Raw genomic sequence first — 57,671 nt, forward strand, 5'->3', positions numbered from 1 at the left:
GGAGTTTGCTGATTTTGAGCCGGAGATTCGCGAAGGTTTAGTTGGACCGGCGATGGCGCTGCAAGCTGCTTTCGGCGATAAAGTGAAAGTAACTCACACTATCATTTGCGGTGACAACTTTATCGGCTCCAATACTGAAGAAGCTATTAAGCGTATTTTGGGCTTCCTGGAAGACAAAGAGTTTGACATTTTCATTGCTGGTCCTGCATTCCGTGCCGGTCGTTATGGCGCAGCTTGCGGGCACATTTGCTCGGCTGTTCAGAAGAAATTTGGCGTTCCTGCCATCACTTCTATGAACGATGAGAACCCCGGCGTAGAAATGTATAGAAAAGAAATGTACATCTTCAAAGGCGGCGCCAGCGCTGCTGCTATGAGAAAAGATATAACTGCAGTGGCTAACTTTGCTCTGAAACTTATTAACAAAGAGACATTGCTCCCTGCTGAAGAAGAAGGCTATTTCGGCCGTGGCATCCGTCAGCAAGTCTGGCTGAACCCGCCGGTACCTGCTACCGAGCGTGTAATCGACATGCTGCTGAAAAAGCTGAAGGGCGAACCGTATAAGAGCGAGCTGCCGATTCCTAAGTCCGAACGTGCTCCGATTGCGCCTGCTATTCCTGCTGAGAAGCTGGCAACCATGAAAGTTGCGCTGGCTACCTCCGGCGGTATCGTGCCGGTTGGCAACCCGGACCGCATCCAATCTGCTTCTGCAACTAAGTGGGGCAAATATGACGTCGATGCTATGGATACCCTGAAGAAGGGCGAGTTCATGACCATCCATGCCGGCTTTGACCCTGCGGCAGCCAACAATGATCCTAACGTTATTGTTCCGCTGGATGTACTGAAAGAGTTTGCCAAAGAAGGAAAAATCGGCGGCGTATATAAATACTTCTACTCCACTGTTGGTACTGGTACTACCCAGGCTGAAGCCGCCAGAATGGGTAAAGAAATTGCCCACGAACTGGTAAATGAGGGTGTACAGGCCGTTATCTTAACCTCCACTTGAGGCACTTGCACACGTTGCGGTGCAACGATGACTAGAGAAATCGAACGTGCAGGAATTACTATAGTTCAAATGGCTAACTTGATTCCTGTTATGAAAACAGTGGGCGTTAACCGTATGGTTCCGACTATCTCCATTCCTTATCCTCTTGGTGACCCGGCTACTTCCAAGGAAGAGCAGCATAAGCTTCGCAAACATCGCGTAGGTGTTGCTTTAGATGCTTTGAGCACTGCTATTGAAGAGCCAACGCTCTTTGAGGTAAAAATCTAAGATTGTCATTGCACTCCGCCGGCGCCAATACCGGCGGAGTGTGTGGTATATAGGGAAATTATGCCTGGTTGATTATTTAGGCAAGCAATACAGAACAGGAAGCGGACTGCTTTGTGCAGGCGCTTGAGCGGATTTTGCACGGAGGTAGCAAAGATGGAAATGAAACAACTGGAAGCATTTGTCGCAGTGGTTCAGCACAACAGCTTTTCCAAGGCAGCCGACATGATCTATTTGTCGCAGCCGACCATCAGCGCCCACATAAGTTCTCTGGAGAATGAGATAGGGGCGCAGCTCTTAATACGCTCTACCAAGGCGGTTTATCCAACCCAAACAGGCAAAGAGTTGTTTCACCGTGCCAAAAACATCCTTGCTTTGCGCGATGAGGCTATCAGCAGTGTCAATAAGGTTGACCGGGAAATGAGTGGAGAAATCAGCATCTTAGCCTCTACCGTGCCCGCTCAGTTCCTGCTGCCGGAAATCATTACGGCATTTCAAAAACAGTATCCCCATATCGTGTTTCATGTCCACCAGGCAGACAGCCTGCAGGTTGTGGAAGAGCTTTTAGGGTACCGGTATGATTTTGGCCTAGTTGGCACAAGTGTCAATTCCCGCCGTTTGATGACGGTTCCTTTCTATCGTGACACACTGGTACTGATCACCCCCAAATCTATGATCGTTAACAAAGGGGAGATGTATCGCGATCTGCCAGCGTTTTTACGGCAGCAGCCTTTTGTGATGCGCGGGGACGGTTCCGGCACTCGCGTGGAAATGGAGCAACTGCTGCATAAGCAAGGCGTTTCTGTCCAGAATTTGAATGTTGTGGCCTATTTCCACGACACCCAGAGTATCCTATCCGCTGTGTCCCATGGGATGGGGGTATCCTTCGTTTCCCAAGTCGCTGCAGCTGCCTATGAAAAGATTGGGCAAATCAAGGTATATGACCTTGAACAGCAGGCATTTGTCCGACAATTGCATCTTGTTTTTAAAAAAGAAATGGTGTTATCGCCGGTCCAAAGGCTTTTTGTCACTTATTTGGAAAATTATTTTACTAGTTAAATTAGTATGCCAAAGAAAGGGTGAGCTAACAAGCATGTGTTGTTCAACAGTAACAAAAGACCAGGCATTAGAAATTATCAGAAGATACGAGCAAGTCTTGGCCATTATCAATAAATACGGTAAAGCTAAGGAGCAGTTGTTATCAATTTTGCTGGATATTCAGGCCAGTTCGGGCGAGAACTATGTTGCCGAAGAATGGGCTGAAGTTGTCGCCTGCCAATTAGATTTGCCAATTACCAAAGTTCATGATGTATTAACCTTTTATGCCATGTTCAACATTGAACCACGTGGCCGATATGTCATTGAAATTTGCAAAAGCACACCCTGTCATGTAACTAAAGCCGATGCTGTAGTTGCCATGTTTGAAGAAGTTTTAGGCATTAAGCTCGGCAGGACAACTCCTGACAATCTGTTTACCCTCATGCACACCAGCTGTGTAGGCGCCTGCGATATTGGTCCGGTAGCCAAAATCGGCGATGAAGTCTATGGCAATCTGACAGCGGCCAAAGTAGCCGAAATCGTTACAAGTTACCGGGAGGCGAAAGCATGACAAAAATAAAAAAACTGATATCTGGAAACTGCGGTGTCCTTCGTCCTGATTCGGTGGAGGATTATGTCCAAGCCGGCGGATATGAAGGTCTGAAAAAGGCTTTTACCATGAAGCCCGAAGAAATCATCGACGAAGTCAAGAAAGCCAAACTGCTAGGGCGCGGCGGCGCCGCCTACCCGGTCGGCTCCAAATGGGAACAGCTTTTGGAAATTTCCGAATTCCCCAAATATATCGTTATCAATGCCGACGAAGGCGAGCCCGGCACCTTCAAAGACAAAATCCTCCTGGGGCAGGACCCGCTCCGGGTCATTGAAGGCATGACCATTGCCGGTTATGTTTTCAACTCCCATGACGGTTACATCTATATTCGCGGCGAATACCGCGCTATCCAAAAAGTATTCCAAAGCGCCATTGATAATGCCGTTAAAGCCGGCTATCTGGGCCAGAACATTAACGGCACCGGTTTTGCATTCAACATCCATATTATGACCGGAGCCGGAGCCTATGTATGCGGCGAAAACTCCGCGCTCTTAAATTCCATCGAAGGCAAGGCCGGCCGTCCGCGCATTAAACCGCCTCATCTGGCCGAAGTGGGTTTATTTCTCCTGCCGACCCTCGTAAATAACGTGGAATCCATCGCCAATATTCCTACCATCGTCTTAGAGGGCGGCGACAAATATTTGAGTTATGGCACGCAAGACAGCGGCGGCACTAAGCTTATCTGTCTGTCCGGTAATGTCGTTAACCGTGGCGTATACGAAATTCCGTTCGGTGTCAGCCTGCGGGATGCCATTTATGATCCGGAGCTGGGCGGCGGCATCCTTAACGGTAAAAAACTAAAATTCTTCCATCTGGGCGGACAGTCCGGACCTATTGGCAGCGAAGCCCAGCTTGACACCGTATATTGCTATAAAGCGCTCAGAAATGCTGGATTAAGTGTTGGCTCCGGCGCCATCGTAGTTATGGATGAAGACGTGTGCGTCATCGATTATCTTAAAGGCGTAACCGAATTCTTTATCCATGAATCCTGTGGTAAATGTACCCCTTGCCGCGAAGGCAACAAACAAATTTATGCAATTTTATGCAAAATTTCCGCGGGGGAAGCCACAAATGACGATATGATTGTCCTCAAGCACTTAATCGATACCATGACCAAGGCTTCTTTCTGCGGTTTGGGCCAAGCGGCAGCAGTTGCCCTAAATACCTGCTGGAAACACTTCAAATCCGAGTTTGAAGATCACCTGAACAAGCAATGTCCGGCAAAAGTCTGCTTTAGTGAACAGGAAAGAGGTGAATAGTGATGGGTCATCATGCATCAGATCCTAATAAAATCGTAAATGTAACCATTGACGGCATTCCCGTATCCTGCCCGGAAACCACACTTATCCTGGATGCCGCCAAAATGGCGGGTGTAAAAATTCCTGTCCTCTGCTACCATCCTGACCTAAAAGTACGTGCTACCTGCCGTATCTGCGTAGTTGAGGTTAAAGGTCAGAGAAAACTAAAAACCGCTTGCAGCAACGAAGTATGGGACGGAGCCGAATTTATCACCAATAATCCGGCTGTTCATCAGGCCAGAAAAGATGTTCTGGAGCTTATCCTGGCCGAGCATCCGCAAGACTGCCTGAAATGTGTGAGAAACACGAGTTGTGAATTGCAACAACTGGCTCGCGATTTTGGTATTAGCAAGCCACTATTTAAAAATGAACCAAAACAATTGCCGCTGGAAGACACGAGCGGCGTCATTGTCCGCGACATGGCCAAATGCGTAAAATGCGGCCGCTGTGTGGAAATGTGCCAGGAAGTGCAGACCGTAAGCGCTATCAATACGGCTCACCGGTCTGTTGAATATGAAATAACGACCGCTTTTGACCGTCCGCTCCAGGACAGCACCTGTGTGTACTGTGGCCAATGTATTTCTGTTTGTCCGGTAGGGGCCCTCTATGAAAAGGATGAAACAGAAAAAGTCTGGCAGGCGATTGGCGATAAAGAAAAGCATGTAGTCGTGCAGGCAGCGCCGGCCGTCCGTGTAGCCCTGGGCGAAGAATTCGGTTTAGAACCAGGCAGCATTACGACCGGGAAGATGGTAGCCGCTCTGCGCCGCTTAGGGTTTGACAAAGTATTTGATACCGACTTTGCCGCTGACGTCACCATCATGGAAGAAGGCAGCGAGCTCCTGGAGAGAATGACAAATGGCGGTACCTTGCCGCTTATTACTTCCTGCAGCCCAGGCTGGATCAACTTTGTAGAAACCTTCTACCCTGATTTACTGCCCCATGTTTCCACCTGCAAATCGCCGCAACAAATGTTTGGGGCCTTGGCCAAGAGCTATTACCCCGAAAAAGCGGGTATCGACGCCGCTAAGATTGTATCGGTGTCCATTATGCCTTGTACGGCGAAAAAATATGAAAGTGCCCGTCCGGAAATGAATGGCAGCGGGTACCGCGATGTAGATGTTGTTTTAACTACCCGTGAATTGGCCAGAATGATTAAACAGGCCGGTTTTGACTTTAACAAATTAGGCAATGAAGAATTTGATGCTCCGCTTGGCCTCTCTACCGGCGCTGCTGTCATCTTCGGCACCTCCGGCGGTGTTATGGAAGCGGCTCTCCGTACTGTCTATGAAGTCGTAACAGGCAAAGAACTGGCTAATGTCGATTTTGAAGGTATACGCGGCCTCACCGGCGTTAAAGACGCAGAAGTTGACCTGGACGGCAAAAAGGTTAAAGTGGCCATTGCCAACGGCCTTAAAAATGCCCGGGTTATTTTAGACAAAATCCGTACTGGCGCATGTGATTACCAGTTTGTTGAAATCATGTGCTGCCCTGGCGGTTGTATTGGCGGCGGCGGACAGCCTTGGGGCACCACTAAGGCTACCAGGGAAGCCCGGATGGCCGGACTGTACCAGGCCGACCGTGAGCTGCCGATCCGGCAGTCGCATAAAAATCCGGCAGTAAAAGCCTTGTATAATGAGTATTTAGGTAAACCGCTTGGTCACAAATCCCATGAACTCCTTCATACTCACTACCATCCCCGTCATAAGTAAGTCAATAGAGGTGAGAAGCTTGTGAAAAGTATCCGTTCTTTTTTTATCCTCATCATTACTGGCATTACCCTACTGGTATTTAGTATTCAGACATATGTTTCGTCAACACAAATCAAAGAGTATGCAGTAAACCAATTGGAAGAAAAATTATTGCTTCAGGCTTCGCAAGAGGCAACGTCACTGTATATTCCGATCAAAGAGATTTCTGATGAAGCAATAAACCTGGGTAATATGATTGCAACTATGACGGAGTACCGGGAAGATATTGTAATTAATTATATTATGAGAAGTGTACAAAAAAGTAAGACCTTTGCCGGTGCCGGCATGGCGTTTGAACCGTATAGTTATCAGCCGGATGTGAAAAATCATTTCCCGTACATAATGAAGGATAAAAACGGCATACCGGTTTTAACGTGGGAATACAGCGTAGTGGATTATCATGCTAAAGGGTGGTATAAATTAGGTATAAACTCTCAAAAACCGGTCGATTATTCAGAGCCATATGTCGATCAAAGTGATGCCGATCTAATGTGGGTAACTTGTGTTCACCCGATAGAAAAAAATGGTAAGCGCATTGGTGTGGCCGAAGCGGATTTCACCTTAGACATGTTTAAGAAGCAGCTGACAGATATTCGGGTGGGCCGGAACGGTTATGCCTTCGCACTTACCAGAGCCGGTTTGGTTATTGGCAATTATGCCGGCACCAAAACTGAGCCGACTAAAGACTTAGCAGTAAAACTTACGGAAGTGGCCGACAAGGATTGGAAGGCGTTGGGTGAAGCTGCGCTAACATCGGACAAATCAGGAATTATGCAAGTAAAAGATAATTACATCGTATACTCTCCTGTAGGAAATACAGGCATGACACTGCTGCTGGTTTACCCGACTGATGAAGTTTTTGCGGGCTTGCATAGGGTGATGTATTTCAATATTATATTGATGATTGTTTCCCTGCTCTTGTTTGTTTTCACATTATCCTATTTTGTAAATCGACGGATTATCAAGCCGATACAAAAATTGTCCGCAACCGCCAATAGGGTTGCCGCAGGTGATCTTAGCGACATCGGGGAAAAACAAACAGCAAATGACGAGATCGGTCAATTGGCAACGGCGTTTAGCACAATGTCCGGCAACTTGCATACTCTGATGGTACAGGTCATGCAATCGGCAGAGACACTGGCATCTTCGTCAGAGCAGTTGACGGCAAGCGCCGAGCAGTCGGCTCAAGGAGCAACCCAAACGGCATTGAGCATCACGGCGGTGGCAGCCGGTACCGAGCGGCAAACCGGAGCTGTTCATGAGGCCACGGCTGTTGTTGAACGCATTGCAAACGAGCTCAACCAGGTTGCCGGCAATGTCGGCATAGTTGAGGTAACTTCCGGGAAAGCATCAGTCGCCGCCCAAAAAGGGGGCGAAGCGGTCGAAGCAGCAGTGCGGCAAATGGTTACTATTGAGACAAAAGTGGCACACTCTGCTCAGATTGTAGTTAAGCTGGGGGAACGCTCCAAAGAAATCGGCCAAATTGTCGACACCATTGCCGGTATTGCCAGTCAGACCAACCTGCTTGCTCTTAACGCCGCTATTGAGGCCGCCCGTGCCGGTGAACAAGGGCGCGGCTTTGCCGTAGTGGCCGAAGAAGTCCGCAAACTGGCGGAACAGTCCAGGGAAGCCGCCAAACAGATTGCCGGCTTAATTGGCGAAATACAAAGTGAGACTACCAGTGCAGTTGCAGCCATGGATGAGGGCACTCGCGAAGTAAAGCTAGGGGCGGAAGTTGTCAACAATGCAGGCTGTGCCTTTGACGAGATTGTAACATTGTTTGAACAAGTATCAGAACAGGTGAGCAAAATTACCAATACGGTGCAGCGAGTTGCCTGTGGCAGCCAGGATATTGTTGCTGCCGTAAAAGAAATTGATGGAATAAACAAGGATACTGCCGGTCAAACCCAGACGATTTCCGCGGTTACTGAGGAGCAGGCGGCATCCATGGAAGAAATTGCTGCGTCCAGTGAGGCTTTGGCCAAAATGGCGGAAAAATTGACGCAAGCCGTAAGTAGGTTTAAATTGTAGTTGGCTGAATGGGTAAGACCTATGCCACTGCATCCGAAGCATCAAGGAGAATGGTCAGACGAAATTGTCCATTAAATAAGCTTGTTTTTTCTCTCTCAAAACGAGGAGAGGGTGCCTCTCGTAGGTTAAAAAAACCTATTTTGAGACACCCTCTCTTTTATTTTCTTATAGTGCTCTCTTAGCGCGACAGCCCACTGCCGGTGGTAACTCCAAGCCTTCTGCCGGATTAGTATAGCTGATGGATGCTGAAAATATAATGACTGATTGACTCTTCCCGAATCTATGGTTTCCAACCATGATAAATAGCCTTATTAATTTGCATGTTGTCGACAAGCGTTGTTTCAATATAAGTGTGCAGATGTTGCTGGAACTCCTCTAAAACAATCGGCAACTGTTTTGTTTTCAATGCATTAAGAATTCGTAAATGCTCCTGAGCCTTCTCCTCAAAGGAGCCCAACGACACGATATTTTGGTTCATAGCAAGCAGAAGCTGGTAAAACAATCCCTCCAGAATCTGCGCACGTCGGTGGCTTTCAGAAGCCTTCCACAAGTAGCGGTGAAAAGACAAATCCAATGTATTCAACAGGAATACACGTTCTTCATTTTTACTACATTGTCGTTCGCCATCCTGCATCTGTGACGTTAGATTCTGCAATTCCTGGTAATCTTCCTTTTGAAGCATGTGTTGAGTGACAAGTAGGTCCAATATCTGTATTTCGAGCGAGATGCGAATCTCAAATATCTCTAGAATCTCTTTTGGGCTCATTTCCAGAACCTGATTGCCTTTTCTCGGTGAAAAAGAGATAATCCCTTGCTCGTTCAGAATTCGCATCGCTTCGCGCACCGGAGCGCGGCTGGTGCTTAACTCGTTAGAGATATCCGCCTCAATCAATTTATCGCCGCTTTTTAATGTGCCAGACAAAATTTTGTTTTTTACATAAGAAACAACTATATCGCTCAAGCTCTTCTTTTCGTATTCCGGTATAATCACCCTGTTTCCCCATCTCTTCATCCAATGTATCTGTTAATTATACCGCATTATACCCGCCCTGTACAGAGCGGCTCGCGCGACGTGCAGGGCAATTGCTTACGAAACTGGAGGGAAAGAGAGGAAGATGAGTTCATTACATAGTAGTATACAAGCTTCTGTCAACCCGCCGCAAATAAGGCGACAGACTTCCCGTATAAAACAGATATAAACGGTGCAAAGCCCGAGTACAGATTGTATATAGAATATTCCCATCCTGTTCTTGGCTATAATTAGTTGCGTCTGTATTAACTATAAATACAGCATCAAACTCTAAGCCTTTAGCCAGATAGGAGGGGATGACAACAATTCCGGTAGAGAATTTGTCGTCATCTTTACTTATTAGGGTAGTCTCGGTAGCTCCTTTCAACTGAGAATAAATTCTGAGGGCCTGGGTTACATTTTTAGTGATAACTGCAATAGATTTCAAACCCTCACTCTGTACTGTTTGGATAGTGCTAAGAAGCGCAGCAGCTATATTTCCATGATTATTTATTTGAATAACTGTAGGTTTCGGGCCAGGACGGTTGATGGAAAGACTCTCGCCGGCACTTGGTAATATTGCCTGGCAGAAAGCCTGAATGGCTTGGGTTGAACGGTAGCTTTTGGTCAAACGGAAATGCAAGGTTTGCTCTTGGCCCAGGATGTTACTGGCTTTTGTAAAACTGGCTGTATTAACAAAAGGCTGGATTGACTGTGCAGGATCACCGACAATTGTCCAGGAACTGTTGGGGAATAGCTGAGCCAGAATTTTGTATTGAAAAGCCGAATAATCCTGGGCCTCGTCAATTACAACATGCTTAATATCTTGTTTGACCGGAAAACCCTGCACAACACCCTGAAAGTACAAAAAGGGTGCAATGTCTTCATAGGGAAGGATACCCCTGGTAATAAGCTTACGTGTCTGTGCTTTTATCGCGCCCCAATTGCCAGGAATAGGCGTGCCGGTAACTGTGAACAATCTGTCATCAGAAAAAAGGGCTGCATATTCCTCTAAGGCATCCAGTGTTGTCAGTTTTTCTACATAATCGGTAATGGGTTTTAGCTCGCTTCTTGCCTCGATTCTGGCCAGTGCCCTGATCACCTTTTCATTGACTTCTTCACCGGCTTCAGTGAGTTGTGCGATCTTTTCACGCCGGACATCGTAGATGAGATCATGCATTCGTTTTTGGATAATTGTTCTGATTTTTTCGAGACGGATTGCCGGCGGCATCATGCGAAAGCTATTTTGATAGTAGTGCTGCCATTCGTTCTGGCCAAACAGCGTTTCGCCCCGAGCTGTGATAGACGGGTGTTCATTAATCCAATCTGCTGCCAGCCAGTTAAGATAGTTGGTTAAAACCTCGTTAAAGAGTTGTGATGATTTAAAGCTGATAGTAGCTGCCCGCTGTTTGTTGGCATTAGAAACCAGCATGTGCTCAAAGTAATCTGTACGGGTTTCAAGGCGCAAGGGGATATGGGCGGCAGACCTGGCAGTGTAGTCCTGAAAAGTCATTTGGACAACGTTTGCTTCGCCTATTTCCGGCAAGACGTTAGAAATATAATCACTAAAAATAAAGTTAGGGGATAGGATTAATACATTCTGGGAGGTTAGTCTTTCCCGGTTCTGATAAAGCAAAAAGGCTATGCGGTGTAAGGCAACTGATGTTTTGCCGCTGCCGGCCGGCCCCTCCAAAAATAGTACCTTATGCTGCTCATCACGGATAATCTGATTTTGATCCCGTTGGATGCTGTTAACAATGGTATGCATCTTTTCATTGACACTTTTAGCTAGTAGTTCTTGAAGGATATCGTCATCAATTGTCAGATCAGAATCAAACATATACTGGATGTGCCCATCAGCAATCTTGTATTGGCGCTTGAGGGTAATAGTTCCTTTGATTACGCCTGCCGGGCAGGTGTAGGCTGCATCACCAAGACCATAATCATAGAACATGCTTGATACCGGGGCGCGCCAGTCATAGACGAGGAATTCACCGTCTTCACTAGCCAGACTGCCAATTCCAATATAGATTTTCTCCGTATCATTATAATGAGCTTCAGAAAAGTCAATCCGGCCAAAGTAGGGGGACTTCAGCATTTTGATTAGATGACGGGCAGTCCCCTGCGAATGTTTAGAAAGTGCGCGCTGGCGATTCATGGTCTCGACATGTTGTGCTTCATCAATAGAACTACCGCCGCCACCATTCCAGTAATCCTGGAGAGAATTTTTGAGTGCATGCTGATGGCAGCCCACAACTTCCTTGTTTTTCTGTATTTGGGCTTGTACTTGCTGGAGTGTTTCGGCGAGTCGTGCTAGTTCAAACTGCTGTTCCTGTTGGTTCATAGTTCCTCCTCAATGAATTAGCCGTTAGCCGATTGTTCCTTTCACACTTTGGACAGGGCTATCAGTCAAAAGCTATAATGCGACAGAAGTATAATACAGTTACGTGCTCGTACAAATAGTATTTGGTCTTATCTTTGGTCACTATAAACTAAGACACTCATAGAAAAAAATGGTAAAATATTAGCGAAAGTCATCATTCCTATTGTAAGTCGAGATAACTTGACTTACAAGTGATGCGATTCACCATAGAAATAATTTTTATACTGGAGGGAATTACCATGCAAAAGGACTTCCATTATGATGTAATCTATGTGTTGGCCAGCTGGGCGGGATTTAGTTTGGAGGATGCGAATACGCTTGCCTATGCATCCCAGTATGTAGATGATGCTAATAATACCGGGCATCTCAAATTTGATACTGGTGCCAGCTACACTCGTACCAGTTCTGCTCACGATGTATTTGATATATACCATAACGCCGACAATGTAGAAAATCATAACGTCTGGCTGCCGTTTCATTTCTTGCCTGGTAATTGTGGTTATGCCCAAGGAAAGGTGGAAGATAAATCCTTTATTGAACGTATCATCTGCACATCTGATAGTTTTGTGGCTCGTGATATGGTAAAGGAATCCATCCGCTGCGGGGACAAACCTTATGGACTGCACCGATTTGGCATTTCGCTGCATACCTATGCCGATACGTGGGCGCATAGGGGATTTGCAGGTGTTATTGATGGAATAAATAAGGTGAAATCAATCTTCTGGCGTAATGATTCCAACCAGCTAGTGCCTGTTGATTTAATGCAACAAATGAAAAACCGAGTGATCGATTTACTTCCTGTCGGCCATGGTTCAGCAATTTGTAATCCCGATTTACCTTATTTGAAGGAATGGCAGTTCAGTTTTATTGAGGACCTTGGACGCGGAATCCAGACTTACAATAATACGCAGTATTTCCTTTTGGCTGCCGAAAACATCATAAAAGCTATGCGCCTCTTTATTGCCTGCCGGAAGTCGCCAGTGCCGTTAGCAGGCGATTTGTCAGCCTTATATGACGGCTATCCTGGTTTGACTGAGAAGCAGCAAAATACTCTCGAATCCCTTTTCGTAGACATTCGCGATAAAGATGGCGATAAACGTCATGACGAATGGGGCAGGAGAGCTATAACCGGTGAAATTGCGGGAGTTAGTTCAATTCCGTCATACCAGGCGAAAGGGGAAGGCTCTTGGAAGCACAAAGCTCTCGGTACTGCATTGGAAATTGACGACCCCGGTCAACTATTTACTTATACTCCTGCGTTTATTACTAGTGACTGGAAGAAGTTTCATGATGGATTGCAGGTTCAGCGACAGTACATTCTGCTTGAATTATTGCCAGCTTACGGAATTTGTATCTCATAGAAACGCAACAGTTGGCTGCCCTCGTAGTCTAATTTATGGTTACAAGAAGAATTAGACTACGGGGATTTTGTTGAGACTATGCTGAAATGATGCTGCAGCATAGTTTTTCTGTCGTCTAGTGGCTTATTTAGCCTGGGATGACATATTTTTTTAAAAAAAGAAGGATTTTTTATACTTTTATGGAAATAATTACTAGAACTTATCTATGGGGTAGATGACAGCGTTCAGCAAATGTCCCCATGCAAATGGTTAAATCTACGCGGATTAGGTATTTATCTTGGGAAGGAGGTTGTTTGTGGAAAGGGTAAGAAAAATTCCTGGCATTTTATTGGGCGTACTTATCCTATCGCTTACAGTGGCCGCATGCACAAGTGCACCAATAACTACTAAGCAAGACGCATCTCAAGTGAAGTATGTTTTAAAGTTTAATCATGTATTGACAGAATCTGAAACCTTTCATAAAGGTTTCATGAAATGGGCGCAGCGTGTTGGGGAAAGAACCAATGGTGGGCTTGAAATCCAAGTATTTCATAGTGCTCAGCTTGGTCTTGAAGAAAACATAATTGAGCAGTTGCGGCAAGGGGCACCTCTAGGCTTGAGCACTGACTCAGCCCGACTTGGTATGTATGTTCCAGAAATTGCAGTTATAAATGCTCCTTATTTTCTTGACAGCATCGATGATGTTGCAAAGCTCAAAGAATTATTTACCATTAAGCAATGGGCAAAAGAACTAGAAGAAAAATATGGTATTAAAATAGTGTCTTTCAATTGGGTACAGGGGCCAAGACATATGGTAAGCAATAGACCAATCAGGAATCCAGGTGATATGCAGGGCTTACGTATCCGGGTTCCTGGTGCTCCTGTTTGGCAGCAAACTATGCGTTCATTTGGTGCAGAGCCGGTAGCTCTTCCTTTCGGTGAAGTTTATATCGGTATGGAACAGAAGGAGGTCGAAGGTGCGGATCTTGTTTATCGAAATGTAACAGAGGCCAAACTTTTTGAAGTAGCCAGGTATATGAGTGAGACAAGGCACATTTTGTTGATCAACTTCGAAGTAGTCAGTAAGCAATTTTTTGACAGTCTTCCTCCTGAATATCAGAAAATTCTAATAGAAGAGTGTGACAAAGCTGGAACAGAGACGTCCCAGGAAATGGAAAAAGAGGTTGCGCAGCTTAAGACGGAGCTTACTCAAAAGGGGATGATTATTGTCGAAGATGTAAATGTAGTCGATTTTCGGAGAGCCAGTGAGGAGACTTATGAGGTCTTACAACTTACGAACATCAGAGACAAGCTGTATGAGGAAATGGGCAAGAAATAGGAATGATATCAATAACTGATTAAATATGTAGATGGCAGGAATTAATGTGGAGCTATGTATTTGCTTAGTTTATGGATGCTGGAGGCGTGTTAATGACAAGCAGGGGTATCGCTTGTAAAGCGTATTGTATTATCACTTTTATAATTACTTTGCCGCTTTGCGTTGCATTTTTCTATTTTTCCGAACAGCAAAAAGAAATTATTTTAATGGAAAATGAGCGGGAAATCACCAGAGTTTCTGCGAAATTGGCACAACTTCCCCAGAATGGCAAGCCGGCTGCTTATTGGCGAGATGGTTTTACTAGAGATGAGCTTTTATCTCAAAAAGTATCAGATAGTAATGCCTACTATCAGTATTTTGTGGATGAACTTGCTCGCATTTATCCCTATTATCGAATCGGGATTTACCACCGCAGCTTAGATAGTATTATTGCGATGCATCCGAATGTATACCTGGAAGAATGTATCTCGATCGATAATCCGTCTGTAAGAAAAGTATATGCTACTGGGGAACCTGTAGTTGCGATAGAAGATTCGAAGGTTGACGGAACTCCCATACTTGTAGCTATTTCTCCCATCTATCATCTTGGACAGGTAGTTGGCTTTACGTGGGTTAGTAAGAAGATAGACCTTGTTTTGAATGAGAGTAATAATTTTTTTTACAAAGGTATTATAATTAGTTTTTTTATATGGATAGTTCTAATGCTGGTTGTTCGCGCCGTATTTCTGAAATTGGACAGTTCGCTGATACAATTTGCAAACCAAATTACGAATAAGGAGCTATTGCTAGCTAAATTTAAGGATTTTCCGCAGCTTGAACCACTTTTTAATACAGTTGTGAGCTTGCGGGAGAACTTAAAAAAAGAAAAACAACATTATCTGGAGGAAAGCCAGAAATTAAAAAAACTTATTGAATTAGCACCGTTGATGATCTTTGTTGTGGACAAAAATGCCATTATAACGGAATGCAATCAGGCGTTTTTAAACTATCATTCCTATAATTGGGAGACCGTAATAAACCTCCCTTATAAAGTCCATACAGACAGGCTTAATAGAGATTTTGAAAACACTTTGATTGTCCGCGCTTTAAGAGGAGAAGAAATTCGTGATGAGTATTGCTTTTTGTTTAATCGATATTGGATTACCAGTGCCGTTCCTTTAAAAACTAAGGCTGGAGAAATAACGGGTGCAATTGCAATTTGTCATGACGTTACAGAACATGAAAAGTTGCGTAAAGATATGATTAGGCTTGACCGTTTAAACATGGTTGGGCAGATGGCGGCTTCTGTGGCCCATGAGGTAAGAAATCCGATGACTGTTATTCGGGGCTATATTCAGGTTCTGGCAAAGAAGACAGGAGGAATCTATAACTCTCAATTTGATACGGTGCTCGGGGAATTAGACAGAGCTAACCGTATCATTAGTGATTACTTATCGCTGGCAAAAGATAAGTATGTTGAGAAGAAGAAAGAGTCTTTAAGTAAAATTGTACAAAACATTTTTCCGCTTGTTGAAAGTGAAGCATTGGCGCGAAATAGTAAATGTCATGTGCAGCTTGATGAGACAGTACCCATGATATTGATCAATTCCGAAGAGATTAAGCAACTTATTTTAAATTTGGCTATGAATGCATTAGATGCTCTCGATGAGGGGGCACTTACCATTTGCTGCACACATAATCATGAAACAAATGAAGTTGAGTTGGAAATACGTGACACTGGGTGCGGTATAGAACAAAGTTCTATTGAGAAAGTATTTGAACCGTTTTATACGACAAAGAAGAATGGTTCCGGCCTTGGATTATCGATATGTAAAAGTATTGTTGAAAGGCATGACGGGAACATAAGCATACAATCTGAAAAGGGTAAAGGCTCAGTATTTAATATAAAATTTCCAATCATCGAAGGAGAGACAGGTTGTGAAAGAGACTAAAAAAGTTTAGAGAATCGTGGATGCTACTAGCTGCAGTATTGATTGTGGTTGTTCTTTGCATTTTTATTCCGGATATTGTATTGTTTGTTCCTAATTTAATGTTTGGCAAAGGATGAATGTGGTTTAGTTGTTGAAGCATGACAGGGACAGTTGGAGAATTTAACGGTAGCGGATCAGGTTTGTCTATTTGCCTCAGCCGAAGTTGTTGTTGCAGCACATGGAGCTGGGCTCACAAATCTTGTATTACGGTATATCCTCCGTCTGGCTGGTATGGATGAGCAAAAAGCCCTGCAATAGTGTGACATGTATCATTGCTAAGCAAATTTTTTCTGTAAAATGGTGCTAAGCAGGATGCAGGGGAGGGCAGATTTAAAACAAACAGAGAGGGCACAGAAAATTTTGTGTAAATAAGTTTGAAACATCTTCCTTACTGGCAAGAATAGGAATAAACCTATTTGAGTCGGAAAGGAAGATGTTTTTATGAAAACAATACCCAAGGAAGTCATTAGAGATTTGATCAAAGATGAAAAGTTCAACAATACCACGGAAGTTATGAATGCAATTAAAGAGATGTTCCGAGACGTGCTCCAAGAAATAATGGAAGCAGAATTAGAAACAGAATTAGGCTACGAAAAACAGGAACGACGGTCGGAAAATGTCAATCCAGCTGTGTCGAAAAATTATCGAAACGGCTACTCAAAAAAGAAAGTAAAAACGCAACTTGGTGAAGTAGAGATTGCAATTCCCCGTGATCGAAACGGTGGGTATGAACCTCAAATTATCGGCAAATACAGCCGCAATGCTGATGGCATGGAAGAAAAAATATTATCGCTCTATGCTGCAGGACTTAGCATTCGAGATGTATCAGACCAAATAAAAAGCCTGTACGATGTAGAAATTTCGCCAGAGCTGGTAAGTAAAATCAGTGAAAAAATCATGCCTCAACTTACTGAATGGCAAAACCGGCCCTTGGAAGCAGTATATCCTTTCATATTCTTGGATGCGATACACTACAAAATTCGCGAAAACCATCAGATCATTACTAAGGCAGCTTATGTTGTATTGGGCGTAAACCTGGACGGTTATAAAGAAATTTTAGGTATATGGATTGGTGAAAACGAAAGCAGCAAATTCTGGCTTAGTGTCTTAAATGAGCTGAAAAGCCGCGGCATACAAGATGTTTATCTATTCTGTGTTGATGGGCTAAGTGGCTTTAGGGAAGCCATTGGTGCCGCCTATCCTAAAGCCGGGATACAGCGCTGTATTATTCACCAAATTCGTGCGAGTATGCGGTATGTAAACTACAAACATGCAAAAGTCTTTACGGCTGATTTAAAAGAAGTCTACACATCCGTGACAGAAGAAGCCGCACTGGAAAAGCTAATGATCTTTAAAGAAAAGTGGGGACAAAAATATCCGGCTGCCATAAAAAGCTGGGAAGACAACTGGGATATTTTATCTACTTTTTATGCATATCCCCCCAGTATTAGGAAAATAATATATACAACAAATATTATAGAAGGATTGCATCGGCAATTTCGGAAAGTAACTAAGACCAAAGCCGTATTTCCTAATGATGATGCTTTACGCAAAATGTTATACTTAGCATCGAATAATATTGTAAAAAAATGGACTCAGCGTTACCGGGATTGGGATATGGTTTTGAACCATTTGGCCTTACTTTTTGAGGATCGATACGTAGGATAATTGCCCCTTTAAAGTACGATTCCCCAGCCGAGACAGAAGCATTCACGCTAACGCGTGCATACTTCCGTCTCGCCCAGGGAACTGATTTATCAAGGGACAATGAACAAATATGTTTTTACAAAGCCACTATTTCTTGCTATGAGGAATTTCAAATTACACAAAATTATCCGCAGACCCCAAACAGAGGCATTCAGCCTCTGTTTGTTTTGCAATGATGGGAACGATAAACGGTATAACTAGCCTCTGCTGCCTGCCAGAAAGGCAGTAAACTGCCTATTGTTCTTCCTTGTTTAATGCGGGAGGCAATAGGCTTATTTCTTGCCCGTTTGATGCCTGCTTATATCGGGTATTTTGTCCAACGTAGCCATGTTTTTTACAATCTGTATATAAATTGGACGCTTATGATATCCCTGTACATAGTTTTGAATTACATTTGTTATTGGTTTTTTTAAACACATCACAATTCCCTCCATTGGTATAATCCTGAATTTATATGTATTTTAGCACTTATTTTTTCAGCACTCAATAAGATTGCAGCCTAAAAAAACTCTGTTTTTTCGTGCTGTACAACCCAATTTCTATTGTTGTATACTATCTACAGTCTCAGTAACGTGAGAGGAGGAGTATGGCATTGATACTAAAACAATTTTATGAAAAGTTTCAAAAAAAGCACCAGCTAACATTAATAGCTGGTGAAAAGGGTATCTATGATCCTATTGAATGGATTTATCTTTTAGAGGACTTGAATAATATTAAATTCCTTCGCGGTAGAGAATTAATTATTACAACTGGGCTTGCCAACAACTATGACCACTGGCTTGAAGAATTCATTTATTCAGTGAATGAAAAAGGCGTAAGCGGTATTATCTTATGTTTTGGAACTTATATTAAAGATATACCAAATTCTCTCATTGACTACTGCAACTCTCAGGGATTGCCGCTTTTTATCATACCATGGGAAATACGCATGGTTGATATTATGCAGGATTACTACGATGATACTATTAAAGAGAAACAAGAAGCAGAATATTTTAGCAAAATATTCTCCAATGCCATGTTTAACAATACCATCGACAATGAATTTATTGTTAAACATGAAGACATGAAACCGTATTCCTATTCCACCTATGGAATTATCGCTTTCAAAAATATCGCTAGCGATAAATTAACTGCTGTTCTAAATCAAACTGAACAAAAATATCTGCTCCTGACGAAAAAAGCTACACAGTATGTGATTCTTTATAACATGACCGAAAACAATGTTTCCTCTACATTAGCTTTCCTGCATGTATCTTTAAGTAACGATAGTGTTCATTATGGCATTGCCACGCTCGGGCAAGGTATACAATGCTTATTTAATAAACGAATCGAAGCGGATAAAGCATTGCAGGTAGCAATCGCTACAAAAAAGACCTACTGTTTCTATAAAGATTTAGGCCTTTATCAAATTATATTAGGTATTTCAGATGAGGCTATATTAGATAATTTATATATGCAAACTCTGAAGCCTATTGTAGAGTACGACCAACAGCATCATTCCAATTATTTAGAAACTCTACGCTATTATATTGAATTTAATTCTAGTGTACAACTCATTGCTGAACATACTTTCACTCATCGAAATACCATTAATTATCGTATTGCCAAAATCAAAAAAATACTCCAAAGCGACTTGTCTTCTATAGAAGAACGTTGCCGCATTCAGCTTGCCTTTTGTTTTTATGATTTAAAGTACCAAACCGATATGAAAAAGGGCTAAGTGAAGGTCGACGAAGCCAGTATTTCTCTGATGTTCCCTAAAACAGACTTTTGAACATGACAGTGGTGCCATGTTCATTAAAGTAAAATTATTGAAGGGAAAAAGAAGCCGATTATCGAACTAGAGTCGTAGCTAATCTTATGATAGCTACGGTTCTAGTTTATAATATAGGAACAAGTTGAGTTAGGTTAGGGATTGAAGGTGGATGCTATTTGTATTGCATGCCGGAAAATAAAGAAATACCACCAGGCGGAATTATTTATAAAGTCGACTTTGTACTGTAATGTAAAGTTCTTTAGTTCGTTATATATATTATACATAATTTATAGTCGACTAATATAATACTGATGAACAAATGAAGAACAAAGGAGTAAAACAGTATGCCTAAAGTCGGAATAGTGGGTCCCGCTTCATCTGTAGAACGTATACTTACAGTGGCTAAACAATTGGTACAGGACATTGAATTTGTTCCATTTACATATGAAGAAAATAACGAAATCGCGGGTATCATTGATGAAAATCATTTTCAAGTAAAAGGGTGGCTGTTTTCGGGTCCTATTCCTTTTTGGTTAGCGAAAGAGCACCTAGGTACAGAAGAAAACTTGGTTTATTGCCATGTAACAGGAAATGAGATTTACAAATGTTTGATTGAAATGGCATATAGTCAACAGAAAATATTACTGAAGGCTTCTGTGGATAGTCCGGGGATTGGTATTAGTGAACTTGAGGACGCACTTGGTGAACTGAGAATACCAATCCAGGGGATAATTGTACAGAAATATGAAATTCCATTTGACATGCAAGAGTTGGTTCAGTTTCATCTTAAATTGTGGCAAGAAGGAACTACAGATGGTGCAATTACTACCTTGCAGTCGGTTTATACTGCTCTGCAAGAGCATAAGGTTCCTGTTTGTCGCCTTACAGTTACTACGTTAGCCATTCGTCAGGCGATAAGTGACATTATTGAAAAAATGAAAGGTTTGTATTTTAAAAGCAGTCAAGTGGGTCTGGAAATTATTGAAATTAGTGATTTTGATAAGGTTATTGAGAAGGCGGGAAATTTTTATCAATTACAGTTTATAGAACTAAAAATTAAAGAAAAATTACTATCGTTTTGCAAAGCGGTTGATGGTTACCTTTCGGAGCAGGGTAATGGACGATACGAAATTTTTAGTTCCCGTGGGAAAATCGAAAGTGGGATTGCTATGATCCAGGACACAATAGAAGAGATTGGTCTCGACTTGGATTCTCATGTAGTTGTGGGGATAGGGCTTGGTGAAACAGTTTTTTCAGCCCGAATCAATGCGAATCGAGCTGCTAGTTACGTAAAGAGCACCCTGAAGCAAGGTATTGTTATTATTAAGGAAGATGGTAGTATCATAGAATCAGTAGGCCGAAAAGAAGAAGTGGAATATGCTTATTATTCTAATGATAGGGCTTTGTTGGATAAATTAAATGAGGCCAATATCGGCATAAAAACGTATCGAAAAGTGGAAGCAATGATTCGACGTATGAAATGGGATTGTTTTACAACGACGCAACTGGCGGATCAGTTGTCGGTCACAGATCGGAATGTTCGACGCATTGTGGCTAGTTTATGTAAGGCCGGTCTGATTGAGTGCATCGGAGAAGAATCTTCATCTAATCGCGGTAGACCAAGTAGGAAATATCGGCTTGTATAAAAAATATTTCTGCTACACACCCCTAATAGGGGGTGTGTTTTTTGTTTGCTAGAATTTCGCGAGAAATGTTGTAGAAAAAAATCTTGTTGAAATATTTATACTATTCATTTATAATCTATTTTAGGAAATATTCCTAAAACATACCGTAATAATATTTGGTTTAGCGCTACAGGTACCAGGGACTGTTACGCTGTTTTTAACAGCTAACAAAATCAGATTTGGAAACGGGGGGTGGTGTGGAGTACATACTCCAGCAAGAATTAGCTTATACGGAATTTGCCAAAAAATAAGGGAGTGATTACAGGTGGAACTTAAAAAAACAGGCTTAGCTTCAGACACGCAAACGCAAAAGATGGATGGGGTACTTAAATGGATTGAGACGATAGGCAATAAGATTCCAGACCCGACGTTGCTATTTGTTTATTTAATTGGATTACTGATTATTATATCGGCCGCTTTATCGGCTGCTCATGTTTCTATCGTCAATCCCCTATCCCACAAAACGGTTATGGTAAAAAGCTTATTGAGTAAGGAGGCTGCTCATTGGTTTCTTACAGAAATGGTGAGAAACTTTACGAGTTTTCCACCGTTAGGGGTTGTTTTGGCAATCACGATGGGAATTGGGCTAGTGGAGAAAACTGGCCTCCTTACCGCTAGTATTAAGAGTCTTGTTTATGTTATACCGAAGTGGTGTGTCACCTTTGCGCTTGTAATGATCGCCTTTTTAAGTCATCTTGCTTCCGATGTTGCATTTGTGATTATGCCTGCCGTTGGTGCAATGGTGTTTTATTCAGCAGGGCGGCACCCCTTAGCGGGCATAAGTACGGCTATGGCGGGTGTGGGTGCTGGATTCACAGCAAATCTACTTATTGCAACAACTGATGTTTTGCTTGCGGGGATTAGTTCGGAAGCTTCAAAAATTGTCAATCCTAATGTACTAGTAAGTCCTTTGGATAATTGGTTTTTTCTATCGTTTTCGGTTTTGTTTTTAAGTATCATTACGACTTTGATTACAGAAAAAATTGTAGAGCCACGTTTAGGGGTCTTCACGTCAAATGTGGCGGTGAAGTTAGAAGATGTCACTGTCAAAGAAAAAAAGGCACTACGTATTACTGGAATCGTAGCAGCACTATTTATTATTGTGGTAGCTCTATTGGTAGTACCAGAGGGAGCTTTTCTTCGTAATTCCCAAACAGGTTTGGTTATGGGCTCTCCCTTTTTGCGCGGAATTGTTCCCATTATATTGTTCTTCTTTATAGTAACCGGAGTAACTTATGGCATTAAGTCAGGTTCAATTCAGAAAGGAAAAGATTTTTCGAAACTGATGGGAGAGTCCATTAAATCATTATCTGGATTTATTGTTTTAGTATTTTTTATTGCGCAGTTTACAGCGGCTTTTACTTGGGCCAATATGGGTGAAGTGCTGGCCACAGCTGGAGCCGACTTTTTAACCAATATCAACATGGTTGGTCTGCCTGCAGTATTCTGCTTCATGGTGGTAGGCGGTTTTTGTTCTATCTTTATCGCGAGTGGCTCTGCGGTGTGGGCTTTGCTTGCACCCATGTTTATTCCCATGTTTATGTACTTGGGCTATCATCCCGCTTTTATTCAACTGGGATTCAGGATAGCTATGTCGGTACTTATTCCCATTAACCCACTTAACCCATTTATATCGATATGTATAAAAGTCATGTCGGAATACACGAATGATGCGGATATGGGTAAATATTTATCGTTGATGATACCTTATTCAGTAGCTTTTTTGTTAATTTGGCCTGCTTTATTCGCTATATGGTACTTTCTTGGCTTACCTATTGGACCCGGTGTTTTCCCCAGATTGTAGTACTAATTACATAATAACTAGGAGGAAAAAATGATGAAGAAAAAATTATCAATCGTGTTAGCAATATTATTTGTATTTAGTATCTCCGGAACGGTATTTGCAGCTGCTCCGAACCCGTTCAATGACGTACCTACTGATCACTGGGCATATACCGCAGTCACAAAATTGGCTAAAGCCGGTCTTATTGAGGGTAATGGCGATGGCAGTTTTGGTGGCAATAGACCTTTATCTCGATATGAATTTGGCATTATTACTTCTAAAGTAATAGAACGGTTTGAAAAAGCCGATCAGTCCAACAAAGATTTGATTAATAAGTTATCTGCTGAATTCGCAGCCGAACTTAATCAACTTGGCGTTCGTGTAGCTAAAGTAGAAGCAAAAACCAAGACTTGGATTGGTGGTGAAACTCGTTTTCGCTATTTTGAAGATAATCCCACCCCGGCCGGAGGCATTAAATTGCGAGGAGCGGATAAGTTTGACTGGCGCCAACGGATCAATATCAAAAGTGATATAACTGATAAGATTAGTTATTGGGGGCGTGTGTCTGCAGCAGGAAAAATGGGAAATATGGAAACTGGTAGTGGGTCGACAGTTGTCCTTGATATCATGTCCATAACTGCCAAAGATGTTTTAGGATTAGATAGTATTAGGGTAGGAAGGAGTCCTCTGGATACAATTGGCTATTCATTAATTGGTAAAGTTTCAGGTGCTGATGGTATTACAGTTAAACAACATTTTGGCGATGTACAGTTCAAGGCTTATACCGGTAATGTAAAATCAGCTGCGACAACTAACCTAGGTACCGGAGCTGCCAACACTGATAGTGGTGATGCTTATCAGCTTACTACTGCCCAACTAGGGTACGAACTGGCCGATAATATGAATGTGCAAGCCGGATATTACTGGGCTGATATACCCGGTACCGCCAAAGGAAACGGTATGGGTACGGTTAATATGCTTGGTTCATCAACTGGTACACAAGTTTTCAAAGAATCAAGGGGATTGGACATTTCTTTTGATTGGAAATTTGGTAAATATAGTATCTGGGCTGATTATGTCATGACGACATTAGACAAGCCTGTTGGGCTGCAATCCAATCCCAAAGGTTGGGCTGTGCAGCTTAGCAACAGCGTCGGTCCCAAAGCTTACTACAATGCTGTAAATCTTGTAAATCCTCAGAATATTGGTACTGACGCTTGGATGGCTTCTTATCGATCCATTGATGCGGGTGCGATTCCTAGTGGAGCTACTGGCTTTGATACTATGGCTAATGCTTATGCCGCACAGCCTTACAGTGTTTTTACTCATGCTACCGATAACGTAAATGTTCTCTTCTTGGCTTATCAAAAGGTTATTGACAAGAATGTGGTTATGTCCCTGGAATACCAAGATTTTAAAATCAAAGATCGAGGGTTGACTAATCTAACGTCGAAGCAACTTGATAAAACTTATAAAGCGCAGATAACGCTTTACTACTAGAATCTTTGTACCATCGAATATATGGGGAACATCTTGCTAGAATTGTATATAGAGTGATAAACGAGGGGCTGCAGAAAATGGATAAACAAAGATTGAATCAAATTATTGAGGAAAAGAAAGATGTTTTTATTAATGTTAGTGATAAAATATGGGAATATGCGGAAACCCGTTTTGTCGAAGTTAAATCGTCAGAGCTTTTGTGTGAAATATTGGAGAGCGAAGGGTTTTCTATAGAAAAAAACATTGCTGATATTGATACTGCTTTTGTGGCCAGTTTCGGCAGCGGAAACCCTGTTGTCGCCATATTGGGTGAATATGATGCCTTATCCGGAATGAGTCAAAAACCAGGTATAGCAGAGAAGGTGGCTCTTAGTGAAGGCGCTAGTGGACATGGTTGCGGCCATAATCTATTAGGAGCAGGATCACTTGCAGCGGCGGTGGCAGTTAAAAAGTTTATGGAAGAAAACAAAATTCTGGGAACGATTCGCTATTATGGATGTCCCGGAGAAGAAGGCGGTTCAGGCAAGACGTTTATGGCTAGGGCTGGCGCTTTTAATGATGTAGATATTGCATTAACCTGGCATCCGCTAACCCATAACAAGGTCATGTCAATGAATACGCTGGCCAATTATCAGATTTATTACCGATTTTATGGGAGAAGCGCTCACGCAGCGGCTGTCCCGCATTTAGGCAGAAGTGCTTTAGATGCTGTTGAATTAATGAATGTCGGAGTCAATTATTTGCGTGAACATATTATTCAGGAAGCCCGTGTTCACTATGCAGTTACCAATACAGGGGGTTCTTCTCCTAATGTGGTTCAGGCGGAAGCTGAAGTATTATATCTGATTCGGGCACCTAAAGTAAATCAAGTTCAAGAAATCTATGAACGAGTATGCAATATCGCAAAAGGGGCAGCCCTCATGACAGATACTCGATGTGAAATTGTTTTTGATAAAGCTTGCTCGGATATTATTCTAAACAACACACTGGAAAAACTTCTTTATAAGAACTTTATTGAAGTGGGTGTTCCTCAGCTTGACGAATCAGAAATGCAGTTTGCGAAAACGATGAGAAATACACTTGCTGCTTCTGATATAAGTAGCGATTTGCGGACGACAAGTGAGTATATGGGGGGGGAGGGACAAGAGATTGTAGAAAAATTGAAAGAAAAGGTGGTATCTGATATCATCTTGCTCTACTCATATTCGGCCATGAAGTTGCCGATTTCCACGGATGTGGGGGATGTAAGTTGGATTGTTCCAACAGCACAGCTTGGTGTGGCTTGTAATGTTTTCGGCACACCCGGGCACTCTTGGCAGACTGTGGCTCAGGGAAAAACTAGCTTTGCGCATAAAGGAATGCTGGTGGCGGGGAAAGTGCTTGCTCGGACGGCAGTAGATGCATTAATAAGGCCAGAGGTTGTTGCAGAAGCGAAAGAAGAACTAAAGAGAACTCTTGCTGGCGCAAAGTATGTCAGTCCAATCCCTGCAGGTGTTAAGCCGTCTTTCATCAAATAGATTAAAGCATTACATAATAAAGCTGATGACAGTGAATACCATTCCCAAAGGTTTGTGTAAGGGAGGAATGAAAGTGGATGGCAAAATTGTAAACATAGCGAAAGCTATCAAAACAAAGACAATTGAACGGCGTCGTGATTTTCATCGCTATGCAGAAGCTGCATGGACTGAATTTCGTACGGCTGCGATTGTAGCCGATACTCTTGAGCAATTGGGCTATTGTGTACTGACGGGCGATGAAGTCATTGAAGCCGAAGCTATGATGGGAGTGCCCTCTCTGGAGGAACTTGAGCATCACATGAAACGTGCTTTAGCACAAAACGGGAAACTAAGTTGGATCGAAAAAATGAAGGGTGGAAAAACAGGGGTAGTAGGCGTAATACGTTTTGCTAAACCCGGACCCGTCGTAGCTCTCCGCTTTGATATGGATGCGAATGATTTATTGGAAGCTGAAGACGATCAACATCGTCCTTATCGTGAAAAATTTACATCAGTCAATAAAGGTACTATGCATGCCTGTGGGCATGATGGTCACACGGCAATTGGTCTGGCGATTGCGGAAATCATTAGTATGTTAGCAGAAGATTTAGCTGGCACAATTAAATTAATTTTTCAGCCGGGTGAAGAGGGGGTACGGGGAGCCAAAGCAATGGTGGCAAAAGGTGTTGTGGATGATGTAGATTATATCATTGGCATGCATTTAGGCACAGAACTTGGAAAGACTGGAAAGTTCGCCTACGGGGTTGATGGATTTTTGGCCACTACGAAAATGGATGCAAGTTTTGCTGGGGTAGCGGCACATGCTGGTTCTGACCCTGAAGTGGGGAAAAATGCACTATTAGCTGCCGCTAATGCTATCATTAATCTTCATGCTATTTCCCGGCATAGCCAAGGAGATTCTAGAATAAATGTTGGTGTTATGCATGGTGGTACTGGACGAAATGTGATTCCGGCCAATGCGCTTATAAAATTTGAGACGCGCGGCAGCTCAACTGAAATTAATGAATATATGCAGCAGCAAGCAATTCGTGTTATTGAGGCTGCAGCAAGTATGTATGGTGTTACGGTCTCAATGAATTTGATGGGAAGTGCAGCTGGTGGTAAAAGCGATTTCCAGCTTGCGGAACGGATCCAAAAGGTAGCGAAACGGCTGGAAATTTTTACGGAAATTGTAAAGATAACGAGTGTTGGCGGTAGTGAAGATTACACTTATTTTATGGAGAGAGTACAGCGACGTGGCGGGCAGGGGATAGCTACTTTGGTTGGTGCTACGCTGGCGGCTTGTCATCATAATTCCTATTTTGATTTTGATGAGGATGCGCTTGAATTGGCTACTACTGTTTTGACTAGTTCAGCTGTTGAATTACTTACAGAAAAATTAAAATAGCTATTTGGATGTAATTTATTGGGTTGCTGGTCAAAGTGCTTCTAGGTGTTCAGGGTAACTCTGACTTCCGTTTCAGATATATTTTTCTAAACCTAGTGGCTACGGGCTTAGGCATTATGGGCCTCAGCCTGATCGATTTCACTTCCTCCGGGTAGAGATTGACTATTTGTGGTAGACTTAATTGCCTGATGTGGTAGATTTGTAAATTCGCGGATCGCCTTCATCCTGCGCATCTGAAATGACTAAGAGCCCGCGGAATCAGCGGGCTCTTGTTGTTTCTCCAGGGTAGCTGGCAGGACTAAAATAGGGAATTGGCTGTCCCGGAAGTTGACGGACAGTATGACGCCACCGCAAAGTGATGGCGGTGATAGAGCAAACCATACAAGATAAATAACGAACGATAGAGGAGTTTTTTCATGACACAAGCAGAACTTTTAAAGATTACTGATCTACGGTCAGCCTTAGAACTGTTAAAAACTATACCGGATCAATTAATCGAAACTAACGAACCGGTTGATCTGCAGGCCGAACTGGCAGGAGTATACCGCCATGTTGGCGCGGGCGGAACTGTGCAGCGTCCCACGCGCATTGGGCCGGCCATGATCTTTAATAATATAAAAGGACATGAAGGGGCCAAAGTAGTGACCGGAGTTTTGGCCAGCCGCGAAAGAGTGGCCATTATGCTTGGTACAAAACCGGAGCGGCTTGGTATGCTGCTTAATAAGGCGGTAGAAGCACCTGTTGCTCCTGTTACAATACCCCAAGACCAGGCTTTATGCCAGCAGGTTGTGCACTACGCGACGTTGTCGCGGGAATACACATTGATAAAGCCTCCGCAGCAGATATTCATGAACTAAATGCAAACTGTGATTATGTCATCAAAAAGCTGATAAACAGGATACAGGCGTTAGAACTGTAATTTTAGATAATTCAAAGCGTTTTGTGGTTAATACAGTTTTGTTGGCTTGAGTGGTTAAGACATGAATTGCAAACTATTATCCAGATCTACCATGGGTGGGACAGGTTTGCTGTCCCTTGGCTGGGCAAAGCGCCTGTCCATACCCAAAGAGCTAATCAAAACAGGGAGAGCCATTAGGCTTCTCCCTGTTTTTTCGCAATAAGGCGTTTTTAATTTTTTAATCACAAATTTCGGATGAGAGCCGCTGTAATATCTTCGGTTGTGGCCGAACCACCAAGATCAGGAGTGAGCGTCGTCCCCGCAGATAAAACTTTGCTAATGGCCTGTTCGACCCGGGTGCCAATGTCTCTGGCATCAATGGAATTAAGCAGCATAACACCAGATAGCAGCAGCGCGATTGGGTTTGCCATATTTTTTCCGGCAATGTCGGGTGCCGTTCCATGAACAGCCTCAAAGATAGAACAGTCTGCGCCGATATTAGCTCCCGGCACCACACCAAGACCGCCTACCAGGCCGGCGCACAGGTCGGATATGATATCACCGTACAAATTTGGTGCCAGGAGTATGTCGAATTTTTCCGGAGCGATTACTAGCTGCATACAAAGATTGTCAACGATGACTTCGTTATACTCTATCGACGGATAGTTAGCAGCAGTTTGCCGAGCACATTCCAGGAAGAGACCGTCTGAAAGTTTCATAATATTTGCTTTGTGCACTGCTGTTACTTTGCGCCGGCCATGGGTAACAGCGTAATGAAACGCTGCTTCGGCAATTCGCAGGGAAGCGGCTGCAGTAATGATTTTTATTGATTCGGCAGCGTCTTTGCCTACTTTGTGCTCAATGCCGGCATAGAGGTCTTCGGTGTTTTCGCGGAAAACCACGAGATCTACATTGTCGTACCGGCTTTTCACTCCAGCCAGTTTCTTTACCGGCCGCAGGTTGCAATAAAGATCGAAGGTTTGCCGCAGTGTTACATTAATACTGCGGTGACCTTTGCCGATGTCTGTAGTTAATGGACCTTTGAGAGCCAGGCGGGTTGCTTTTATACTGGCTAATGTTTCCTCAGGCAGGGCCGTGCCCAGGGACGCTAATGCCGTATGCCCGGCAGTACGAACATCCCAGGTTACAGGTGCACCGGCGGCTGCAAATACTGTCTGAACCGCTTTGCTGATTTCCGGCCCAATACCGTCGCCGGGAATGAGGGTTACTTTATGCTTATCCATGGTCTCACTCTCCTTTCTCTCTGGTGTGATTGAGCAGACCACCGGCAAGTAGTATGCTTTGCTCCCGGCTGGTAAGGTCAACTTTTAGGAGGATCGGGCGCTTGGCTTCTCCATAGGTTGCCTGAATACGATCACCGGCAAGTATTTGGGCCTGAATATTTTCGATTATTATTTCTGTTCCAAGTTCAAGCGCAGCATAATCAGCAGGGTCATTAAAAGTGAAAGGAACAATACCGAAATTAATGAGATTGGCTCTGTGGATACGGGCAAATGATTTGGCGATTACCCCTTTTATCCCCAGATATAAGGGGGCCAGGGCAGCATGTTCCCGGCTGGAACCTTGACCGTAATTGGTTCCGGCGACAATAAATCCGCCTCTTCTCATTATAGCTCTTTCGGGGAAATTAGGATCAAGACTATGAAAACAGTAGTTGGCCAAATGAGGGATATTGGAACGATAGGGCAGCAAATGTGCATGAGAGGGCATAATATGATCAGTAGTTATGTTGTCGCCTGGTTTTAGCAGAATTTCGCCACAAAGCACCGGTGGTAGTTTGTCAGCCCGGGGAAAAGGCTTAATGTTCGGACCCCTGATTATCTCAATATCTGAACCATTTTCCGGCGGGAGAAGTAAGAGGCTGTTGTCGGCTATTACAGGAGCTGAGGTATTGACTACCGGCGGATTTCCTATATCCCGCGGGTCGGTAAGCACTCCCGTTAAGGCACTGGCGGCTGCAACCTCGGGACTGGTGAGATAAATTTGAGCGTCCGGTGTTCCACTGCGCCCCTCAAAATTGCGATTAAATGTGCGTAGTGATATTCCGCCTGAGCGGGGCGCCTGCCCCATGCCAATGCAGGGGCCGCAAGCACATTCCAGAATCCGTGCACCGGCCTGAATCATAGCCGCCAGGGCGCCATCTCTGGCAAGCATCGCCAATACCTGTTTCGAACCAGGAGATATGGCTAGCGAAATGTTAGGATGAACACTTTTTCCTTCAAGGATTTTAGCCACTTTTAGTAAATCTGAGTAAGAAGAATTTGTACAACTGCCGATAAGAACCTGGTCTAAAGCGATACCGGACAATTCCCGTACCGGAACAACGTTATCAGGACTGTGTGGCTTGGCAATAAGCGGTTCCAGGTCGGTAAGGTTTATAATTACTTCTTCGTCATAACGCGCATTATCATCAGCAATAAGTGAGACCCAGGCATCGGCTCTTCCCTGGCTGGCAAGGAAAGTCCGGGTTTGCTCATCGCTGGGGAAGATGGAGGTGGTAGCACCAAGTTCAGCCCCCATGTTGGTGATTGTTGCTCTTTCTGGAACAGAAAGCTGAGCCAGGCCAGGACCGCTATATTCGAAGATGCGTCCGACTCCGCCTTTTACAGTCAGCCGCCTGAGCAGTTCTAAGATGATGTCTTTTGCTGACGTCCAGGGAGGCAGTTGTCCTCTTAATTCTACTTTGCAGATACTGGGCATGCGCAGGTAGTAGGCTCCACCAGCCATCGCTACTGCTACGTCAAGACCGCCGGCACCGATGGCAAGCATTCCCAGACCGCCGGCTGTTGGCGTATGACTGTCTGAACCGAGCAATGTCCAGCCCGGACGTCCGAAGCGTTCCAGATTAACCTGATGGCAAATGCCGTTACCGGGTTTAGAGAACACGATGCCGTGTTTGGCAGCCACTGTCTCGATATACCGGTGATCGTCGGCATTTTCGTAACCGCACTGCAAGGTGTTATGATCAATGTAGGCAACAGACAGTTTGGTTTTAACTCTGGGAATATCTATCGCTTCCAGCTGTAAGTAAGCCATGGTTCCGGTGGAGTCCTGGGTTAATGTCTGATCAATACGGATAGCGATTTCTGTACCTGACTTCAGTTCTCCGCTGACCAAATGAGAACCAAGTATTTTTTCTGTGAGTGTAAGAGCCATAGTTGTTAGTCTCCTTATACCGGCATTAGCGATCCTCAACCGCAATCCAGCTTACTTCTTTTTTACCAATGTATTTTGCTCTGGGCCTGAGCAGCTGGTTGTTTTCATGCTGTTCCAGAATATGTGCAAGCCAGCCACTTGTCCGGCTGATAGCAAATATAAGCGTAAATAGATCACGCGGTATGCCCAGAGAGGTATACACCAGTGCAGAATAGAAATCTACATTTGGCAGTAATGCCTTGCGCTCCTGGACGATATTTTCAATTTTTAGCGCCATTTCATACCAACGGGAGTCTTGCCGCCACTCGGCAAGTTCTTTTGCCAGTGGTCGTAAATATTTAACGCGCGGGTCACCTTTCTTATATACCCGGTGACCAAAGCCCATTATTAATTTGCTGTTTTTAATTCTTTGATCAAGATAGGATTCTACCTGACTTATAGTACCAATCTCCTCCAGCATAACGGCAACCTGTTCATTAGCATTTCCATGCAAGGGCCCTTTTAATGTGCCAATAGCAGATACGATGCCGGAATAAATATCTGACATTGTAGATACTGTAACGCGGGCAGCAAAAGTGGATGCATTTAATTCATGTTCGGCGTGCAGGATTAAACAGGTATCTAAGGCTTTAACTGCAATGGGAGCAGGTTTCTCGCCGGTAAGGAGCCAGAGAAAAGTCTCTGCCAGAGAATTGGCGGCGATGGTGTTTATTTCAATTGGTTCGAGGCCTTTGCGGATTCTGTCTATTGCTGCCACAATAGCAGCAATTCGGGCCATAATACGTATTGCTTTGCGGTGATCGGCTCCAAAGGAATGATCCATTACTTCATCATCAAAATGAGTAAGAAAGGATACACAAGTACGAAGTTTGGCCATTGCATTTCCCCAGGGCGCATATAATTTTAATAGAGCATAAATCTCAGGGGGCAGCTTGGAGTTTTCAGCCATATCTTCCTTCAGTGCTTTTAACTCTAGTCTGTTAGGCAGCCGTCCATACCATAATAAATAGATGACCTCTTCAAAGGTAGCGTTTTTGGTCAGGTCATCTATTGTGTAACCTTGGTAGCGTAGAATACCATCCTCAATGGAGCAGATCGAAGTTTCACAAGCAATCACATCGGTCATTCCAGCCATTATTTCAGCTCCTCTCTCTTACATTGTGTTTTACTGGAATGCTATACTTATAAGGTATAATGCTTTTCATTATAATAGTGATTTATTAGATAATCAAGTGATTTATTACAAAACATCGACGTTTATTATCGAAATCACATAGCGTGTTGCACATTTGATTAATACAAAGGGACAAAAGTGCGGAACGAGAGGATTTATTATGAATTTAAATACCAGTGAGGCTGTGGCACTTGTGGAGATACTTCAGCAAGCAACTCCCGATTCGATCAGAGCTTTGTCTGCCTGTGGCAGGCTGCGCTGCCTGGCGAAGGGGGAGCATTTATTTCTTGATAAAGAACCGGTAGAACACCTTTATATTGTTATCAGCGGCTTTGTCACACTCTATACGGTTGACCCTCAGGGGGAGAAAAAAGTCATCTTTCTTTTAGATAAAGGAAAACTTATTAATGAGGCAGTTTTGCAAGGGCTTCCTGCCTCCATTAATTGCGAAGTATTTGAGGAAGCGCAAATTCTTTGTTTTGACAGGCAGGATTTCCTGCGCGTTATGGAACAGGATTTCGCACTTACTAAAAGCGTGTTGGATTCTTTTGCCATGAAGGTCCGGCGACTTTATCGCCAAATGAAAAACACTCCTAATTCTGTGCGTGGTGATAAACGTATTGCTGCCAAGCTGTGGAAGCTGTCCAGAGATTACGGGGTTCCCTGCGCAAGCGGAACCAAAATTAAGATGGATTTGAGTATTACTTATCTTGCGGACATGCTGGGTTCCAGGCGCGAAACAGTTTCACGTCAGTTGAAAATTCTGGCCGGACAAGGGTTGATTCAAGTAAATGATGGTCAAATTACGATACCAGACCGTGATAAACTTTCAAAATATTTCAAGCTGCCGTGATTTTAGTCACGGCAGTTTTTTATATCCCAGGGTACAATTAGATTGTTAAAAAATACACAAGCGCGGATTGTTATTCCATACTACGTCAAGCAAAAAGGAAGGTGTAATCATGGGCTATTGTTTGGATAAAGCGGGGTTCAATCAGGTATTACAAGCGTTGTCCCAGGAAAATGTTGTTTATGCTCCCAGGCTATTTAAGGATGGGGGCGGGTTCTCAGATACGGATCGCGTTCGTTACGGGGAAATCCATACAGTGGAAGAAATTATTTTTGATCGTAAATCAGAGTATTCCTTTAAAGAGGTGCTGCTGCCGCTGTCACAGACTTTGTTTTTCTTTACCCAAGACGTGGTAAAGGAAGCTGACGCGCCGCAAAAGGGGGCAGTTATCTTATTGCGCAGTTGTGATTTGCATGCGGTCAAACGGCTTGATGCGATTTATCTGGGAAACGGCGGTGAAGATTATTATTATAAGCGGTTACGGGAAAAAGTAAAGTTTATTTTGATTGGCTGTCAGCACTCGTTTGAAAACTGTTTCTGTGTCGACATGGGAACAAACCAAACTGCTGACTATGATGCTTACCTTGAAATGAAGAATGACAAGGTATATGTGGATAATCATAACAAGGTATGGGATGCGGCATTTGCTGCCCACAGTACGGGGACACCTGCTGTAATGCCTGCATATGTAACCCAGAATGAGACCCGCGTCCGTATTCCGGACGGGATTACATTAGATGTGATGCACTCCGGAATGTGGGATGAGTATGACAGCCGCTGCATAAATTGCGGTCGCTGCAATTTCGTCTGCCCCACCTGCACCTGTTTTACCATGCAGGATATATTCTACACTGATAACGGCAATGCCGGCGAAAGGCGCCGGGTGTGGGCAGCTTGTATGGTGGATGGCTTTACTGATGTTGCTGGCGGCGGCTCATACCGTAAGAAAAATGGCCAGAGAATGCGCTTTAAGGTATTGCACAAAGTATATGATTATAAAAAACGAAACGGCTATCATATGTGTGTAGGTTGCGGACGTTGTGACGATATCTGCCCGGAGTATATATCCTTTTCTAATTCCATAAATAAACTGGCTGATGCTAGTAAGGAGGTGGCGGCAAATGCCGGCAAATGAGTACCTTCCCTTCTTGTCTGAGATAAAGAAGGTTATCAAGCACACTGATATTGAATATACCTTTCGTCTTACTTATGAGGGGGAGGTGAAGCCAGGACAGTTTTTTGAAGTCTCCATCCCGAAGTATGGTGAAGCACCCATTTCAGTCAGCGGTATTGGTGAGGGGACAGTAGATTTGACCATCCGCCGGGTGGGTAAGGTTACTAATGAGATTTTTGAGCGTTATGTTGGTGATAAACTGTTTATGCGCGGCCCCTATGGCAACGGTTTTGACATCGAAAACTACAAAGGCAAAGAGCTTGTAATAATAGCCGGAGGAACTGGCCTATCCCCGGTAAAAGGTGTGGTGGATTACTTTTCCAACCATAGTGAAGAAACAAAAGGCATGACGCTGATAGCAGGATTTAAGACACCACAGGATATTTTATTTCTTGAAGATTTTGGCCGTTGGCAGCAAATGCTGGAGGTTATTTTGACGGTGGACTGTGCAGAAGGCGACACTGCCTGTCAGATTGGTTTGGTTACTCAATATATTCCAGAGCTTACGCTGAAAAATGCTGCTGAGGCAGTTGCTATTGTGGTTGGTCCGCCGATGATGATGAAGTTCACTACTCAGGGACTTTTGGATCGAGGATTTCGTGAGGAAAATATTTGGATTTCCCATGAACGGAAAATGTGCTGCGGTATCGGAAAATGCGGTCACTGTAAAATTGATGACACCTATGTTTGCCTTGACGGGCCGGTATTTAACTATGTAATCGGCCGTCAGCTGCTTGATTAGAAGGGAGGGGTTCAAATGGATGTCAATACCAAAAAGCTAAAGAAGAACGCCTTTCGGGTGACAAAACACAGAGGGTTGACAGCTGCCCGGATTCGGATTCCAGGTGGATATCTGGAAGCAAAATATTTAGCTATGATTCAAAATATCGCAGAAACCTGCGGTAACGGCATTGTTAATATTACAACCCGGCAAGGTTTTGAAATTCCCGGGATCAAATTTGAAGATATGCCTAAGGTCAATGAACTGCTCCAACCCATTATCGCAGGACTCAACATTAACCAGGAGATTGTGGGACAAGGTTATACGGCCTCAGGGACAAGAAATGTTATGGCCTGCGTGGGCAATAATATATGCCCATATGCCTGCTATAACACCTCGGCATTTGCGCAGCGGATTGAAAAAGCAATTTTCCCCAATGATCTGCATTTTAAGGTTGCGCTTACTGGCTGTCCGAATGACTGTGCAAAAATAAGAATGCATGATTTTGGTATTATGGGTATGACCTTGCCCCACTATGACAGTAGTCGTTGTGTCAACTGTGGGGCCTGTGTAAAAGCTTGTGCCAGAAAATCAGTAAGCGCGCTGGAGACGGTAAATTTCAAGGTAGCGCGTGATACCAAGCAATGTATCGGCTGCGGCGAGTGTGTGCTGAATTGCCCGACTGGCGCCTGGGCGCGCAGCCATGAAAAATATTTTCGGTTAACTATTTTCGGCAGAACAGGCAAGAAAAATCCCCGTTTGGGTGAAGACTTCATTAAATGGGTAGATGAAGCCAGCATTATTAAAATTATTTGTAATACCTATGCTTATGTAAAAAATTACATTGATCCGTCCGCTCCCGGCGGCAAGGAGCATATTGGGTACATTGTGGACAGAACAGGTTTTGAAGAATTCAAAAAATGGGCGCTGAAAGATGTTCATCTTCCGGCAAGAGCAGAAGTATGTACCCCTATTTACTGGAAAGGTGTTACCTATTGATCCTTCCAGGCAATAGATTATCGCGGTATTTGTTTGTAATTGAGTGCCAAGAAAGGGGATACGTTATGAAAGTCTGGCAATGGTTTTGTCAGCTAGGTACTTACAAAAAAACGGATTTAGTCAGAGTCAGATATAAGGAGAAAAGTGCTGCTCATTGTAATACAGGACAATCAGGAGTCGAAAGTGTATGTACGCGATTGAGCGGCAATGCAGGCTGCCAATGTGGCAGTACCATGCGTGGACTGCATTGTATCTGGTCATATTACCGGATGAATTAACAGCTATATATTTCGCACTAAAGAATGCTACAGGCGCAGGCGGGTGGTGTATTGACAACGCTCCACCACTGGCGTTTGACTTCCGCTTATGTCAACAGACCACCCGCCTGCAAAACTTTACTGCGTTGTATATAGCAAGGATGCTGTTAAAAAGCAATAATGAAAAAGAGCTAGAACCCATGCAAGCAAGGTTTCTAGCTCTTTTTCAGTTAATGTTATGCCAAGTTTTTGCGAAATCGTCGAACGGCTGCAAATAAAACTGCACTTCCTAAGGCCAGGAGTGCTGCTAGTTGCGGCCATAAGACTGTTATCCCGATACCTTTGAGGAAAATCCCGCGAATAATGATGAGAAAGTAACGTAAAGGATTTAAATAGGTAAAAAATTGCACTATATCAGGCATGTTGGCAATGGGAAACATGAACCCGGATAGCAGTACAGCCGGAAAGTAAAAGAAAAAGGTGGACATCATTGCTTGCTGTTGTGTTTTAGAAACCGTAGAGATGAATAAGCCTATGCCAATTGTCGTCATTAAAAATAAAGTTGTTGCTAAAAACAATAACAACAGGCTGCCACGAACAGGAATATTGAACCAAAGCACGCCGATTAATGTTATAAAGGCGACATTGGTAAACCCAATCATAATGGAGGGCATGGTCTTACCCAGGATAAATTCAAAGGAAGAAATAGGGGTAACGATGATCTGCTCCATGGTACCGACCTCTTTTTCCCGCACAACAGCCATACTGGTTAGCAGTAAGGTTACCAGCATGACCAGTATGGCAATTACTCCTGGCACATAAAAGTTGCGGCTTGTTAGGTTTTCATTAAACCAAGCGCGGGTTTCAAGGTTTATGCCGACCGAAACGTTACGTGTGCCGTCAGACTGTTGCTGTAAAAGTAAAGTGGCGCTGTCGCCAACTATACGACTGCTATAACTTAGTACGACGCCTGCAGTATTAGAGTCGGTACCGTCAACAATAATCTGAACAGGAGCCTTTTGCCCGGCGGCAATTTTCTGGCTGTAATCTGGCGGGATACGGATGATCGTCGCTACCTTTCCGTAGTTGAGCAGTTCATTAATCTGTTGATCATTAGTAAGGTATGTTTTGATGTCAAAATAGCCGGAGTGGCCAAATTTATCAATTAGGTTGCGGCTATCCGGGGTTTGGGACTGATCGTAGACCGCTGTTGGCACATGATTTACATCTGTAGTTACGGCGTAGCCGAATACCAGGGTTTGAACGAGTGGCATAACCAGAACCACAGCCCGCATTTTCGGGTTGCGGAATACTTGGATAAATTCTTTAATCAGCATGCATTTTAATCGTTCCAGCATCAGCTTTACACCAGCCTTTTTTTGAACTTGGTATTGGCGATTAATAGGATAACTACGGCAAAAATCAATAAAATACTGGCATCAGCTAGTAAGATGGAGATTCCGGCGCCCTTTAGGTAGATATTTTTCAAAATTGCTACAAAATATCGGGCGGGTATTAAGTAGGTTAGTCCTTGAATCGCCAGCGGCATATTCGCAATTGCGTACATAAACCCGGATAACAGGAAAGACGGTAAAAAGGTGAGTATCATAGCAAGTTGGCTGGCTAAAAGCTGGGAACGGGTGGCGATGCTGATTAACATCCCCATGGACAAAGATCCGGCTAGAAAAACGGTGGATAGCCCAAATACCAGTGCTACACTGCCGCGCAGCGGAACATGAAAGATAAATTCCCCCATCAGTACCGCTAACAATACATCTAGCAGGCCAATAACGAAGTAGGGGATTAATTTACCGAGAATAAGTTCATGTGTTTTTACGGGCGTGGTGATAAGTTGTTCCATGGTGCCAGTTTCCCACTCTCTGGCCACAGTCAGGGAAGTGAGCAGTGCGGCAATGACCATCATAATTACTGCAATCAGGCCGGGAACGATATAATTTTTTGCGGACATGTCCTGGTTAAACCATACCCGGGGTTGGGCCTCAAGCAGGACTGATGGTGTTTTTCCGTTGTATTGCCTATTGGCAGTCAGTAGAAGCTTGTTTGTATGGCTGGCAGTAATGGTTTGTGCATAGCTGATGGCGATTGTGGCTGTATTGGCATCACTGCCATCAACAATTAGCTGGGCGGTAGTGCTTTGCCCGCTTTCCAAATTGCGGGCAAAATCCGGGGCAATGACCAAGACCAGCAAGGCTTCGCGGGTATCAATCGCTTGCTCCGCTTCCTGATAGGAGGCGATGTAGCCCTTTAGGCCGAAATAAGGAGAAGCTGTGAATGAATGGATATATTCCCGACTTTGCGGCGAATGGCTTTGGTCCCAAATCACGAGTGGCACATTGTCTACATCAAGACTCAGGGAAGATCCAAATAATAAAATGAGCAGCAGCGGTATCACAATGGCCATGCCTAAGCTGCGGGGATCACGGCGAATGTGGAGGAACTCTTTTTTGGCAATGGCAAGCACGCGAGTGATATTCATGGTTTTGCCTCCAGTGTAACGCCAGTCTGCTTGTCTTTGGTCTCAATAATAGAGACAAACACATCTTCCAGTGATGGTGCTATTTTTATTAAACTGCTATACACAATCTGTTGTTCGGTTAATGCCGCAGCAATGCGGGGCAGTATGTTCTGGCTGTCATATCCGACAATGTGCAGGCCGCGGCCAAATAGAGCCGCGTCTTTGACCTCCGGAATTTCTTCAACGACTTGTAGTGCTTCATAAGGATTGAGACATTCCAGATTTATAATTTCTTCCTGCATATAGTTACTCTTTAATTCATCCGGCGTACCAATAGCGACCAATTCACCACGATAAATCATGGCTAGGCGATCGCAATATTCTGCTTCTTCCATATAGTGAGTGGTTACAAATACAGTCACTTTATCGGCAGCCAATTGATAAATTAAATCCCAAAAATTCCGGCGGGATATAGGATCAACTCCTGATGTTGGTTCGTCTAAAAAAATTACCGGTGGTTTATGCAGCAAGGCGCAGCCTAATGCCAAGCGCTGGCGCCACCCTCCTGACAACACGGTCGTTAGACTATGCCGATGCTCCTCAAGGCCGGCCATTTCCAGCACCCAAGCTTTGCGTGCTGCCTTTTCACTGGCCGGGATGCGGTAAATGCCGCTAAAAAAATCAATGTTTTCTTCTACCGTCAAATCTTCATATAATGAAAAACGTTGCGACATATAGCCAATGTGCTGCTTGATTTTTTCCGCTTCCTGTTGCGCATCGAAGCCTGCTACGGTCGCTTTGCCTGCTGTAGGGGTGATAATTCCGCACAACATTCTGATGGTCGTTGATTTCCCCGCTCCATTCGGGCCCAGAAAGCCAAAAATTTCGCCTTGCTTTACTTTAAGAGATATCTTATTCACAGCAATAAAATCACCGAAATGTCTTTCCAGATTGTCAACTATCACGGCATATTCAGTATTGTTGTGTTCTTCATTATTAGGTAACAATACGATCCCTTCTTTCTGACGGTGTAAGTATGGAGATAAAGACATCTTCCAGTGAAGGGGAAACAATCTTGGTAGTAGCTTTGACGCCTAAGTCTGCCAAGGCTGTCTCTGCGGCGGATAATGCCGCAAAAGTATCGCCAGGCAGTACCATATGGATTTTATCGCCAAATAAACCGCAGGACAAAGGCTTAGCTGCATTGGTCAATAAAGGCAGGATAATTCGTGGTTGTTCGCACTTGATTTCTACTAAAACTCCTTGCATGTTTCGTTTCACTGCATCAGGAGTGCCGCAGGCTAGTAAACGTCCCTGATGCAGCAACCCGATTCTTGTACAGCGTTCTGCTTCGTCAAGATAGGCAGTAGAAACAAATATCGTTACTTTCTCTTTGAGTAATTGATAAAGAATACGCCAAAAGTCGCGCCGCGACAACGGATCAACTCCGTTAGTAGGTTCGTCCAGCAGAAGAATGCGCGGGGTATGAATTAATGCACAGGCCAGAGCCAACTTTTGTTTCATGCCGCCGGACAGATTTTGTGCCAAGCGGTCTCGAAAAGGCGTCATATTGCTAAAAGCCAGCAATTCTTTAATTTTGCCCCGCCTGATTTTGGCTGGAACATTGTATAAGTCTGCATAAAAATTGATATTTTCTTCTACTGTAAGATCTAGGTATAAGCCGAAACGCTGTGGCATATAGCTGATATGCTGCTTGAGGGTTTCCGCCTCATGGACAATATGACAGCCTTGGACCCAGGCATCACCGGCTGTCGGCTCCATTATGCCGGCCAAGAGACGCATGGTCGTGGTTTTACCAGCGCCATCCGGCCCCACTAAGCCGAAGACTTCTCCCTGAGCGACCGTTACGGATAACTCATTTACCGCTAAGTTGTCGTTGAAGGCTTTTGTTAAGTTTTCTATGCGGATTGCGTCCATGACGTCAGACTCCCTCAGTCAAAATGACAGCGTCTGCAGGCATGCCGGGTTTTAGTTCTTGCGCCGAATTATCAATAATAATTTTAATGCGGTAAACAAGTTTAACTCTTTCTTCCGTGGTTTGGATGGTTTTGGGAGTGAATTCCGCATCAGCGGAAATAAAGCTGATAGAGCCATTATAGGTTTTTCCAGGATAAGTATCTGTTGTTACCGTAACCTTTTGTCCAAGCCTGACACGTCCCAGGTCTGTTTCTTTAATGTATGCTTTTAGCCAGACATGTTCGATATCACCGATTGTTACAAGGGGTGTTCCGGCAACAACATATTCACCGGCTTCAATATTTTCTGAAAGTACTACGCCATTGATGGGGGAGCTGATTTGGGCATAGGAGAGACGCGTTTCAGCCAGCTTGACCGCATCTTGCGCTTGTTGCACGCGGGCTTGGGCTAGTTCCAGTTGTTCCTGACGCGGACCTGCGATTACTAAATTGAGTTGCTGCAAAGCCTCTTCATAGCTGGCGTTGGCTGTTTCAAAGGCCGTATGAGCCCGGTCACGTTCTTGTGCAGCGATGGCAGCCATAGAAAATAAGCGCTCAGCACGCTGCTTTTCAGCGGCGGCATTCTGTTTGACAGCCTCAAGGCGGCGCACTACTGCTTGGGCGGCGGCTACATCCTGACTGCGAGAACCATTTGTCAGTTCCGACAGGGTAGCCTGTGCTGCCAGCAATTGAGACTTTGCCTCAGCAACAGCAAGCTCAAGTTCAGCGGTTTCCAATTGTGCTACCAGTTGTCCTTTTTGAATAGAAGCACCTTCATTGACTAAGCGTGCAGTTACATGGCCGGGAATTTTAAAGCCGACACCCACTGTTGTAACTTCCATGTTTCCGGAAACATGGATTTGATTAGGATTCACCGGTTTCTTAAAATAGAAAGAGTATACACCGGCTGCCAAGGCAATAAGTAGCAGCGGAATCAGTATTCTGAGTCGTTTTTTCATACAATCATTCCTCGCTTTGTTACCTCAATGTGAATTAATATTCACATTGAGAGTAAAAAATTTCCTGCGTTAGCAAGCAATACCACGCCAGTAAATCTGCCAGGAGGTTTCTTGGTAGATTTCAATCAGCTTATCATTAGTTTGACTTAAAATAATCAGTGGCTGAATTAAGCCAATAAATAGCATAGCGGCGGATTTGGGGTCGACGCCAGGCGCAATTTCGCCCTGGGCTTGGCCTTCGGCAATCATGTCTGTGATTTGTTCAACATATCGGGAAATGACAGCAAGTATTTTCCGCTTTAATAGCATATTTTTGTTATTGCCCAATAATGAAAAGAGAGTTTGCGGAATGGCCCGTTTGCTTTCTATAAATTGTAAGTGTAAAGTAAAAAGCAATTTTAACCGTTTCTGTGTTTCTTCTTCAGTTTTCATAACATGGAGAATATTTTCGTGCAAAGCCTTGCCAACATACTCTATTAAACCTTCAATGATTGCCTCCTTTCCTTGAAAGTGACGGTAAATGGCTGAGGGCACTAAATTGATTGCTGCGGCAATACCTGCAATATTTAGGTTATCAAAGCCTTGTTGCTCCACTAGTTTTAACGCTGCTTCCATGATTTCTTCTTGCCGGAGTTCGGTTGCTTTTTTTTGTGTCATAATGTACCACCATTGTGAATTTAGATTCACTTACATCATAAAATATTTTCCAACTGCTGTCAATCAATATATATTTGGACTAGCTCTTCCGGCAGCAGAAAAGGCACTGGAAAGTGGTTCTCCATCAGAAGTAAAACATAGCATAGCTTTCTTAAAAACCGGATAAAGACAAGAGTGGCGGTGATTTTAGTCACAGTACCAAATATAATTTGCGAGTATACTATACTTACAGATAGAATTTTGCATTGATTCAATAGTCGAGAAGCAGGAAAGGTGGAGAAGAACATGCTTGTAGATTTAAGTATTAAAGATTTTGCGAATAAGGTAGCTTCCTATGAATCAGTAGTCCCTGCAGGCGGTTGTGTTATGGCACTGTCAGGCTTAATGGGAGTTTGTTTACTGGAAATGTCTGTAGACTCGGTTTATGGACGCCCAGAGGGGGAAAAGGCTCAAGACCTTTTACAAAAGGTAAAAACACAGTTAACGGCATTACATAGCGAATTGTTAACCTATGTCGACAAAGATGCACAGGCATATGGCGGGGTGCTTGCAGCCTACAAATTGCAGAAATCCACCCTAAAAGAAACAGAACACCGCCAGGCTGAAATTGAAGCCGCCGCTTTGTCGGCTATTGAAATACCTTTGAAAATAAGCGCAGCCTGTATCGCGGCCTTGGAACCAGGCATTATGCTGTTGCCAAAGGTTAAGCAGGGTGTACTGGGGGATTTAAAGATAGGCTTATTGGTGACTAAAGCAAGTATTGAAGGTTCACTTGCAGCTGCAAGAATGAATTTGTCGCTAATCAAGGAAGAGAAACTCGTCAAGGAATTGCGAGCTCGGATTGATGAACTGCAAGTAGAATTTGATAAGGCAATGACTAAGTTGGGGTAGTTCATTCCTGGCAATGCCGAATGGGAACAGAGACACTGTCTTTGTTCGGAAAGTATAGTGGGGTTGCTGATAATATTGTTGCATGAGCAGGAACACCTGTACCTATAAAACAAAGTCGAAGCAACGAATAATTGGTGAATTTTTGAAAAATATTGAAGGATATTAGTTGCTATTTAGCGAATAGGAGTATTGAACGAAAATTTAGAAATGTATTCTAATTCGTATTAAAGGAGGATAAGTCAATGTCGATGTTTTGTTTTCAATGTGAACAGACTGCTGGTGGCAAGGGCTGTACCAAAATAGGTGTATGTGGCAAACAGCCAGATGTAGCTAACAATCTGGATGGGCTTACGTGCGCGTTGATTGGTTTGGCCAGAGCAGCACAGGGCAAAAGTGCAGGCAAGACAGCTAACGAACTAGTACGACAAGGGCTTTTCACCACCGTTACAAATGTTTGCTTTGACAGTGACCGAATAAAGGTACTAATTGAGCAAATTCATGCCGAAAAGAATAAATTGGATTTAATGGCGGAGGATTTTGATCCAAGTGAGCTATGGACTGGTGAAACCGACATTGTATCACTTCGTTCCACCTTATTGCTTGGAATGCGTGGAATGGCGGCCTACGCCGAACATGCAGCTGTATTAGGTAAAGAAAATCCGGAAGTTATGGCTTGGTTTTATAAAGGCCTGAAAGCACTGGGCGAGGAACACACTGCTGAGCAGTGGCTTGACCTCTTGATGGAGTTTGGAAAAGTCAATCTGGCCTGTATGGAACTTCTTGATGAGGCCAACACCTCTACTTATGGTCAGCCAAAACCTACTAAAGTAACTTTGAAGGTAGAAAAAGGGCCATTCATTGTTGTTACCGGCCACGATCTACTGGACTTAAAACAACTTCTGGAACAAACCGAAGGAAAAGGTGTCAACATCTATACTCATGGTGAGATGCTGCCAGCCCATGGATATCCTGAGCTAAATAAATATGCGCATCTTAAAGGCAATTTTGGCACAGCCTGGCAGAATCAACAGAAAGAATTTGATAACATACCGGCACCCATTTTATTTACTACAAACTGTTTGATGGTGCCAAGGAGCACCTATAGCGACCGCGTATTTACCACCTCGGTAGTGGCGTTCCCCGGAGCAACGCACATTTCGGGCTCGCAGCATGTAAAAGATTTTTCAGCACTCATTAATAAAGCCATTGAGCTGGGTGGCTGGTCTGAAGACAAACAATTTACCGGTATCAACGGTGGTACAGAGGTGATGACAGGGTTTGCCCGCAATACTGTTCTTAGTGTTGCCGGAACTGTTATTGATGCGGTAAAAGCAGGGGCCATTAAGCATTTCTTCCTGGTCGGTGGCTGTGACGGTGCAAAGCCAGGCCGGAACTACTATACCGAATTCGTAAAAAAAGCACCGAAGGATACGGTTATATTGACACTGGCGTGCGGAAAGTATCGGTTTAATGACCTTAACATCGGGGAAATCGGTGGATTGCCGCGGATTATGGATATGGGGCAATGTAATGATGCTTATTCGGCAATCCAAGTGGCGGTTGCACTGGCAGAGGCGTTTAAATGCGGCGTTAATGACTTGCCGCTTACTTTGGTCCTTTCCTGGTATGAACAAAAGGCCGTCTGTATTTTGCTCACGCTGCTTGCTCTTGGTATCAAAAATATATACATTGGCCCTTCGCTGCCAGCATTCTTATCACCAAATGTAATTAATATTCTAGTATCCAAGTTTGATCTTCACCCGATTACTACACCGGAAAATGACCTCCAGGCTATATTGAAGTAAGCTGATTGGCGCAAGCCATGCTTTCTGTATAAATACCCGCCTAAAACGTAATGTTTTAGGCGGGTATTGCAGGTATATACAGTAGTAAACGAATAGATTGTGGTATAACGGTAAATATTATACATAGGCTTCTGAAAATTTATTATGGAGGTGGCTATGTATGCCAAATAAAGGCGGAGTTATGTCAGAAGAAACGAAATATAAATTGGCTAATGATCTCGGATTTGGTGACAAAGTCAGTGACCATGACTGGAGCGACGTTACTACGGGGGAAGTTGGGTCTATGGTTAGAGAAGCCATCCGGCGTGGTAGTGAAGCAGTAGAAAAAGAAGCGCAAGTTGAAAATGGTGCAGTTCATCAGAATGCTAAATAAATAAAATGACCTGAAGTTTCATTAAAAAATGAGACTTCAGGTCATTTTTGTTGCATAACATGCCAGTGAGCGGATGCTTGTGGAATTTTACCAGTATATGCTAATTATTTTTTTCTGTGAAATAATATAATAATGCTATAACTGGCATACTTAGTCCGAGAATAGATGCAAACATCCAGCCACCATAAGCATATGCCCAGCCGCCTAATGCAGATCCAATTGCCCCACCGATAAAGAAAACAGCCATAAATACTCCGTTTACGCGTCCACGTATTTCGCTGCCTAGTGAATAAATCGCACGCTGACCAAGAACGAGATTACCGGATACTGCCATATCTAAAGTAATGGCTGCAATGACAAGCATCATTAAAGCGATGGTTGAAGAATCTTTAAATATATGTGTAAGCAAAAAAGATAGAATCGCAATGACAATGGCCAAACCCGTCAATCGTTTGGTCCAGCCCTTATCGGCCAATCTTCCTGCGATAGGAGCAGCTATGGCACCTGCCACACCGGCAAGGGCGAATAAGGCAATGCCCTGCTGTGATAAATGAAAATGACTGGCCAGCCATAAAGGGATTACCGTCCAAAACAGACTGAAAGCACTGAATAAGCAAGCTTGATAGAATGCACGGCGGCGTAATACAGCTTTCGTTGTAAAAAGTGACCACAAGGAACGAATTAAACCACCATAATTCATGGTTGGCAAGGGGTTTCGTTCGGGAAGAACGAAAGCTAACAGTACAGCCAATATAGTTGTAATGCCGGCAGAGAGAATAAAGATTGCCTGCCAGCCCCAAAGGTCAGTAACAAAGCTTGCTACTGGCCGGGCAAGCATGATTCCGAGCAGTAGCCCGCTCATTACATTGCCTACCACTTGGCCGCGCCGTTCTTCCGTTGCTAAATGAGCTGCATAGGGCACCAGTATTTGCGTTGCTACAGAACCCAGCCCGATGAACATTGCCGCTATAAGAAAAAATAGTGCATGATGCGTAAGGGCTGCTGTGACTAATGCGCAAATCACAATTACTAATGTGGAGGAAATTAACCGTCGATTTTCAATGAGATCACAAAGGGGGACAATAAATAATAATCCAGCAACATAGCCAATTTGCGTTAACGTTACGATTAATCCTGCTGACGCTAGAGGAAGATGGGTATCGGTACTGATAGGGCCAACTAAAGGTTGCGCATAATAAAGATTAGCAACAATCACGCCACATGCAATAGCTAGCAGAACGGTAATCCAATTTGGGACTTGCCTGGTTTTTGATTGTACAGTATTCATATAATATCCCTGCCTTAGTTTTTTTACGTTTAAGTATTTTTGGGGGCCCAATATAAATACTAAACGTATAGTTTATTTAATAATCATATTATAAACTAAACGTTCAGTATTTGTAAAGATGTATTTTATTTTCTTGTGAGAAAATATTTAGTATAATGTACGTATAGTTTTAGTTGGTGAAAATACACAGGGAGGTATTTTTTTGGAAAAGAAAAAAGGGCGTCCTCGTAACGCCGCAACGGAAAAAGCGATTCTTGCTGCTTCCTATGATTTGTTGCTAGAGAATGGCTTTGGAACCGTAACTGTTGAGAAAATTGCTGAACGGGCCAAGGTGAGTAAAGCGACCATTTATAAATGGTGGCCCAACAAAGCTGCGGTTGTTATGGACGGCTTTCTATCTGCGGCTATGTCTAGGCTTCCCGTACCGGATACAGGTTCCGTTATTAATGATATAGTCATTCAGGCTAGCAATTTAGCCAAGTTTCTAATTAGTCGGGAAGGCAAAGTAATCAATGAATTAATTGCAGAAGGACAATTTGATTTAAAGTTGGCGGAAGAATATCGATCAAGGTATTTTAATCCCCGGCGACTTGATTCGCGGCGAATTTTAGAGCGAGGGGTGCAAAGAGGAGAGCTAAAGAAGGACCTGGATATTGAATTGTGTATTGACTTAATTTATGGTCCGCTTTTCTATCGTTTGTTAGTAACAGGCGAAAAATTAGATGAATCTTTTATAAGAGTCTTAATAAATTATGCTTTTGAAGGCATTCATTTAAAGAGATAACTTATAGAAACTGTATATAGAAACGAATGGCGGTTATCTTACTTTTCTCTACATCGTTATAGAGTAACCTCACATTGGAGCGATGTGACAACAGGCGAAGTTGGATCCATGGTCAGAGAAGCTATTAAGTGCGGCAGTGAAGCCGTGGAAAAAGAAGCGCAAACTCAAAACGGCGCAGCCCATCAGAATGCAAAATAAATAAAAATGGCCTGAAGTTATTTCTATTGGACTTCAGGTCATTTTTTTGTTGCATCACATGCCATTGATGGCATGTCCATAAAGGCATTTCAAAGGGAGATTAGCTCAAAGAAAAATCTTTACATTTAATCCATATCCTCATTATTATCTTTGCCTAAAAAATTAGTTCCAACAACCCCGATAATGATGATGGCTGCGCCAATTACGTGAAAGTATTCTAGTTTTTCATGTAGAAAAACAACTCCGGCAAAGATGGTGATAAGTGTAGCCAAATTATTGAATACGCTCATCTTTGAGGCTTCCATTTTTGACAGGGCATAGTTGGATAAAAAAGACGTCCCCAATGATGATAACACACCAAGATATAAGGTAGAGACAAAAAAATTTCTATTTGTAAAAGGTGCAAAATAGTAAGCAAGAGTATGAGCTGTGACGTGTTGTATAATAGCGATGCCATTGAATGTAATCATGCCAAGCATCGCCATAATATAGGTCAATACGGTGAGTGAATATTGCCTAGTCAAATTTCGGGCTAAAACATTGTAACAAGCTGCGGACAATGTCGAAAGGAGAATAAGAATAATTCCTTTCGTGTTTGCTAGTTCAGGCACAAAGCCTTTCATAACAAAGATGTAAACGACTCCTGCGACGGACAATAAAGTAGATAGCTTTTGCCATTTGGTCGAGTGTTCTTTTAAAAAATGGGCGGCAAGAACTAATGTGAATATCGGCACTGAAGCTTGAATTATTCCCGCTTCGGATGAAGAAGTATAAACTAGGCCAAACGCTTGGAAAGCAAAAAATAAAGCTGGATAAAGTGTCGCTAATGGTAGTATTGCTATAAAGTCTTTGCTATTAATATCTAACCGGACTTGCTTTGCTACAAGAGGTATGGAAGCAGCCAAAAAAGCAATGGTGAAGCGATGCGCCAATGTATCCATGGGACTGGCTGATGTTAAAGCTATTTTTACGAACATAAACGAGAAGCCGATAATGAGAGCATATAATAGTGCCGCAAAATACGCTTTGTTAAGTCGTGTCATGATAAATATCCTCCGAGTATTATAATTTTTATTTGAATTTATGGTAATGTAAATAGCGCAGATGTACAATAAAAATAAAAACGAATTGTATGGTTACAGTTTATTGAGGGAGCGTCATGTATAAATATCTTTCTTTAGTAAACGAGTTGGAAAAAATGATTCAAACAAATCAATATGAAGCGGGGGCAAAGCTTCCTTCGATTCGTGATCTGTCTGAACAATATCAATGCAGCATGAATACGGTAATTAAAGCATTTCAAAAATTGGAAAGGCAGGATATGGTGTTTGCTATACCCCAGAGTGGGTACTATGTAGTGCAAAAGAAGTTTGATGTAATAAAAAAGAATAAAAACCAAGAATTGAATTTCGTCTCTACTGCGCCGAATTGGAGTGAGTTTCCTTATTTGGATTTTCAACATTCTCTAAATAAAGCCATTGATACTTATCGGCAAGAACTATTTAATTATGGAACACCGAGGGGATTACCATCCTTAATTAAAGTTGTACACAAACAACTAGCAACTTATCAAATTTTTACCAACCAAGAAAATATTTTTATTACTTCCGGCGTCCAGCAGGCGCTGGCAATTTTAAACGCTCTTCCATTTCCCAATAATAAAAACAAGATATTAGTGGAACAACCAAGTTATCACTTATTTATTGAGCATTTACAGGTGTACAAAATACCAGCGATTGGAATAAGTAGAACAGCCAACGGTATTGATTTAGTTGAACTAGAGCACATTTTTCGCGACGAAGATGTCAAATTTTTTTATACCATGCCAAGATTTCACAATCCGCTGGGAACCTCCTATTCTCAGAAAGAGAAAATAGAAATTGTTAAACTAGCAGCAAAATATGATGTTTATATTGTAGAAGATGATTATTTAGCCGATTATGAAGAAAATTCCAAAGTAGATCCGCTGTATGCTTATGATACCAATGGCAAGGTTATTTATTTAAAAAGTTATTCAAAGATTATGTTCCCTGGTTTGCGGGTTGGAGTGGTGGTTCTACCTAAAGATTTAGTAGAAAAATTTCAGCAGTATAAAAAGATTGCCGATATCGACAGCTCAATGATTTCACAAGCTGCGCTGGAAATAGATATAAAAAGCGGTATGTTTGAACAACACAAACGAAAAATTCGTTCTCGCTATCTGTCGCGCGCAAAACTTCTATATGAATCTCTTGAAAAGTATAGTAATGAGAATTTAGACATAGAAAAAATTAAAATTCCTTCGTCGCTTTGTATGCATGCACATATTGTCTTACATAAAAATATCAATAGCAACCAATTACTTAGAAACTTAAAGAAACAAGGCGTGCTAATAGAATTGGCAAAAGCCAATTATCTAGAAACATTTCAGCAAATAAATATTTTGAAGTTAAATGTTTCTAGTGTCGATGAGTCAAAAATTGAGGAAGGAGTAAAGCGAATAGTAAAAGAAATTAATAATGCAAGCAGAAAGAAATTTTAGAGAGGTTACGGCATGTCATGGAACACTAATGACATGACTTTTGGGTATTTGTAATGTTATGGAAGTAGCGCAAAGCTAACATATCAATCAGGTTTATCCTAAGAATCCAAGTATATGCAATTGCTTGAATGTTTGCCGGGCGTCCCTCGCTGTTACCCAATTTTATGATGAAGTGTTGAGTCTGAGTGGACTTACAATCACTCAATTGGGGATGCTGCGGCACCTTGAGTTGGCGGAATTGACCACAATTAGTCATCTGGCCGACAGCGTATCAAGGTGTTTAAGGTTAATTGGGGGCATTTGGGAGTGCGCAGGAACGGAATAAATTGTTGAACCCGATTGTTGGCAAGATAACTTATAACCTATCCGCAGACCCGGACAAACATAACGAGGAGGAGTTCAAAAAAGGTCCCTTGCATAATATGAGCATGAAGGATTATCCTTCATGCTCATATTTCGTTTTTTAATGAGTTCTTGTATTTGGCGCAAGCCATGCTTTCTGTATAAATACCCGCCAAAAACGTAATGTTTTAGGCGGGTATTGCTGGTATATCAGTAGTATAATAAGTGTGTGAGAAACAGCGCACTTTGCTAAGCCATCTTGCACTGTAAGTGACGATATACAATGGTTTTAATCAAAACAATCAACTGGAGGGTCGGATATGATTTCGATAGAAAGCATTCAGTTAGCAGATCTGCAGCAGTATGCAGTGTTATGTAATGCGCTTTTTGGATCTAAAACCAATATGGCTCAATTGGAAAAGACAGTTAAGAAAATTATCAGTAACCCGGACTATATTTTAGTTGGAGCAAAGGATGAGAACAAACAATTAGTGGGAGCTGTAACGGGTATTACATGCATGGATACAGTGGGTGAATGCCAACCTTTCATGGTGCTTGAGAACCTTATTGTGAGTGAAAAGAGTCGAAGGCGGGGAGTGGGGAAGCAGTTAGTAAATTATATTGAAAATAATGCTCGTGACCGGAATTGTTACTTTGTTATGCTTATGTCGCTGATTAAGAGAAAAGAAGCCCATATGTTCTATGAAGCTATCGGGTACTCGAAGGACATCGCGCAAGGATATAAAAAATATTTGCAGGGTGTATCCCAATAAGGTTTATTAGCTGCTGTCGAGGTATATTTCGAAGAAAAATCCTAAACATAAGTGTTGACGAAAACGAATTACAAGTCTACAATATATACTATACGGGGGTATTGTATATGGAGGATGGTCATGTTAAATGAACGCGAAATCGCTAATGTAAAAAAAAGACTGCGACGGACTGGTGGGCAAATCAACGGAATTGAGAAAATGATTGATGAAGGCCGCTACTGTGTGGATGTTTTGCAGCAGATTATGGCCGCCAGAGCGGCGCTCAATCAAGTTGCGCTTATTATGATTGAAAGCCATACGAAAAGCTGTGTTGTTACTGCTATAAAGGAAAATCGAACTGATGAGGCTGTTGATGAGCTAATGGGTGTTTTATCTAAGTTTACAAAGTGAGATAAAGCTTATGATTGAGAGGTGAAAGGTTATGGCTGAAGTACGTAATAACCGAGTTGCCGATACTGTGTTATTACAGATCGGTGGTATGAGCTGTGCTGCTTGTGCAAGCAGGATAGAACGAGGGTTGACAAAGTTGCCGGGAGTCGAAAAGGCCGCAGTAAATCTTGCGACTGAGAAGGCATCTGTGACCTATGACCGCTCCCAGCTAAGTCTTAGTGAAATAGCGGGTAAAATTGAGGATTTAGGCTTTACAGTCATCAAGGATAAAGTAGACTTAAAAATTAGCGGCATGACCTGCGCGGCCTGCTCTGGTCGCGTAGAAAGGAGCTTAACTAAGCTGCCCGGTATAGCCAGCGCGGTTGTAAATCTTGCAGTTGAGAAGGCTACGGTGACGTATTATCCGGGCGTAGTCAGTGTAAGCGATATCAAAGCTAAAATCGAAAGCATTGGATTTGGTGCGCATGAATTAACAGATACTCTAGCAGTAGATAAAGAAAAGAAAGCCCGCGAAGCAGAGGTCAATAGGCAGCGATTGCGCCTGTTCATAGCTGCTGGTTTTTCCCTGCCGCTATTGTTGGGAATGGTTTTGCATATGCTGGGGGCAATGGGCAGGGCTACCGAGCTGCTGATGAATCCATATCTCCAATTGATATTAGCCACTCCGGTGCAGTTTCTTGCTGGCTGGCAGTTTTATCGGGGTGCTTATCTGGTGCTCAAGAACGGCAGTGCCAATATGGATGTTTTAGTCGTGCTTGGAACGTCTGCTGCTTATTTTTACAGTATAGCTAATGTACTGCGGCATGATCCTAATTTATATTTTGAAACATCGGCGATTTTAATTACGCTCATCATATTAGGTAAGCTGCTGGAAGCCACTGCCAAGGGACGAACCTCTGAAGCTATTAAAGCTCTCATGGGTCTGCAGGCTAAAACCGCGAGAGTGTTTCGCGACGGTCAGGAAATTGATATTCCCTTCGAAGCGGTGGTGACCGGAGATGTTGTGGTTGTGCGTCCTGGTGAAAAAGTTCCGGTTGACGGTGTGATTGTCGAAGGGACATCAACAGTGGATGAGTCTATGCTTACCGGGGAAAGCTTGCCTGTTGATAAAAAAATTGGTGACCAAGTGGTTGGTGCGACTATTAATAAATTAGGTACATTTAAATTTGAGGCTACTAAGGTTGGTAAAGATACCGCTTTGGCTCAGATTGTACGCATTGTTGAAGAAGCGCAAGGTTCGAAAGCACCGATCCAGCGTTTTGCTGATGTGGTTTCAGGTTACTTTGTACCAACTGTTGTAGGGCTGGCAATTGTAACCTTTGCCGTTTGGTTCTTTATCTTGGACCCAGGCAATTTCTCGCGGGCCTTGGTTAATTTTACAGCTGTATTAGTCATTGCCTGTCCTTGCGCACTGGGCCTGGCTACGCCGACATCCATTATGGTGGGTACAGGTAAAGGGGCGGAAAATGGAATCTTGATCAAAGGGGCGGAACATTTAGAGCAGGCGCATAAACTGACAACTATTGTCCTTGATAAGACAGGCACAATAACCAAAGGCGAACCGGAAGTTACCGATATTGTGCCGCTCGCAGGACTTGGCGAAGCTGAATTAGTACGCTTAGCTAGCAGTGCAGAAAAAAATTCTGAACATCCTTTGGCCCAGGCTATTGTAAACTATGGTAAAAAACACGGTGTGCCTGTGGCAGACCCGGAATCGTTTACTGCCATTCCCGGGCATGGAGTTGCGGTTACTATTGCCGGTAAACGAATTTTAGTTGGTACCCGTAAACTCATGCAGGAAAATAATATTGAGTTTGCAGCTGCGGTTGCCCAAATTGAACAGTTAGAACTCCAGGGTAAGACGGTCATGTTATTTGCCTTAGGAGATAGGCTGAGCGGTTTATTTGCTGTCGCAGATACGGTTAAAGAAAGCTCGGCACAAGCGATCAGCGAGCTGCAGAAGATGGGAATTGAGGTTTGGATGATGACCGGCGATAACACCCGTACCGCCCAGGCCATTGCTCAAACGGTAGGCATAACTAATGTTATGGCCGAGGTATTGCCGGAGCACAAAGCTGAAAAAGTTGAGGCCCTTAAAAAAGAGGGTAAGGTTGTGGCTATGGTTGGTGACGGCATTAATGATGCCCCGGCGCTGGCGACTGCCGATGTGGGTTTTGCAATCGGAACCGGTACCGATGTTGCTATCGCGGCAGCCGATATTACCCTGATGCGGGGTGAATTAACCGGTATTGTGGCTGCTATCCGGTTAAGTAAGGCAACCATGAGAAATATTAAACAGAATCTCTTTTGGGCGCTGGTGTATAATTCGCTTGGTATTCCGATTGCGGCCGCCGGATTTCTATCACCTGTTTTGGCAGGAGCAGCCATGGCTTTTAGCTCAGTTTCGGTGGTAACCAATGCCCTTAGATTGAAACAGTTTGATCCTTACAGGAGCTGAGGCAAGGGATGAGAGGAGGTGAAGCTTGTGAGTAAAGTAGCGGAAACAACCTTGAAAATTGAGGGTATGTCTTGCGGACATTGCAAAATGAGTGTTGAGAAGGCCCTGCAGGCGATTGCAGGAGTAGTAAGTGTAAGTGTTGACCTAGAAAAGAAAGAAGCCATTGTAACTGGTACTGCTGAGCGGGAGGTCCTTGTGAAAGTTGTGGAAGATATTGGTTTTGATGTAGTTTCATGAATGTAAGAAGGCAAGCCCTTTCAGGGCTTGCCTTAAAAACATATGTATATACGTTACCCGCCGCGCTGCGTCCAGTCCGGCTTATTTCAGTATATCAACTTGCTGAAAGTCAGGCAGCGGTACATTGATTATACGCTGTGCCAACCGTTTGGCTCTTGCCGGATCGGCAGAGAAACAGAAACGTCGTATTGCCTGTTGGCCGGCATTTGCTAACAGATCCATACTTTTTAGAGTTTCATAAGCATCACGGGCTGTTTGTTCAGCCGGGTCAATTATTGTTACATTAGGTCTCAGAATGTGATTAATAGTCTCTAATAGGAAGGGATAGTGCGTACAGCCCAAGACTACTGTATCTACACCAGCATCTTTCATAGGCTGAAAGCATTCTCGACAAGCTGCTTCTGCTGCGGCTCCTGTTAATTCTTCTCGTTCTACAAGCGGAACCAGTGGTGGGCAGGCCTGAGGAAACACGCGGGCACTTGCGTCTGCAGCCTTGATTCGTTTGGCATGTTTGCCGCTATTAATGGTAGCTTGTGTGGCTGCGATACCAATATTTTTATTTTTGGTGGCGGCTAGTGCCAACTGCTCACCGCTATTTGTGCCAACGATAGGAAAAGAATATCGGCTGCAAGCTTGCTCTAAAGCCCACATCGTCATCGTATTACATGCCACGACTGCGATTTTAATGCCTTGCCTGTTTAGAAAATCGAGAATTTGCTTTGAAAACTCTATGATTTGTTCAACCGGCCGGGAACCGTAAGGAGCCCGACCAGTATCACCAAAATAAACAATGTTTTCATTTGGCATTAACTTAATAATTTCTTTTACTACAGTAAGTCCACCAATACCGGAGTCAAAAACTCCAATGGGTGCATTATTTGACACAACTGACACCTCCGAAGTGTAATATAGTATATGTGACAACAGCTGATTTTATAGGAAAGACTTCATCATTATATAATAAATAAATAACTCAACTTTCGCAACATAAATTAGGCAGGTAAGCCTTGATATAGCAACGAACCCTAGCCAAAGGCCAGGGTTCGTTGCTTGTGATGAGCGCTGCAAGACCAATAGTTAGAAAATTGCTCTGAGAAAGAAGGTATTGGCTGTTTTGTGACGAAATACACAAAACATTAACAACAAGAGCTTCACATTGTAAACTTATGTCTGCGACAAAAAGACGCAATTGTGACAGGAATAGCCAACGGGCGGCTTTACTCTTCGGTTGGCATGGGAATAAACAAAAATAGGGCAGCTTCAAATTTATTTTAGGCTACCCTATTTTAAAAATGCTTACTGGTAAGATTCTTTACTGCAGATATATATATAAATAAACCGCGGAGGGCTGTAATGAAAAACTTGAAAGTTACTTGTCAGGAATTGCGTAAATTACTGCCAGTACTAAGCATTATTGTGCTTATCTTGTTAGCCGGAGTCGGTCAGGCAACTACTGAGCGTTACTTACAGTCGCAGTTAAGCAATAAGATCCTGCTGGAATCTCAGCAGCGCCAAGCAGCATATCAGGCACTAAAGGCCCGGGTGCAGGAATATAATAGTGCCTTTGTGAATCGGGATTATAATACCCTATATAGGTTATCCTATTTTAAAGGGGTTCCCCAGCCTAGCCTATTCGAATACTGCCAGTTGCGTGATGCAGGTTACGTCTATAATATCAGCGTAGCGGTACAGGATATTGAACTGCAGGGTGATAAAGCCTGGGCAGAGGTCGAACTGGTATTGAACCATCCGGCACTTGGGACAAATAAAACCACCCATAAACAGCAATGGGAGTTACTTAACGGTCTTTGGTATAAAGTAGACTATGGCAATTAAAAAGGACGGAGTCCTGGCGACTCTGTCCTTTTTTATAGTTTTTACCGGAACATTCCGGCCATACCGGTGATAATCAGCGCATTGGCAAAGTCAATCAAGAAGGCTCCTACCAATGATACGATCATAAGGGCCCGAGGGGAAGGACCGTATTTTTCGGTTAATGCAGCCATGTTTACTAATGCATTAGGCGTTGCACCCATACCGAAACCGACCATACCAACAGACAGGTGTACAGCATCATAGGTGCGACCCATGATAAAGTAAACCACCAGCCAGCAGAAGAGGGCCATTAGAATAATTTGACCAATCAAAATTACCAGCAGTGGGAGGGCAAGGTTAATGAGTTCCCACAATTTAAGACCATTAATAGCCATTGTTAAATAGACGGCCAACGAAATATCGGAAATGATTTCAAGAGCATTGCCATTGATTTCATAAGACTTGGTAAGATCGCCAAAGTTACGTATTACTGCGGCCATAATCATAGCGCCGATATAACCAGGAAGCGTAATCCCCGCTTTCGTCAAATAAAAACTTAAAATGGAGCCTAAACCCATGGCAGCAAGTACAAAGCCGAGCGTTTTTATTAAGCTATCGCCGTTAATGCCGGTTTCTTGTTCTTCTTCCACTTCAACACCATCTACAGCAATGCCGTCTTGTAATGGCGTGGGTAATTTGTATTTTTTAATCAGAGCTTCACCAAATGGGCCGCCCATCAAGCTGCCTGCAACCATACCGAAGGTTGCACATGCCACAGCGGCAGCAGTAGCTCCCTGTACACCCCACTCTTCAAAGAGCGGTCCAAAGGCACCACCTGTTCCCAGGCCACCCATCAGCGTAACGGCACCACTTATAATGCCAAAGAGAGGATCAATACCGGTAGCCTTAGCAAGAGCAATGCCGAGAGCATTTTGCAGCACTGCCAGTACAACAGCTAACAAGAAAAAGATAATTAAGGGCATGCCGCCTTTTTTTAGCAGCGTTACACTAGCGCCCATACCAATTGTGCAAAAGAACATAATCATGAGCGCGGTTTGCATAGAACCATCTAACTCAAACCCGAGAATTCCCTGGGTGCGCAGGAAAGTG

49 protein-coding genes (2 of these 49 running past the window's edge) are annotated in these 57,671 nt (G+C 43.3%); 34 read left to right on the plus strand and 15 right to left on the minus strand.

What is annotated here, in order from left to right; all coding sequences use genetic code 11:
• From grdH to SALPA_RS15875, 6 genes are all read left to right on the plus strand, one after another.
• Positions 1–1,270, plus strand: the 3' portion of a protein-coding gene (grdH, locus tag SALPA_RS15850) for a betaine reductase selenoprotein B (protein WP_145095994.1). Its footprint begins 50 nt before the window's first position; the window shows 1,270 of its 1,320 coding nt (coding positions 51–1,320); its start codon lies beyond the left edge, outside the window; its stop codon occupies positions 1,268–1,270.
• Between the two features lie 153 nt (positions 1,271–1,423).
• Positions 1,424–2,326, plus strand: coding sequence for a selenium metabolism-associated LysR family transcriptional regulator (locus SALPA_RS15855; RefSeq protein ID WP_145095999.1), 903 nt, complete (start codon positions 1,424–1,426; stop codon positions 2,324–2,326).
• A 34-nt stretch (positions 2,327–2,360) separates the two neighbouring features.
• Positions 2,361–2,876 (plus strand): NAD(P)H-dependent oxidoreductase subunit E, encoded by a 516-nt coding sequence (locus SALPA_RS15860; RefSeq protein WP_145096002.1) that lies wholly within the window; start codon positions 2,361–2,363, stop codon positions 2,874–2,876.
• Entirely contained in the window at positions 2,873–4,174 is a 1,302-nt protein-coding gene (locus SALPA_RS15865) for an NADH-quinone oxidoreductase subunit F (RefSeq protein WP_145096005.1), read from the plus strand. The genes SALPA_RS15860 and SALPA_RS15865 overlap by 4 nt, the downstream gene beginning before the upstream one ends.
• Before the next feature lie 2 nt (positions 4,175–4,176).
• The gene (locus tag SALPA_RS15870) at positions 4,177–5,922 is read left to right on the plus strand and encodes an NADH-dependent [FeFe] hydrogenase, group A6 (RefSeq protein ID WP_145096008.1); all 1,746 of its coding nucleotides are present in this window, start codon (positions 4,177–4,179) and stop codon (positions 5,920–5,922) included.
• 21 nt (positions 5,923–5,943) lie between these two features.
• Positions 5,944–7,992 carry a methyl-accepting chemotaxis protein gene (locus tag SALPA_RS15875; RefSeq protein WP_145096011.1) on the plus strand — a complete coding sequence of 683 codons (2,049 nt, stop codon included), beginning with the start codon at positions 5,944–5,946 and terminating at the stop codon, positions 7,990–7,992.
• A gap of 280 nt (positions 7,993–8,272) precedes the next feature.
• Here SALPA_RS15875 and SALPA_RS15880 read toward each other — a convergent pair whose 3' ends face one another.
• Together SALPA_RS15880 and helD are read right to left on the minus strand one after the other, a co-directional pair.
• Positions 8,273–9,004 carry a GntR family transcriptional regulator gene (locus SALPA_RS15880; protein ID WP_145096014.1) on the minus strand — a complete coding sequence of 244 codons (732 nt, stop codon included), beginning with the start codon at positions 9,002–9,004 and terminating at the stop codon, positions 8,273–8,275.
• A gap of 112 nt (positions 9,005–9,116) precedes the next feature.
• A complete protein-coding gene (gene helD / locus SALPA_RS15885) occupies positions 9,117–11,345 on the minus strand; it encodes an RNA polymerase recycling motor HelD (RefSeq protein WP_145096017.1) in 2,229 nt (742 codons plus the stop codon).
• Between the two features lie 278 nt (positions 11,346–11,623).
• On the opposite strand from helD, the gene SALPA_RS15890 reads away from it, so the two are divergent.
• The 13 genes from SALPA_RS15890 to SALPA_RS33275 all read left to right on the plus strand — a co-directional run bounded on the left by SALPA_RS15890 (position 11,624) and on the right by SALPA_RS33275 (position 28,287).
• The gene (locus SALPA_RS15890; protein ID WP_145096020.1) at positions 11,624–12,745 is read left to right on the plus strand and encodes a DUF6765 family protein; all 1,122 of its coding nucleotides are present in this window, start codon (positions 11,624–11,626) and stop codon (positions 12,743–12,745) included.
• 295 nt (positions 12,746–13,040) lie between these two features.
• On the plus strand, positions 13,041–14,063 hold the full coding sequence (locus SALPA_RS15895) for a C4-dicarboxylate TRAP transporter substrate-binding protein (protein ID WP_145096023.1): 1,023 nt from the start codon (positions 13,041–13,043) through the stop codon (positions 14,061–14,063).
• A gap of 71 nt (positions 14,064–14,134) precedes the next feature.
• On the plus strand, positions 14,135–15,994 hold the full coding sequence (locus SALPA_RS15900) for a nitrogen regulation protein NR(II) (protein ID WP_145096026.1): 1,860 nt from the start codon (positions 14,135–14,137) through the stop codon (positions 15,992–15,994).
• 150 nt (positions 15,995–16,144) lie between these two features.
• On the plus strand, positions 16,145–16,291 hold the full coding sequence (locus tag SALPA_RS15905; protein WP_145096029.1) for a glycosyltransferase 61 family protein: 147 nt from the start codon (positions 16,145–16,147) through the stop codon (positions 16,289–16,291).
• 183 nt (positions 16,292–16,474) lie between these two features.
• Positions 16,475–17,701, plus strand: a complete 1,227-nt coding sequence (locus tag SALPA_RS15910; RefSeq protein ID WP_145096032.1) for an IS256 family transposase — start codon at positions 16,475–16,477, stop codon at positions 17,699–17,701.
• A 631-nt stretch (positions 17,702–18,332) separates the two neighbouring features.
• Positions 18,333–19,460, plus strand: coding sequence for a PucR family transcriptional regulator (locus SALPA_RS15915; RefSeq protein WP_186451090.1), 1,128 nt, complete (start codon positions 18,333–18,335; stop codon positions 19,458–19,460).
• Between the two features lie 380 nt (positions 19,461–19,840).
• Positions 19,841–21,142, plus strand: coding sequence for a hypothetical protein (locus SALPA_RS15920; protein WP_145096038.1), 1,302 nt, complete (start codon positions 19,841–19,843; stop codon positions 21,140–21,142).
• 304 nt (positions 21,143–21,446) lie between these two features.
• Positions 21,447–22,985, plus strand: coding sequence for an AbgT family transporter (locus SALPA_RS15925; protein WP_255451230.1), 1,539 nt, complete (start codon positions 21,447–21,449; stop codon positions 22,983–22,985).
• 30 nt (positions 22,986–23,015) lie between these two features.
• The gene (locus SALPA_RS15930) at positions 23,016–24,464 is read left to right on the plus strand and encodes an S-layer homology domain-containing protein (RefSeq protein ID WP_145096041.1); all 1,449 of its coding nucleotides are present in this window, start codon (positions 23,016–23,018) and stop codon (positions 24,462–24,464) included.
• Between the two features lie 77 nt (positions 24,465–24,541).
• Positions 24,542–25,981 carry a M20 family metallopeptidase gene (locus SALPA_RS15935; RefSeq protein WP_145096044.1) on the plus strand — a complete coding sequence of 480 codons (1,440 nt, stop codon included), beginning with the start codon at positions 24,542–24,544 and terminating at the stop codon, positions 25,979–25,981.
• Between the two features lie 67 nt (positions 25,982–26,048).
• Complete coding sequence (locus SALPA_RS15940) at positions 26,049–27,368, plus strand: amidohydrolase (RefSeq protein ID WP_145096047.1); 1,320 nt, start codon at positions 26,049–26,051, stop codon at positions 27,366–27,368.
• A gap of 416 nt (positions 27,369–27,784) precedes the next feature.
• A complete protein-coding gene (locus SALPA_RS15945; protein WP_145096050.1) occupies positions 27,785–28,225 on the plus strand; it encodes a UbiD family decarboxylase domain-containing protein in 441 nt (146 codons plus the stop codon).
• Entirely contained in the window at positions 28,213–28,287 is a 75-nt protein-coding gene (locus SALPA_RS33275) for a hypothetical protein (protein ID WP_370516737.1), read from the plus strand. The genes SALPA_RS15945 and SALPA_RS33275 overlap by 13 nt, the downstream gene beginning before the upstream one ends.
• A gap of 221 nt (positions 28,288–28,508) precedes the next feature.
• Here SALPA_RS33275 and SALPA_RS15950 read toward each other — a convergent pair whose 3' ends face one another.
• Genes SALPA_RS15950 through SALPA_RS15960 form a run of 3 tightly spaced genes read right to left on the minus strand, consistent with a single transcriptional unit; the run spans position 28,509 to position 32,578 of the window.
• A complete protein-coding gene (locus SALPA_RS15950; RefSeq protein WP_145096053.1) occupies positions 28,509–29,510 on the minus strand; it encodes an isocitrate/isopropylmalate dehydrogenase family protein in 1,002 nt (333 codons plus the stop codon).
• 4 nt (positions 29,511–29,514) lie between these two features.
• On the minus strand, positions 29,515–31,443 hold the full coding sequence (locus tag SALPA_RS15955; protein WP_145096056.1) for an aconitate hydratase: 1,929 nt from the start codon (positions 31,441–31,443) through the stop codon (positions 29,515–29,517).
• A 25-nt stretch (positions 31,444–31,468) separates the two neighbouring features.
• Positions 31,469–32,578, minus strand: a complete 1,110-nt coding sequence (locus SALPA_RS15960) for a citrate/2-methylcitrate synthase (RefSeq protein ID WP_145096059.1) — start codon at positions 32,576–32,578, stop codon at positions 31,469–31,471.
• Between the two features lie 199 nt (positions 32,579–32,777).
• Here SALPA_RS15960 and SALPA_RS15965 point away from each other — a divergent pair, with 199 nt between their 5' ends.
• The 5 genes from SALPA_RS15965 to SALPA_RS30480 all read left to right on the plus strand — a co-directional run bounded on the left by SALPA_RS15965 (position 32,778) and on the right by SALPA_RS30480 (position 36,896).
• The gene (locus SALPA_RS15965; RefSeq protein WP_145096062.1) at positions 32,778–33,470 is read left to right on the plus strand and encodes a Crp/Fnr family transcriptional regulator; all 693 of its coding nucleotides are present in this window, start codon (positions 32,778–32,780) and stop codon (positions 33,468–33,470) included.
• Between the two features lie 109 nt (positions 33,471–33,579).
• Positions 33,580–34,602, plus strand: coding sequence for an anaerobic sulfite reductase subunit AsrA (gene asrA, locus SALPA_RS15970; protein ID WP_145096065.1), 1,023 nt, complete (start codon positions 33,580–33,582; stop codon positions 34,600–34,602).
• Positions 34,589–35,383: an anaerobic sulfite reductase subunit AsrB gene (gene asrB / locus SALPA_RS15975; RefSeq protein WP_145096068.1), complete on the plus strand. Its 795-nt coding sequence runs from the start codon at positions 34,589–34,591 to the stop codon at positions 35,381–35,383. Before asrA ends, asrB begins: the two co-directional genes overlap by 14 nt.
• Before the next feature lie 15 nt (positions 35,384–35,398).
• Positions 35,399–36,361: a sulfite reductase subunit C gene (gene asrC, locus SALPA_RS15980; protein ID WP_145096071.1), complete on the plus strand. Its 963-nt coding sequence runs from the start codon at positions 35,399–35,401 to the stop codon at positions 36,359–36,361.
• A 187-nt stretch (positions 36,362–36,548) separates the two neighbouring features.
• Entirely contained in the window at positions 36,549–36,896 is a 348-nt protein-coding gene (locus SALPA_RS30480; RefSeq protein ID WP_222428020.1) for a hypothetical protein, read from the plus strand.
• On the opposite strand, the gene SALPA_RS15990 is transcribed toward SALPA_RS30480, so the two are convergent.
• The 6 genes from SALPA_RS15990 to SALPA_RS16015 form a co-directional block, all read right to left on the minus strand.
• Positions 36,855–37,976, minus strand: a complete 1,122-nt coding sequence (locus tag SALPA_RS15990; RefSeq protein ID WP_145096077.1) for an ABC transporter permease — start codon at positions 37,974–37,976, stop codon at positions 36,855–36,857. The genes SALPA_RS30480 and SALPA_RS15990 overlap by 42 nt on opposite strands.
• Before the next feature lie 5 nt (positions 37,977–37,981).
• Complete coding sequence (locus SALPA_RS15995; RefSeq protein WP_145096080.1) at positions 37,982–39,115, minus strand: ABC transporter permease; 1,134 nt, start codon at positions 39,113–39,115, stop codon at positions 37,982–37,984.
• Complete coding sequence (locus SALPA_RS16000; RefSeq protein WP_255451231.1) at positions 39,112–40,101, minus strand: ABC transporter ATP-binding protein; 990 nt, start codon at positions 40,099–40,101, stop codon at positions 39,112–39,114. Before SALPA_RS16000 ends, SALPA_RS15995 begins: the two co-directional genes overlap by 4 nt.
• Positions 40,091–41,032 (minus strand): ABC transporter ATP-binding protein, encoded by a 942-nt coding sequence (locus SALPA_RS16005; protein ID WP_145096086.1) that lies wholly within the window; start codon positions 41,030–41,032, stop codon positions 40,091–40,093. The genes SALPA_RS16000 and SALPA_RS16005 overlap by 11 nt, the downstream gene beginning before the upstream one ends.
• Positions 41,033–41,036: 4 nt before the next feature.
• Complete coding sequence (locus tag SALPA_RS16010) at positions 41,037–42,029, minus strand: HlyD family secretion protein (RefSeq protein WP_145096089.1); 993 nt, start codon at positions 42,027–42,029, stop codon at positions 41,037–41,039.
• Between the two features lie 69 nt (positions 42,030–42,098).
• Positions 42,099–42,686, minus strand: coding sequence for a TetR/AcrR family transcriptional regulator (locus SALPA_RS16015; RefSeq protein ID WP_145096092.1), 588 nt, complete (start codon positions 42,684–42,686; stop codon positions 42,099–42,101).
• 285 nt (positions 42,687–42,971) lie between these two features.
• Here SALPA_RS16015 and SALPA_RS16020 point away from each other — a divergent pair, with 285 nt between their 5' ends.
• The 3 genes from SALPA_RS16020 (at position 42,972) to SALPA_RS16030 (ending at position 45,755) form a co-directional block, all read left to right on the plus strand.
• Positions 42,972–43,577, plus strand: a complete 606-nt coding sequence (locus tag SALPA_RS16020) for a cyclodeaminase/cyclohydrolase family protein (protein ID WP_145096095.1) — start codon at positions 42,972–42,974, stop codon at positions 43,575–43,577.
• Between the two features lie 242 nt (positions 43,578–43,819).
• Positions 43,820–45,382, plus strand: a complete 1,563-nt coding sequence (gene hcp / locus SALPA_RS16025) for a hydroxylamine reductase (RefSeq protein ID WP_145096098.1) — start codon at positions 43,820–43,822, stop codon at positions 45,380–45,382.
• Between the two features lie 160 nt (positions 45,383–45,542).
• Complete coding sequence (locus SALPA_RS16030; RefSeq protein WP_145096101.1) at positions 45,543–45,755, plus strand: small, acid-soluble spore protein, alpha/beta type; 213 nt, start codon at positions 45,543–45,545, stop codon at positions 45,753–45,755.
• Between the two features lie 100 nt (positions 45,756–45,855).
• Here SALPA_RS16030 and SALPA_RS16035 read toward each other — a convergent pair whose 3' ends face one another.
• Positions 45,856–47,043: an MFS transporter gene (locus SALPA_RS16035; protein ID WP_145096103.1), complete on the minus strand. Its 1,188-nt coding sequence runs from the start codon at positions 47,041–47,043 to the stop codon at positions 45,856–45,858.
• Positions 47,044–47,245: 202 nt separating this feature from the next.
• On the opposite strand from SALPA_RS16035, the gene SALPA_RS16040 reads away from it, so the two are divergent.
• Positions 47,246–47,827, plus strand: a complete 582-nt coding sequence (locus SALPA_RS16040) for a TetR/AcrR family transcriptional regulator (RefSeq protein ID WP_145096106.1) — start codon at positions 47,246–47,248, stop codon at positions 47,825–47,827.
• A 323-nt stretch (positions 47,828–48,150) separates the two neighbouring features.
• Here SALPA_RS16040 and SALPA_RS16050 read toward each other — a convergent pair whose 3' ends face one another.
• Positions 48,151–49,068: a DMT family transporter gene (locus tag SALPA_RS16050; RefSeq protein WP_145096109.1), complete on the minus strand. Its 918-nt coding sequence runs from the start codon at positions 49,066–49,068 to the stop codon at positions 48,151–48,153.
• 116 nt (positions 49,069–49,184) lie between these two features.
• Between SALPA_RS16050 and SALPA_RS16055 the strand changes: the two genes are divergently transcribed.
• The 5 genes from SALPA_RS16055 (at position 49,185) to SALPA_RS16075 (ending at position 54,746) form a co-directional block, all read left to right on the plus strand.
• Positions 49,185–50,546 (plus strand): PLP-dependent aminotransferase family protein, encoded by a 1,362-nt coding sequence (locus SALPA_RS16055; protein WP_145096112.1) that lies wholly within the window; start codon positions 49,185–49,187, stop codon positions 50,544–50,546.
• Between the two features lie 662 nt (positions 50,547–51,208).
• Entirely contained in the window at positions 51,209–51,661 is a 453-nt protein-coding gene (locus SALPA_RS16060) for a GNAT family N-acetyltransferase (protein WP_145096115.1), read from the plus strand.
• A 120-nt stretch (positions 51,662–51,781) separates the two neighbouring features.
• Complete coding sequence (locus tag SALPA_RS16065; RefSeq protein ID WP_145096118.1) at positions 51,782–52,051, plus strand: metal-sensitive transcriptional regulator; 270 nt, start codon at positions 51,782–51,784, stop codon at positions 52,049–52,051.
• 31 nt (positions 52,052–52,082) lie between these two features.
• Positions 52,083–54,509, plus strand: coding sequence for a heavy metal translocating P-type ATPase (locus SALPA_RS16070; RefSeq protein WP_145096121.1), 2,427 nt, complete (start codon positions 52,083–52,085; stop codon positions 54,507–54,509).
• A 27-nt stretch (positions 54,510–54,536) separates the two neighbouring features.
• Positions 54,537–54,746, plus strand: a complete 210-nt coding sequence (locus SALPA_RS16075) for a heavy-metal-associated domain-containing protein (protein WP_145096124.1) — start codon at positions 54,537–54,539, stop codon at positions 54,744–54,746.
• An 81-nt stretch (positions 54,747–54,827) separates the two neighbouring features.
• Here the strand turns inward: SALPA_RS16075 and murI are convergent, their stop codons facing one another.
• On the minus strand, positions 54,828–55,631 hold the full coding sequence (murI, locus tag SALPA_RS16080) for a glutamate racemase (RefSeq protein WP_145096127.1): 804 nt from the start codon (positions 55,629–55,631) through the stop codon (positions 54,828–54,830).
• A 468-nt stretch (positions 55,632–56,099) separates the two neighbouring features.
• Between murI and SALPA_RS16085 the strand changes: the two genes are divergently transcribed.
• Complete coding sequence (locus tag SALPA_RS16085) at positions 56,100–56,582, plus strand: hypothetical protein (protein ID WP_145096130.1); 483 nt, start codon at positions 56,100–56,102, stop codon at positions 56,580–56,582.
• Between the two features lie 41 nt (positions 56,583–56,623).
• Here the strand turns inward: SALPA_RS16085 and gltS are convergent, their stop codons facing one another.
• Positions 56,624–57,671 carry the 3' portion of a sodium/glutamate symporter gene (gene gltS, locus SALPA_RS16090; protein WP_145096133.1) on the minus strand. 176 nt of this gene lie beyond the right edge of the window, so the window shows 1,048 of its 1,224 coding nt (coding positions 177–1,224); the start codon falls outside the window, past its right edge — the gene reads right to left on this strand; its stop codon occupies positions 56,624–56,626.

This window comes from Sporomusa sp. KB1 (assembly GCF_007830295.1).
Lineage (GTDB): Bacteria > Bacillota > Negativicutes > Sporomusales > Sporomusaceae > Sporomusa.

Excerpts from the sequence above, each read along its gene's own strand:
- SALPA_RS15930 (WP_145096041.1), top strand. The coding sequence starts at position 23,016 with ATGATGAAGAAAAAATTATCAATCGTGTTAGCAATATTATTTGTATTT.
- SALPA_RS16015 (WP_145096092.1), bottom strand. The coding sequence starts at position 42,686 with ATGACACAAAAAAAAGCAACCGAACTCCGGCAAGAAGAAATCATGGAA.
- asrA (WP_145096065.1), top strand. The coding sequence starts at position 33,580 with ATGGGCTATTGTTTGGATAAAGCGGGGTTCAATCAGGTATTACAAGCG.
- SALPA_RS16060 (WP_145096115.1), top strand. The coding sequence starts at position 51,209 with ATGATTTCGATAGAAAGCATTCAGTTAGCAGATCTGCAGCAGTATGCA.
- asrB (WP_145096068.1), top strand. The coding sequence starts at position 34,589 with ATGCCGGCAAATGAGTACCTTCCCTTCTTGTCTGAGATAAAGAAGGTT.
- SALPA_RS15940 (WP_145096047.1), top strand. The coding sequence starts at position 26,049 with ATGAAAGTGGATGGCAAAATTGTAAACATAGCGAAAGCTATCAAAACA.
- SALPA_RS15855 (WP_145095999.1), top strand. The coding sequence starts at position 1,424 with ATGGAAATGAAACAACTGGAAGCATTTGTCGCAGTGGTTCAGCACAAC.
- SALPA_RS16050 (WP_145096109.1), bottom strand. The coding sequence starts at position 49,068 with ATGACACGACTTAACAAAGCGTATTTTGCGGCACTATTATATGCTCTC.
- hcp (WP_145096098.1), top strand. The coding sequence starts at position 43,820 with ATGTCGATGTTTTGTTTTCAATGTGAACAGACTGCTGGTGGCAAGGGC.
- SALPA_RS15965 (WP_145096062.1), top strand. The coding sequence starts at position 32,778 with ATGAATTTAAATACCAGTGAGGCTGTGGCACTTGTGGAGATACTTCAG.
- asrC (WP_145096071.1), top strand. The coding sequence starts at position 35,399 with ATGGATGTCAATACCAAAAAGCTAAAGAAGAACGCCTTTCGGGTGACA.
- SALPA_RS15935 (WP_145096044.1), top strand. The coding sequence starts at position 24,542 with ATGGATAAACAAAGATTGAATCAAATTATTGAGGAAAAGAAAGATGTT.
- SALPA_RS15960 (WP_145096059.1), bottom strand. The coding sequence starts at position 32,578 with ATGGCTGGAATGACCGATGTGATTGCTTGTGAAACTTCGATCTGCTCC.
- SALPA_RS16010 (WP_145096089.1), bottom strand. The coding sequence starts at position 42,029 with ATGAAAAAACGACTCAGAATACTGATTCCGCTGCTACTTATTGCCTTG.
- SALPA_RS15945 (WP_145096050.1), top strand. The coding sequence starts at position 27,785 with ATGACACAAGCAGAACTTTTAAAGATTACTGATCTACGGTCAGCCTTA.
- SALPA_RS15990 (WP_145096077.1), bottom strand. The coding sequence starts at position 37,976 with ATGCTGGAACGATTAAAATGCATGCTGATTAAAGAATTTATCCAAGTA.
- SALPA_RS16020 (WP_145096095.1), top strand. The coding sequence starts at position 42,972 with ATGCTTGTAGATTTAAGTATTAAAGATTTTGCGAATAAGGTAGCTTCC.
- SALPA_RS15900 (WP_145096026.1), top strand. The coding sequence starts at position 14,135 with ATGGATGCTGGAGGCGTGTTAATGACAAGCAGGGGTATCGCTTGTAAA.
- SALPA_RS15950 (WP_145096053.1), bottom strand. The coding sequence starts at position 29,510 with ATGGATAAGCATAAAGTAACCCTCATTCCCGGCGACGGTATTGGGCCG.
- SALPA_RS15865 (WP_145096005.1), top strand. The coding sequence starts at position 2,873 with ATGACAAAAATAAAAAAACTGATATCTGGAAACTGCGGTGTCCTTCGT.
- SALPA_RS16065 (WP_145096118.1), top strand. The coding sequence starts at position 51,782 with ATGTTAAATGAACGCGAAATCGCTAATGTAAAAAAAAGACTGCGACGG.
- SALPA_RS16035 (WP_145096103.1), bottom strand. The coding sequence starts at position 47,043 with ATGAATACTGTACAATCAAAAACCAGGCAAGTCCCAAATTGGATTACC.
- SALPA_RS15890 (WP_145096020.1), top strand. The coding sequence starts at position 11,624 with ATGCAAAAGGACTTCCATTATGATGTAATCTATGTGTTGGCCAGCTGG.
- SALPA_RS15995 (WP_145096080.1), bottom strand. The coding sequence starts at position 39,115 with ATGAATATCACTCGCGTGCTTGCCATTGCCAAAAAAGAGTTCCTCCAC.
- SALPA_RS16030 (WP_145096101.1), top strand. The coding sequence starts at position 45,543 with ATGCCAAATAAAGGCGGAGTTATGTCAGAAGAAACGAAATATAAATTG.
- SALPA_RS15955 (WP_145096056.1), bottom strand. The coding sequence starts at position 31,443 with ATGGCTCTTACACTCACAGAAAAAATACTTGGTTCTCATTTGGTCAGC.
- SALPA_RS30480 (WP_222428020.1), top strand. The coding sequence starts at position 36,549 with ATGTACGCGATTGAGCGGCAATGCAGGCTGCCAATGTGGCAGTACCAT.
- SALPA_RS15920 (WP_145096038.1), top strand. The coding sequence starts at position 19,841 with ATGCCTAAAGTCGGAATAGTGGGTCCCGCTTCATCTGTAGAACGTATA.
- SALPA_RS15910 (WP_145096032.1), top strand. The coding sequence starts at position 16,475 with ATGAAAACAATACCCAAGGAAGTCATTAGAGATTTGATCAAAGATGAA.
- SALPA_RS15870 (WP_145096008.1), top strand. The coding sequence starts at position 4,177 with ATGGGTCATCATGCATCAGATCCTAATAAAATCGTAAATGTAACCATT.
- SALPA_RS16055 (WP_145096112.1), top strand. The coding sequence starts at position 49,185 with ATGTATAAATATCTTTCTTTAGTAAACGAGTTGGAAAAAATGATTCAA.
- SALPA_RS15860 (WP_145096002.1), top strand. The coding sequence starts at position 2,361 with ATGTGTTGTTCAACAGTAACAAAAGACCAGGCATTAGAAATTATCAGA.
- helD (WP_145096017.1), bottom strand. The coding sequence starts at position 11,345 with ATGAACCAACAGGAACAGCAGTTTGAACTAGCACGACTCGCCGAAACA.
- SALPA_RS16085 (WP_145096130.1), top strand. The coding sequence starts at position 56,100 with ATGAAAAACTTGAAAGTTACTTGTCAGGAATTGCGTAAATTACTGCCA.
- SALPA_RS16070 (WP_145096121.1), top strand. The coding sequence starts at position 52,083 with ATGGCTGAAGTACGTAATAACCGAGTTGCCGATACTGTGTTATTACAG.
- SALPA_RS15880 (WP_145096014.1), bottom strand. The coding sequence starts at position 9,004 with ATGAAGAGATGGGGAAACAGGGTGATTATACCGGAATACGAAAAGAAG.
- SALPA_RS16005 (WP_145096086.1), bottom strand. The coding sequence starts at position 41,032 with ATGGACGCAATCCGCATAGAAAACTTAACAAAAGCCTTCAACGACAAC.